This window comes from Escherichia sp. HH26CH (genome assembly GCF_009820205.1).
In the GTDB taxonomy this organism is placed as follows: Bacteria; Pseudomonadota; Gammaproteobacteria; order Enterobacterales; family Enterobacteriaceae; genus Escherichia; species Escherichia coli_F.
The window spans coordinates 1-57,671 of the sequence record NZ_VNXM01000067.1; the positions used below are offsets into that span (position 1 = coordinate 1).

Here is a 57,671-nt window from a genome sequence, read left to right on the forward strand (position 1 = left end):
GGCGAACACGCTGCGGGTGAAAGTCACCGACGCGTTCGGCAATGCGCTGGCCGGACAGACGGTCAGCGTCTCAGCGGACAACGGGGCAGCGGTTGCCGCGACGGTTATCACCGGGCCGGACGGCACCGTGGAAATCTCCGTCACCAGCCAGACGGCGGGCATCAGTACAGTTACCGCAACCATCAACAACAGCACTCTGAGCCAGAACGTGACGTTTATTGCTGATGTCAGCACGGCGAAGATCGCGGATCTGGTGGTCATCAAGGACGGCTCAGTGGCAGATGGTGCGATGGCGAACACGCTGCGGGTGAAAGTCACCGACGCGTTCGGCAATGCGCTGGCCGGACAGACGGTCAGCGTCTCAGCGGACAACGGGGCAGCGGTTGCCGCGACGGTTATCACCGGGCCGGACGGCACCGTGGAAATCTCCGTCACCAGCCAGACGGCGGGCATCAGTACAGTTACCGCAACCATCAACAACAGCACTCTGAGCCAGAACGTGACGTTTATTGCTGATGTCAGCACGGCGAAGATCGCGGATCTGGTGGTCATCAAGGACGGCTCAGTGGCAGATGGTGCGATGGCGAACACGCTGCGGGTGAAAGTCACCGACGCGTTCGGCAATGCGCTGGCCGGACAGACGGTCAGCGTCTCAGCGGGCAACGGTGCAGCGGTTGCCGCGACGGTTATCACCAGGCCGGACGGCGCGGCAATAATCACCGTCACCAGCCAGACGGCGGGCATCAGTACGGTCACTGCCAGCATCAGCAACAGCATTCTGAACCAGAACGTGACATTTATCCCGGATGTCAGCACCGCGAAGATCGCGGATCTGGTGGTCATTAAGGACGGCTCAGTGGCAGACGGTTCGACGGCGAACACGCTGCGGGTGAAAGTCACCGACGCGTTCGGCAATGCGCTGGCCGGACAGACGGTCAGCGTCTCAGCGGACAACGGGGCAGCGGTTGCCGCGACGGTTATCACCGGGCCGGACGGCACCGTGGAAATCTCCGTCACCAGCCAGACGGCGGGCATCAGTACAGTTACCGCAACCATCAACAACAGCACTCTGAGCCAGAACGTGACGTTTATTGCTGATGTCAGCACGGCGAAGATCGCGGTGCTGGAAGTGACGCAGGATTACGCCGTGGCAGATGGTTCGACGGCGAACACGCTGCGGGCGAGGGTGACCGATGCGTTCGGTAATACGCTTGCCGGGCAGACGGTCAGCGTGACGGCAGGCAACGGCGCAACGGTCGCTCCGACTGTCATCACAGGGCAGGACGGGACGGTGGAAATCAGTGTCACCAGCCAGACGGCGGGCACCAGTGCGGTCACCGCCAGTATCAACAGTAGTACCGCGAGCCGGAACGTCACGTTTATCGCCGATGTCAGCACGGCGCAGATCGCGAGTCTGGAGGTGACGCAGGATAACTCAGTGGCTGACGGCGCAATGGCGAACACGCTGCGGGTGAAGGTCACCGATGCTAACGGGAATGCACTTGCCGGGCAGACGGTCAGCGTGACGGCAGGCAATGGCGCAACGGTCGCTCCGACGGTCACCACGCAACCGGACGGCACGGTGGAGATCAGTGTCACCAGCCAGACGGCGGGCACCAGTACAGTCACCGCCAGCATCAACAGCAGCAGCCTGAGCCGGACCGTGACGTTTATCGCCGATGTCAGGACGGCGCAGATAGCGGATCTGGTAGTCACCCGGGATAACTCAGTGGCAGACGGTGCAATGGCGAATATGCTGCGGGCGAGGGTCACCGATGCGTTCGGTAATGCGCTTGCCGGGCAGACAGTCAGCGTGTTGGCGGACAACGGCGCAACGACTGCCCCGACGGTAATCACAGAGCCGGACGGCACGGTGGAGATCAGTGTCACCAGCCAGACGGCGGGAGCCAGTACTGTCACTGCCAGCATCAACAGCAGCAGCCTGAGCCAGAACGTCACCTTTGTACCGGGTGATGCATCGCAGCTCACTTCAACCGTTGAAACAAATAAGTCGAACTATACGGTTGGAGAGACAATCACCATCACGGTAACGCTCCGGGATGTGTTCGATAATCTGGTAACCGGTGCAGCTTCACAGTTAGCCGCTAATGGTGTGCTTACGGTGGCTGGCACCGACCCGTCAGAAACGGGAAGCTGGGTTGAATCAGGTGGCGTGTATACCACAACCCGTATGGCGACGATTGCCAGTACCAATCAGCACGCCAACCTGCAATTGCAGACGTGGAGTGATGGTGTAACGTCAGATCGCTATGACATACAGTCCGGTTCTCCGGCGCAAGCCACATCAACTATCGCTACGGATAAAAACGTCTACACCGCTGGCGACACTATAACCGTCGCCGTGACGCTGAAAGACGCGCACGGTAACCTGGTTGAAGGGGGCGAGTCCTTACTGTCTGGTGATAACGTAATAGTGGAAGGAGCCGTACGTTCAGGAGGATGGTCTGAAACCGCCGGTGTTTATACTGCTACATGGTCGGCGCAAATGGCGGGAGACTCTCACCACGCGACGTTGACTTTGCCTGAGTGGGGCAGCAGTAAACAATCAGAGAGTTATTCCATCCACAGTGGTGCTCCGGTGCAAACAAATTCAGCCATCAGGACAGATAAAACGACATATATCGCCGGGGAGTCATTAACTGTCACAGTAACGTTGCGGGATGAGTTTGGTAACCCGGCTTTAGGGCTGACATCAGGAGTTATCGAATCATATATCGATAATTTTACGGTGGGCGGCGCAGTCCCCGATTCGATGCAATGGGTCGAACAGAATAATGGTGAATATACCATGATCTGGACAGCATGGTTTGCCGAGAAAAATTTGGTTGCCAGTCTGAAATTAAAAACATGGGCAACGGAGATTGATTCCGCGCTATACGGGATACAACCAGGTGCAGCAGCAAAAACTCAGTCCACGATTATCACGGACAAAACGGTATATATCGCTGGGGAGAGCATAACGGTGACTGTTGTACTTAGTGATGCTCAGGGTAACTTTATTACTGATGGTGTCGCTCAGCTTAATGAGGAAAACGTAAAAGTCAGGAATGCAGATCCTATCCAGGGTAATAATTGGATATACAACGGCAATGGGCAATATCAAAGACAGTATATGGCGCATTTCGCGGAAGTGAATTTGAATGCACAACTGAAGATGGTTGGTTGGAGCGATGCCAATTATTCAAATAATTATACTATTAAACCGGGTGAAGCGAGTCCGCATGGTTCACAGCTTCGTATAAGAGATGATGTTGTGGTTGTTGGGGCGGATTTACCTGTCAGTGTTTTATTAGCTGATGATTTTGGTAACCCGTTGGATAACGGTCTGGATTTGCTGGATAATGCAGTGTACTTACAAAATGTGGAGAAGAAAGAAGGGGCTAAATGGATATATTTGGGTGATGGCATATATGAGCGTACCTATATGGCCTACAAAGAAGGAGAGAACTTAAATTCATTTCTGCAGATTAACGGTTGGCGTGTAAACGGGCAACCTTCCTATACCATCCTTCCTTTTGTAGTAGTCGATTCTCTGAGTGTGAATGGTGCAATATTCAGGGCGATAGATGGTTTTCCTGAAACAGGATTTGATGGGGCTAAATTCACCTTAGTATTAACCCATAATATGAAGAATACAGATTATGATTGGACGGCAGGCATCTATGGTATTAATGTTAACAATAATGGAGAAGTCACAATAAGTCTGCCCCTAAATAGTGAAATCACTATTACCGGGAAACCAAAAGATGGTAAAGGGAATAATGTTGTATTCAAATTCAAGATGAAAAAATGGTTTACTAGTTTAGGTGCTGCCAGTAATAACACTTGGGATATTATAAATGCATCATGCAATAGCTATGGACAAGTGGCGTCATCTTTAGAATTAGCGCAGCGACCAAGTAGTGGTGTAGTTCCACGAAAAGTAGGTACGTTGTGGGGAGAATATGGTAATTTGAAAGCTTATGGCAGTACATTTAGCAGTACGGATTACTGGACAAGTACTGTACTTATAGGGGTTCACGAGAAATTCAATCCTGAAACTGGTATATCAACACCAGGATCAGGAAAGTCTTCTGGTTTGTGTGTGAGATATTTTTAACGAAATAACTACTAAATTGCCCTGCATCAGCAGGGCAATTTCTCTTCGTTCTTACGCAGAAGTACGCATCGCACTGATAGTATTAAATTCATTTTTTACATTGAGCAAACGAGGGTCGTGAAGCAAAACATTTGACCATAAATCATTGTCTTTAACTAATTGTTGCCAGCGCTTTTCATATTCTTTTTTACCATAAACAGTGTAAATTAATGGCAAAATCACACCATTTATTTTGTTGGTGTTAATATTAGCCAACAACTTCATAATGTCATTTTTTATAGATGCACCATAGATCAAAAACTTTGTATAAAGCGAGTTAACACAGCTGTAATCAAGATCATGCTCAGGATCAAGTTTAAGCAATAAACTTTTGGCTTTGTCATTATGTCCTTTCAGTGCCATGAACATAGCCAGAATAGAGGTAATAATTGGATTATTACAGGTGTTTTGACTGTTAAGATTTAACGCAAAAGATATCGCGTTATCGAGTGATGATGTGTAATAAAGTATAATTAGTTTAAGAACACTTATACCCATTTTATTGGGCTCAAGAGTAATGCTTTTTTCTATTAAATTAAATGCTCTTGCAAGGTCGCCGTTCAAAAAACATAGCAGCGACTGATAATAATAAACGTCTGGTGAATTAGGTTTGAGTAAATGTGCTTGTTTAAATAGCACATTAGACACTGAATGTTCATCTTTTAGCCCACTGATTAAACCTAGCAATCCTAATGCCTGAGAATTTGAAGGGTTAATTTCCAGAGCCTTTTCTATGGCTGTTATTGCTGTTTTTATAGCTTGCTTTTGTTCACTGAGCCCAAGGAGTGCCAATGATATATGGCATTCCGCCAGACAGCAGTAGGGCAAGGTATTTTGTGGTTGCGTACTCACACAATCTCTAAATATTACTAACGCTCGTTTCAAACTATCTGGTGTATAACGGTACATTTCCATTCTGCCATTCATATACATAACAGCAGAATCCAGAGATGGCATTTGTTGTGTATTAATAGATTTAAAATTAATATTGGGTATTTTTTCAATAAGAATATTAATTACTTGTGATAATAATACGGAAAGAGGATTGTCGGGGTTAAAATCAATACTTTGATGATCAATCAACTTATGCGTTCTGGCATGAATTAATTCAATAAATAAACGCCAGTTTTTACCATAGTGAACGACCTGACCCATAATGTAATATTCTGGGCCTGTTTTATTAATAAACTGATGGATAGTAGAAAAATCGCTTGCCTCATTCGTTACCGAGGCAGGTAAAATATCTAAACCACAAAAAGCATATTTTGAAAGGCCCTGCACAAGTTCGTAATGCAGTTTTAGAACATTGATCGAACCTTCAGTACGAAATGGAAAAACAGCAAGAGTGGTAGTCGACTTTACCGGTTCATTATCGGTTACAATCACAATGGGTACAGTAAAACGGTATCCACGACCATAGACCGTTTCGATATACTTACACTGTTTATTCTCATGCAAAAGTTTGCGCAATGCATAAATACACCGTGTTAAAGATTCATCACTGGCAACACTTGCGCTCCAGACCTTATCAATAATCTCTTCTTTGCTAACAATTTCACCGTCAGCATTAAGTAATAGAATAATAACGCCAAGTTCTTTCGGGGGAATATGATATTCTTTGTTTTTGAATAATAATATTCCATTGTTTTTTAATACAAAGTCGCCAAATATATATTGTTGTGTATTATTTTTTCCATGTTGCAGTTGCATAGAACGCTCCTTCCGTTTTCTCTATTCATAGTATTAATTTGATCAATATAAAATAAAGTATTGGCAGAATTGCTCTATCAAAAAACGCTCATTTTGTAAGATTGTGATGAAGAAATGAATGAAAGCTGATGCTTAATAATATGAAACGCTGGTCCCATTTTACGAGACCAGATAGTGGACTATAATATTTGGCGTTACTTAATCAGAAACGTAAATAATCTTTCGCTGAATCAAATAATGCTGTAATGGTTGACGATAATAATTTTATAATCGTATCGTAGGTGGAGTTGGCTGTGCTGTATTTAGTCGTGATAACCTGTACATCGGTTTTCATGTTTTCTGCTTGCCCATTATAACCCGCTAACCATGCCTGGTATTCAGCTGTGCTTATTTCATAACCGGTGAATTCTTTAGATATATTTTTTTCCTTCCCTTTATTATCCCTGTGCACCATTGAATCTGAAGATTGACTCATACTGTCAATAATCTGAGGGTTGGGAATAATAACATATAAACCGCTACCTTGTGGTTCAACTTCGACAATCGGAGAAGGTGTGCGGTGTTTGGGATCGGGTGGAATTACCGGAAGTCCTAAAGCGGCGCACCATTTTTCTGCTTCTTCCAATGGAACACCAATTTTGTCAGCAGGTGCCGGAGGGTATAAAACATAGTCTGGATTGTAATGATAGTGGAAATCACCATTAGGATATTTATCGATATAATAAAAATGCATCAAGGCCTTTTGAAATGCATTGACATCAAAAATTATCGCATCGCCTTTTTTATTAGAGTGAGTCCATTTTCCCATATTGCTTTGGATATGTTCACTGAAGTCCTGCCAGTATGCGCTCATTATCTCAACGCTATTCGCATAAATTTCGAGGTAGTCGCTACCGAGCACACTCATCAAATCAGCAATATCACTGCATATATATTTATCACTTTTAAATTCGTTTGAACTACTGGCCGTTAAAGTACTGCTGGTTGCTGAACTTCTCATTTCAGGCACAAAACTATCTAAAAAAGCGATAGCGTGAGTTAAGGTTCCTTTGGTCATTGCCATTGCACTTGACCCGGTTGTGTTGTGAGCAACGTTAGCCAGGGTTTTTCTCACAGAGTTATGCAGGGTCAATATTTTATCGGGATCCTTTAATTTTCCGTCAATAGTATTAACATTTTCTGTAAGATGCAGAACGTTTTTTATCAGCAAATAACTTTCGTGTAAAAGTGCAGATCCTTGCTCTGTCAGGTTTTCAGCAGGGAAATTTCTGAGCAAGTTTTTAACGAAGTTAAGTTGTATGTCATGCTGGCATTTCCAGTCTTCATTTCGCGGGCTACGTTCACTGACTAAAGTTGATAGTTTTTCAACATCTTTCTTGAGCATAGCGCCAATATTATTATCCTTACTGGCGCTGTTATACAAATTACCCTCGCTTTTGCTGTTTTCCAGTTGATGAGGCTCCTCACTTTGCGAGGATGCCTCTTTAAGAGGAATGTTTGCATTCTGCTGACGTAAAATATCTATATTTAAATTATTATCTTTATTAATCATGTGTCATTCCTCCTTAAATATAATTAACTATTATTGCAATAATTTATGAGCGAATGCCTTGAACGATAGCACTATCAGTATCAATAATGGTTTGTATTATTTGCTGTAATAAATTGAGTGCCTGATCTCTTCCTTGAACATCACGATTAATTTGATCCAGATAGCTACTCATAACTGAATGCATCACATTTTTAGCTTGCTCAACAATTTCTTTTTCTGCATGAGTAGTACTTTCTAGAATTCTAAGTGATGCTTGAGTTGATTGATTAACAAGCTGTGAAAGTACATCTGCTTTACCTATAGTAAAATATTTATTATATCTTTTGTTATGTTTTATACTAATACGCTCGTTTTTATCTCTAATCTTTTCTTCCGTAGTTTCTTTTTCTTTATCGTAATATTTCAGGGTCTCTTCTTTTTGTTCTTCATCAAGTGTTGTATCTTTCGTTGTTGTTTTTATTTCTTCATCTATTTGCTTGAGATAAGCTTGTTGATCTTGAACTTCCCTTTTTAATCCTCGCTGTGTTTTATCATCAGTTCCACTGATAGTGTGCTTCTGATCAGGTGTAAGGGTTTGCATCTTTTCGGGAGGGCTTCTGAAATTTGCTACAACAGATGCTGCAGCTCCGGCTGCGCCAACTGTTGACCCGGCAAGAACACCAGCCGAACTTGCCATTGTAGCGTGTACGGTTTCTGTTTTCTGATACTGGACAAGTTGTTCAAAAACGTTGCTCATAATAGCCTCAGACATAGCAGAGGCTTTATACATTGATGTGAATACCCTTAAAAATTCCTCCATAACAGCCTGTTGTCGCATGGTCAAATTATCTAGCATATCAAGGATATTATATTTAGATATTTTAATAGAACTCTGTTCTGCAGAACTGCTGGATTGACTGGATGAAATTGTAGCTTGGTCAAGGTCACCCCTCAAATTATCTAGCGTACTCCTTGAGTAATTAAGATTATCCAATAGTTTTACTCTTAGTTCCGGACAGACTTCTCTGTCTGTATTTTTTAATATTATAAACTGAGAGCTTATGTCATGATTAATATCTTTAAGGTTATAGTATTGCACAATTTTATTATCATTTGGTATGTTGTTTTTTTTACTATAATCTCTATCAAAGATTGTTTTATCAAGACTGTTAATATTAGATGTGCTGGACGCATTTTTAATTTCATAGGTGGCCATGTTAAAACCCTCTTATACGATAGAATGGGAAGCAAATTTTAAGGCTTCAGTTCGGTGTTGTAATACTCGTACCATCTGGCTTACCTCTTGTTCGACGGTTTTATCCACCCTTTGCAATACTGAAAGCATTTGTTCACGCGTTTTTGATAGATTACTCATGTCCTGTTGTAAAATTGCCATGTCGGCAGAGTTTCCAGCAACAAAACAATTCATCGTCGATGTTGCTATTGCACAGATGAGTAAGCCTATTTTCTCCAGGCCATTACTTATTTTGGCAATCAACTTCAACACTACGGCTGATGTTTGTAGCACGCTGCATACGCTGTCTAATACCTTTATAATATTTTTTGAAACTGAATTAATAATTGATTCAATGGTTGATTTTATAGTGCTTGTTATTTCTTTGGTGACTTCTTCGGCGGCTGTTTTTGATAATGCAGAAACAACGGCCCCTATTGCTACAGAACATATTACAGCTGCACCAATCATTACTGTCGCCATGACAATAGAAGCGGCTGCACTTGCGTAAATACTTTTAACCAGTTCAATCGTATCTTGATCGACACCAATAACGTCCAGAAGCGCGGTGATTGCGAGCAGAGTGGGATCAACTGTTTTAATCGCAGCCGAAAGACCTTCTACAACTTTCCCTAAAATCCAGCCGGTAGCCGTGGTGCCCAGAGCGATTTGACAAGTGATATCTACACCTAATACTACTGCGCCCGCTATTCCTCCAATAAGTGCCAATGCACCCGCAATACTTGAACCACCACTTGGAACTGCAGCAAGAAGACCAACAACAATTAAGACTGCGCTTACGGCAAAGGTAACTACAGTTACACACTCATTAACTATTTTTAAAACTTTAGTCGTGGTAGTATATTTATGTGCTGTTTCATTGAGTTTATTTTCCCTGACATGGTTGATTTCTTTCATTACCTCAGATTGATTTTTAATAGATTCGCAATTTGTATCGCCAATAACTTCCATTACTGAGGTAATCAAAAGGATAAATGTGGCTGTCGCGTTTCTGTTTTTCTGGTTTTCCTGTGTCAGGCAAATATTGGTGGTGAAGTTATTAATCTGTTCTTGCTGTTGAATTTCGTCAAAAACTTCCATACTTTGGCCGATCGCAGCATCAGCATCCATAATGGCTGTATTTAACGATTTCTCAGCTAACGATTTTTTTTGTAATGACAGCGCGAGTGTTTTTTCAGCCGCATTTTTTTGCGTCAGTACTTTATTATATTGCGGATCGTCAGGTTGCAGTTGCGACAGCTCTTGATTCAATGTATTGACTTTTTTCTCCAGCGATTGCACCTTTTTATCGACCGCATTGTAATTATTATTGGCCTGATGCATGATGTCGTCGGCTTTTTGCGCGGAATCTAATGACGAGGAGTAAGCGTCACTTAATTCACGAAACTTATTATGTGCCATTTCGTGTCGAAGCAGGGTGTTGTCCAGGTTATTATGCAAGCGTGTAGTAATATCCTGATCGGCAATGCCTGATAAATTACCCAAAATCATCGTCAGGCGGGCATCGTTCGTCTTTGCTGTAGTGGCGTTGTCTGAATCTGAAACCTGCATTTCAGGCGGAGCAAGCATAGGTTTGTTTTCAAGACGAGCGCGAATATCGTTATCAAGGGACTTCGGATTTTTATTAAGCCGCATGGGATCAACTTGCGTTTTGTTGCTGTCCTGCAGTCTTTTTTCCTCATCGCTATATTGTGTACGCAATGTTTCGCTGATTTGTTCAAACGTGATCGTCTGTCCCGTAATCGGTGCCGACATAATTCACCTCCTTTTTAAGCTATCATCTGGCTTAATTAACTGTTTATTATTTAACTCATGGCAGATGTTTATTTCCATCTAAAATGGCATCAACGGGAAAATAAGCAATGTGTTTATTGTTATTCTTCTCATTTATTTTATTGGCATGGTTGTTTTTTAAATCAATTGTTGCTTCCTCTTTATATTTCTTGGTTGCTTCTTCAGGCGTAAAAGAAGATTTTTTTACGTTTATGTTCATTTTGCCGACTCACTCTGTTTGAACTTCCTCTTCGGAATTGGCTGTCAAGAGTTCAAGATAAGCATTAGCCATCTCTTTAACTTTTTCATTTTGACTGTAGGTTACGACTGTATTAAATAACTCCGTGGCCATTTTAATGTTTTTTAAGCCCATCTGGCATTGGCCCATATAATAAACCAAAGAGAAATCGTTATCGGGAGATAGCATCAAACAGATATGATACATGTCGAATGCCTTTTGATATTCTTTCTTCAACTGACAGACGGCGGCATATCCCTTTAAATAATTATAATTTTGGAAATCATAAATACAGAGAAATTTAAAAAAGAGTTCAGCTTCGTCAAGTCTTCCTTTTTCATAAAAGTTATAAGCGTAAGCATAAACGCCTTCAAGGGTATCCGGGGTTATGCCATGCAGTTCTGCAAGCGTTGCTCCCATACCTAGTGCACGTTCGAACTTACTGGCAATTTCTTTATTTTCTTCTAAATCCAGATTTGCGCTTTCCATCTCTACTCTCTCCTTTCGAACATTCTTTGTTCAGACTTCACCATTTTTTAGAGGGTGGTGATATCAAAATTCGCTCATTTTTATGCCCATCCGTTGGACTTCCTTTTCTGCATTAAAAACAAGTATTGTTTCAATGAGATAAGATTTTCTATGTGATGAAATGAAAATAATGTAGAGGGAATTTTATCCACAATCCTGATGAACGGGTTCAATTCTGATTGGAATTTGAAAAAGCAGGTGATTTACTGATGTGCGAGTGTACGTCAGTGGCTGCTGGCCTGAGCGCGGAGGTGTGCGAAATTCACATATCCGGGCATTCCACCTTACCCAGCGCTTCCCAGTAGTTATTCTGATTATTACGCTCCATCGCCACAATAGCTTCGCGGATATGTTGTTTGTTACTCTCATCAGACAACATTAATTTTTCCCACGCTTCGTCTGATAATGACGCCTGTGGCGTGCAAATTTTACGTAAATCTTGCAATACCGTGGTCTTTTCTTTTGCCGACTGTAGAGAACTGAATGGCGACTCGGCCTGAGAAATGGCTGGGAAAGTCAGGAATACGGTAATCATGAGTAGCATCGTTGGCTTCATAGCTGCAACCTTCTGCAAATGTGCATCGAATGAAGCATAAGTGTAGTTTGCTTTTGCCGCTCTCATCATGCTGTACGAAAGGTGTTTGCGTGGTCAGTAAGAAGTGCCAGTTTTATATACCTTTTTCTTCTATTCGATAGCTTTTCGTTTTTTAAATCGTAGTGATCTTGCCATTATAGTCAGTTAACGATTAAAAAAAGGATAAAAAATGAAACTGACAACACATCATCTACGGGCGGGGGCCGCATTATTACTGGCAGGAATTCTGCTGGCAGGTTGCGACCAGAGCAGCAGCGATGAAAAGCACATTAAAGTGGGCGTTATTAATGGCGCAGAACAAGATGTCGCGGAAGTCGCTAAAAAGGTGGCAAAAGAGAAATATGGCCTCGATGTTGAACTGGTAGGATTTAGCGGTTCGTTGCTACCGAACGATGCGACAAATCATGGCGAGCTTGATGCGAACGTTTTCCAGCATCGACCCTTTCTTGAACAAGATAATCAGGCGCATGGTTATAAACTGGTAGCGGTGGGAAATACATTTGTCTTCCCCATGGCGGGTTATTCCAAAAAAATCAAAACCGTGGCGCAAATAAAAGAAGGCGCGACAGTGGCGATCCCCAACGACCCGACCAACCTTGGTCGCGCGCTTTTACTGTTGCAAAAAGAGAAGCTAATTACTCTGAAAGAGGGAAAAGGGTTACTACCTACCGCGCTGGATATAACCGAGAATCCTCGTCATTTGCAGATTATGGAACTCGAGGGGGCGCAGCTCCCGCGCGTACTGGATGATCCCAAAGTTGATGTGGCGATTATCAGCACCACTTACATTCAGCAGACCGGGCTTTCTCCGGTGCACGACAGCGTATTTATTGAAGATAAGAATTCGCCGTATGTGAATATTCTGGTGGCACGGGAAGATAATAAGAATGCAGAAAACGTGAAGGAATTTCTGCAATCTTATCAATCGCCCGAAGTCGCTAAAGCGGCAGAAACCATCTTTAATGGTGGCGCGGTGCCTGGCTGGTAATTCTCACTCATGCCGCGCCGGACGATTTATTTTTCTGGCGCGGCGACGGGAATCCATTGAAATCAAAATCACCGATGACAGAATCAGCAGTGTGCCCAGCCAGTCCGGCAATGTGAACGTGATCCCCAGCAACAGCAAAGAGAGCAGCGCGCTACTTAATGGTTCTGCACAGCTCAAAATGCTGGCTTTTGGCCCGCCAATGAGCTGTGCGCCTTTCAGATATAGACTAAAGGTTAGCGAAGTTCCGATTACCACCAGATAGAAAAACGCCAGAATCAGGCTGCCATTAACCACGAAGTTTGTTCCTTGCCCGGCATAGAAGGGCAGCAGGATTAGACCACCGATCAGCATACTCCAGCCGACGACCGGTAACGTGCCATAGCGGGCAATCAGCGTTGAGGGATAGGTGGTATAGAATGCGGCAGCAAATGCCGAGGCAATGCCCCAGAATAACGCGGCCGGAGAGATCGATAATGACGTCGGATTACCGTGTGTCACCAATAAAAAAGTCCCGATCAACGATGTCAAAATAGCGCAAAAAACCGGAATGCCCGGGCGGGATTTACGCACCAGTGAGAACCAGGCGACGATAATCGTCGGTGAGAGGAATTGCAGCACCGTTGCCGTGGCAGCATTCGATTTTTCAATAGTTAGCAAAAAAGTGAGCTGTACGGTTAGCGCGCCAACCACGGAAAAAATCAGCAGACTAATGGCATCTTTGTGATTGTTAATAATAGAAAAGATTTTATCGCCATGCACAAATGACAGCGTCAGCAGAATCAAACCGGCGAATATCAAACGCGTCATAGTCAAAAACTGCGACGACATCTGGCTTTGCTCCATGATGTATTGCGCGCAGACCCCTGAACTTCCCCACAACACGGCGGCAATCAGAACGTTCAGCATCCCCTTTCTGGTGGAACCCATTTTTCCCTCTGCATACTGTTTTGTCGTTTATGTATGCAGGCATGATAGCAAAAATGGCGAGGATGGCTCTGTTTGCGCCACGCCGATTTTTCTTAGCTCAGACTGGTGAGCTAAATATCTTTAATAAACAGCAGGCAAATCATCGCAATACCCAACATCCCTATCGCCAGCCAGAACAACGCGTGGTAGCTCCAGATTTCAACCATAATTCCGTCAACAGAGCCGGCGATAATCCAGCCGACGCGTGAGGTATTTGCATATAACGTTGTCGCAGAGCCTATTTTTTCAGGCATCAGATCCTGAAAATAAAGCATGCCGATACCACAGAGAATACCAAGGAAAATGGCATTTAGAATTTGCAATTCCAGCTCAACTGCCGGAGTCGTCGCCATGAGTACGCTGGCGTAAAAACACATACCACTCACGATAGCAATGAGCATTAATAGTCGCTTGCCAATACGTTTCATGTAATAGCCTGCGATTAACATCATCGGAATTTCCAGACCGGCAGCAATACCAATCATTTCTCCAGCCAGTTTATCGGTTAGATGCAGTTCATCAATAATAAATAGCGGCATATTTATCATGTAGAGATTATTCGCCGCCCACATCATTGAACAGACTACAAAAAGTAGCCGTGTATCCCGCTTTCTATGGATGGAGGGTAAAATTTCTACGGGTTGGGTAACGACAGGAATATTTCTTTGTATTGATGGCAAAAACAACCAGACTATCAGCCCGCAAATAACAAATGCGATGGCAGCGGTGAGATACATCACTTTAAAACTAAATCCCATTGCCAGCTCATAAGCGAGCGGTGGCCCGATAACCCAGGCAAGCGAGATCTGAGCACGTAAAAATGTACTGAACATGACCGTCTCACGGCCTGTTCTGTCGGCGTGTTCACGGGCGAGGGCGAACATTTGCGGGTTTGCAGTGGAAGCAAAACTACTCAGAAGTACGCCCGTAGAGAGAAGAATGAAGTAGTTGCGATTCCACGCAAAAAGAGTGCAGGCCAACACTCCAAATAAGCAACATAGCAGGATCAGTAATTTACGGTCGCCTTGTTTATCGGAGTGCCTTGCCAGAAATTGACTGACCAGAATTCCCATAATAGCGCTACCGGTGAAGAAAAAACCTACCATTATAGGACGGGCTTTCAGTTCATCTGCGAGGAATATACTTAGGGTGGGAGTCTGGAGAGCGCCCGCAATACCAGTCAGAAAGGCGACAAGTAAAAATGCCGCGGCAGTGAGATCAAGTATTTTTGATGGAGTGGTAGCCATTTTTTGCATTCTTCTGAATCACCGGGCGACAAAATATAACTGAATTACAAATAAGTACCAGTCGAATGAGTATTATATTAAGAATTTTTGAGTATCGCTGATACAACCAGAAAGCAATGCTAGCGCAATATTATAGGGCCAGCAATTGAGATTATTAGCAAAAGCATGTTAAGAATTAATCACCGAATTTATATATTAATTATAGTAAGGCAATGAGCTATTTTTGATAGTAAAAATAAAACAAGTTTATTTGATATATTAAATGAACAAATTAATCTTGATGGCAGTCTGATTATTGGTGAAGTTTATAGGTCAGTTTTTTTCGCCAGCGGTTAAAGGAATAGAATCGTCGTATAAAAAAAGGGTGTTTTGGGGCGTGTAAAACAACATCTTCACCTTAATGGCGATACAGTTGGCTGAGAGTCAGCAGGGGGGCAAATCACCTGCAAATAAACACGGCGCATGCTGGCGCGAATATCGCGGATGCGTTCGAGGACAGAAGAACCGACAGGCGGATTCTTCAGTCGCTCATCGTCCATCACAAAACCTTTGATCAGGTATTCCTGAAGCCGATTAAATATTGAGCAGTAGAAAATATCTGGATTGACTGTATTACAAGGGGTTGGAGAACGTCAGGAGAGGCAAACTGGCGGAAAGATCACAGGAGTCGAATATGAGTGTTAATGTTTTGATTTTAAATGATTAATCTGTGTTGGATAAATGAGTAACCCCCATAAGAACCCCCAAATAACTTTGTGTAAGGGAATGAAGCTAAAATACACAATCGAATCAATTCTTAGAGCTTTATTATGAAGGTAACACTCCCGGATAGTGTTTCGCAATAATATCATTCAGCCTGTCAACCAGTTCTGGTTTCCTGAACCTGATGTGCGCGGAGCCTTTCTTAAAGTATCTGATGCTGAACATCTCATCTTCATAGCATTCTTTACCCTGAACAGACCGGATGTGATCATCCAGACGAATAGTGATGTTTTCCCGGTTGTCGGGGATCGGTTTACCGCTGAACAGGTGCAACATTCTTTCCAGATCGGCGAGTCGGTCAGCCTGTTGCCCGGTGATAAGATGAAATCCCCACCGGTCCCACCTTACCAGGTTGTTAATGATAATTTTACTGCCAAATTTACAGGGGCAATTAGTTTTGTAATTCCAGCTCAGTCCCCTGAAGACGTTGATCACCCCTCGCTCAAACACTTCATCTTTGTTCTGGTGCAGTTGTTTAAATGTGCTCAGAATGTTCGCTTCGCTGATTTCCGGAAAATTATCGTATTCCAGTGACCGGTACCATGTCTCACGGGCCTGCGCATCCATTAATGACAGCATCCCAGAACGTTGCATCAGGTCACGCCAGATTTCGCGATCGAGATTGCGGGTGATGGCTTTCATTGCCGTTTCAGGTTTTTCCATCAGCCAGCAACCACAGCGAAAATCCTGTTTCATCGCCCAGTCCAGTGCGGCTTTACCGTCAATACTTTCTGTCATTGCTGAGATTTCTGCCAGTTGCCGGGTAAGTGTGTCGATTTGCAGCAGCGTACTCTTTCGTACAGCCAGAATGTGGCGGATACTGGTTGAGCAGATAACGTCCGTATGCCCGTTGACCACTTCCGGACGGGGGGCTGTGATTTCAGACATAATCGATATTCCTTTTTGCAGATAAATGAAAACGCCTGCCCTGTTCAGGCTGGCGTCAGTGGAATGAAGTCTGGTGAGTAAGACTCACCGGTTCTGGTACAGAAGCTGCAGTTGGCGCAGGGTACGGATATCCTCCCTGGCCTGTTCAATACAGGGCAACAGTGCTGCCGAATCCGTTTTGTCCTCATCGTTGTCAAAGATAATTTCCGATTCGCAGTCAATATTGTCCTGCAGCCACGCAATGAGGATATCCAGCGCTGTTTCAGTGGTTAATGGCATCACGCTCTGTATCACTGTATTGTCTTCCGGCAACTGATGAGGGCTGGCAGAAGTCGCCGGTGTTTCGGTAGCGTCATGTTCATCCACCACGCGGAGTGAATAACCGTTTTCAGCGACTTTGTTAATCAGTTCAGCGAGCTTAATACCATCGACGTCAACGACAATGCGCCCCATGTTCAGCGCCTGCGCATTAATGCTGTCGGCTTCCAGCGTCAGGGCCAGTTTCATTGTTTCGCCCCCGGATGTTTACCCAGGGTAATGTTATTTACCGTTCTGTAGTTGTCGCGTGTCATCAGGCCGGTTGCCCGGCGTGCCCGGAGGATATCAATACTGTTTATTAACTGAGAACGGGTACAGGCGCTGAATCCCGGCTGGTCGGTACGTACCAGTGCGTATTTTTCAACGAGAAAGTTCACCGCATCGCACAGTGAAATGCCTGCCTCAATATGCTGCTCAATCACACGTTCATCAGCGAACGGTGTGTCATTCAGCGTAAGGCCGTAGTGCTGATCCAGCAGTCGGGTGAGCAGTGTCTGCCAGATTTCAACCGGAGACGGGCGTGAACTGGCCGCCTGCCCGGGTAATACAGGTAATGTTTTCATACTGAAGATTTTCCTGATATGCAGAGATGAAAAATGGAAAAGTGGCGTGGTGAAAGCACCAGGCCGGAGCAGAAGGTTATTCTGGAGAGTTACTTTTTCGTTTCGGGCGTCGGATAAACAGCCATATAAACGTAGCCACAACTGCCGAGGGTGTCGGCTTCGCAGGTCAGCCCTTTTGCATACAGCGTGACGGTATGCTGATGGCGGGGATTCAGTTCACCGCTGGTGAGCATGAGTTCCAGTTGTTTCATCAGCAGCGGAAAGGCCTGGTCCAGGTGGTACGAATCCGCGTCGCTGAACCGCCCTCTAATACAGGCGCGGTCGGCAAGGTAATGCAACCGGTTGCCTTCCTGTACCAGACGGGCACCAAAACAGGGCGTCACGGTGCAGGGCAGTCCCCACCAGGTGCGGTCGTTATTGTCGTCGGGAAGCGTTGTCCCGGGGAGTGTGTCTGACACGATAAAATCCTCACAGAAAATTGGTTAAGAATGGTCCGGTGGTGGCGATAATTCTGCTCTTCTGAATGCCCTTCCAGACTCAGTTCAGGGTGACGCTCATCAGCCGGACATACGGACCAAAACTGTCCTTCCGGCGTTCTGCAAACACAGCCAGCACACCGGGAATATCCTGTACTTCACGGCCGGTATATGTATCCGTGCTACCGTGTCAGCGGTATTTACCGGTACAGAACGGAAAAAGACGGGATGCAGGATGCTGACGGTGAATACGCATGGCTTCACCACGGGTGATGATTTTCATGAGAATAGTCCTCCTGAATGTGAAAGTAAGAAACAGCTGAGAAAGAGAAACTGAAGTGATATGAAGGTGATTGTGACGGTGACGGGTTAAAGCAGACCGTGTTCCGCAAAGGAGAAAACCTGGCTGCCACCGATTATCAGATGGTCCGGTACCCGGATATCCACCAGGGCCAGTGCCTGTACCAGACGCTCAGTGATAAGGCGGTCTGCCTTGCTGGGGGTGACTTCACCGGACGGGTGATTGTGCGCCAGCACCACGGCAGCGGCATTGTGGTACAGGGCGCGTTTAATCACCTCCCGGGGATGGACTTCTGTGCGGTTGATGGTGCCAGTGAAGAGGGTTTCACCGGCAATCAGCTGATTCTGGTTATTCAGATACAGCACCCGGAATTCTTCACGCTCCAGTCCCGCCATGTTCAGAATCAGCCATTCCCGTGCCGCATGCGTGGAGGTGAAGGCCACGCCGGGTTCATGAAGATGGCGGTCCAGGGCTTTCAGGGCCCGCTGAATGAGGCTGCGCTCGCCGGGTGTCATCTCTCCGGGCAGAAAGGAAAGCTGCTGCATTGTCCCTGCCTCCATTCAGTCGATGATGCGCATAATGGCGCTGCATTCCGGATGCTGCAGGGCATAATCCCGCAGCCGGTAATAATGAACCGTCATGGCATAATTCTCTGTACGACAGGCGTGATGGCTGTACGCCATCAGACAGGCGGCAATGCCGGCGGCTTCCGGGCTCATTTCAGCGCGGTTACCGTTCATGACGTTAAACAGCACCCATGTTTCGTCATCATCGTCATCCGGTTCAGGTGCCATAAATGCGCCACCGTTGTTCAGGGTGTACAGATTCCAGATGCCCCCGCAGTAGTCTTCGCACAGACGGTCCATCCAGCCGAAGACACGGGGCTCCAGGGTCACCCACTGTGGAATAAGGCCAAAATGCTGCGGCCAGAAGCTGATACGTTGTTCATCAGGGACGGGAGTAGCAACCAGTTGGGGCTGGTTATTCCCTGGTGCTGTGGCTGAAGAAAGAGCAGTTGTGTTCTGAGAAACGATTTTCATGAGTGAAATCCTTACAATGTGTATAAATGAGAGGAAATAAAGGCCGGGGGCTGACAACATCACGTTCATCACTGACCGTGAGACCCGGCAATATCAGGGATGAATGATATTCGGCTGAAATTCCGGACAGCCGTACGCGTAACCGTTCCGGTCACAGACGGATGGCCAGAAGATGCCATTGCCTGTACTCAGTCTGCACAGACTGAGTTCTCCGGGGCGTCGGGTGATTCTGGTGCCTGAATCACGCCTTCAGGGACAGATTGCATCAGCGCAGGCTCTCCAGTAGCGTTTCTGCCATCACCCACAATGCGCGATTGAGCTTAATGTCGGTGTCGATGCTGTGAATGGCACGGGTGTGGATACGTTTTCCTCTGGCACTGCGACCGGAAATTCCGCCTTTCAGCATATTCTCCTGGATGGTCTGATAAGTACTCCACAGGTCCTTACCGTAATCCTCCCGGCGTCGTGGCGTCAGAATGTCGGCGGTGGTGACGGGGTGATGTTCGTCACCATAACGGTAAGTCAGTGCCGCCTGTGCCAGCGCCTGGCGTGCCGGTGGCGGCAGGACCAGCGACTGCATGGCATCACGCTTCTCCTCTATCCGGTCAAACACGCCCACCACCTCGTAAGCCCCTTCAATAACTTTCTCCACCACATTTCCCCGGTGTGGAACACGCAATTCTCCCAGAGACTGACCGCAGACCAGTCCATTGGTACAAATGGCACGAAAATATCCGGGTAACATCTGGTAGCTGGATGAACCGTCATGGGAGTTGAGCAGAATAATTTCAGGCACATGCTGACCGGTTATCTGTCCGGCCCGCCGCAGACGCAGCATATGTTTGGTATATTCCCGGCGGCTCTGGTCGCGCACACGGGTCTGGCAGGCGAAGAACGGCTGAAAGCCTTCCCGCTGCAGATTTTCCAGGACGGTGATGGTGGGAATGTACGCATACCGTTCACTGCGGGAGGTGTGCCGGTCTTCTCCAAAAATACTCGGGACGTGGTACATCAGTTCTTCGCGTGTCAGTGGGCGCTCCCGACGGATCTGATTTACATGACCAAAACGACTGGCTAATTGCATACTTTGCTCCTTATGAATGAATTAGCGGTATAAACGAAAAGGCCGCGTCTCCCGGAGAAGACGCGGCCTGATGGATGAAATGAAGACGTTTATTGCCTGAGAATTCCCTCACTGGCGAGATACGAATTTAGCTGTTTTCCGGCATCAGGTTCAAAATTCCAGCACCGCCAGCGTAGCTGCCCTTCGGCATTGCGGATAACCAGCCGGAAATGCGTTCCCTGGTCATCCTCAATAAGCACATTGCGGTAAGCTGTTGTGACGGCAACCGCCTGTTCGCGTGAGAAAGGGCCTTCGGGCAATAAAACAGGGTGGCAGTCCGACATACCGGCTATTTTCCGATAAATTCAACGCTGGCGCCGGTGGCATTACCGTCAGCACCAACCGTGACGGTCACTTTGTCGTACGCACGGTCTTCAGGATTGAATACTTCAAACTCAACCTTATTGCCTTTTACTTCGTAAGAGCCAAAATCAGCGGTTTCTGTTGTTTCCTCGTCATATTCCCGAGCGTATGCCTGCCGAGCAGCCTGCAGGACGGAATCTTTATTAATAGTGGTCGTCTGTTTCGGGGAAAAACCGGCAAGTGATGTGACAAATTTCGGACAGACCTTCAGCATATCACCGCGGGTGAATTCCATTCGTACACCAAATGCCTGTAAAACGGACACATCACGCTCTGCTATGGAGTGAACGGCTTTTTTGACCATTTCCGGCGCCTGTCCGATTTCCACCTCAACAGCCCTGAATCCCGTCTGCTGATTACACATTTGTGATGTGGGGATCAGGTTACCGTTAATACTGATACGGCTGCCCAGGAGCGTCTGTACACCATTCGGGCATCCCTGCATCAGGCCGGTAATACCAATCGTGCCATTTTTCAGCATTACCAGCGCCTGACCATCTTCCGTCATGGTCTGACACCAGCCGTTTTTGACAGCCCAGTTGCCGGCGGAGGCGGAGAATGATGCCACAGTGAACAGCAGGGGAAAAAGAGCTCTGGTATTCATGACTGACCTCTGAAATGAACGTACGGTGTTATTGATAATGATGGAAGGTATGCAGTGACTGTTCAGGGAATGACGTAGCCGTATATTTAGTTTTCTGTTCAACATATTGTCTCCATACCTGTCGGGACGGCTTTGGCAGGCCGGCGATCACAGGTTAAAGGTGTTGATAAGTTTATGGATGAAAGAGAAATGTGGCAGGGCGGAGATAAAACGCTCTTCAGCGACCAGACTGTGGATGTGGCCTCTCCGTTCAAACCGTTCTGATGTCAGGCTAACTGATTTGATATCTGCCAGAGGAAAGACCTGCAGTTTTCCCTTCTGTAACGCGATCAGATACCAGCTACCGCTGTAATAAATGAGCCGGCAGGGCTCCAGTGACGGATACCATCGCTCAGTCATCAGAGAGATGTGGATACACTGTCTTATTGCCAGGATGAGTTGCGAGAAACACTCGGGGAACGTTGCAGTGATATCCGGCGCCGGTAGCCAGATAAGGCAGGGAAAGGGCTCCTGGTTGTCGGTAAGACAGGTTATCAGTCGTCCGTTCCGGAGCGGAAGTATCCGTGCGATCCCGGTATTCTGTATAAAAGAAAGCATTTCAGGGATCGCACCTGGGCTGCTCTGTCGTCTGAGGCTGTACCTGCCATTTCTGTACTCTAAATCCAGGTGAACCAGACGCTGATGAAAATCGCGCTGTAAAGTACGTTCTGTAACGCCAAATTCATCTGACAGTGTTTTTAGTGACAGAGATTCTCCGGCCATCAGTCGGCTGATAATGAGTGATAAGCGAACCGCCAGGCGATCATGCCGGGAACGATTATCAGACATAGATGTGCACTCCGTAAGAAAACATCTTTTATTTCATGATGTTATTATGCATCATGATGTTGAAAGGATGTGTCGCATCCGGATAATCAGGAATAAAATGCAGCAGAAAAAATATTCTTTTAATTATCTGATTTTTAAGCATGATTTCATAAAAAGAAGAATGCTCGTTAATCCAGCGACACATCCTGTCGGCGTGAGTGTGTCAGAACAGACGCTCCCACAGTGTGATCAGCAGGTGGATAATGCGGTCCCGGGCTTTACGCAGAAGCTGTAACATCCAGGCCGGAAAACTGAAACGGGCAACGGCGACGTCAAAACTTTTCCCGATGGTTTCACCAAAAGTCTGTTGTGCGTGTTTCTGGGCCTGTTCAGAGCGGTTTTCTCCCCGGATATGTGAATACACCGCGCTGGTTGCCTGTGGTGGCAGTGCGTGGATCATCAGCGACACAAACGCTGGAAGGTTCCAGCCGACAGGTGCAGCAACGGAGAGTACCGGAAATGATGAAGGGAACAGGGTTGCCACCCGGGCTGTCACCGTCGCCAGTGAGAGCGCCTGCTGACGGGACGGGCATTTTTCTGTGGCATTCCATTCTTCAGCAGGAAACACGCGATCGGCATGGCTGAGAACAAACAGAAAACGCGAGGGATCTGCACCTTCATTCAGTAAAAACTGATGCATGGCAATATCGGCAGCATACGCACGTTCATCAGCCCGCAGGATCCAGATAATCAGATCCAGTTCCGGTAGCAGCTGACGATAAAGTGCCCGGTATTCCTGATCATGCTGCGGTGTTTCACCAATGCCGGGCAGATCGACCAGCGTCATTCTGCGTTCACCGAGTTGCAGGGTAAGACGATGAGCCTGGCGGGTGCAGCCGTTCAGAGGATGTGTGGCGCAGATACGGGACTGAAAAATGGCATTACACAGACTGCTTTTGCCTGTACCGGATTTACCCATAATGCCAATCACGGGCTCGTAATGAATAACACAGTGGAGATGTTCAAGGATTTTCTGGCGAATTTCTTCAGGAAGAAACGTCAGATATGATTTCACTTGTGCGGAGAGGGAAGAATGGCTGAATGACATACCGTTATCCTGTTGATTTCGCTGAACCGGATCACACTAATCCGGTTTATCATTCATGTAATATGGACGTGAAAAATGATGGAATGTCTGAATTACAGACATGATCGTTAAAGTGTAATGGAGTATGAAGTGAGTTTTTCCGAACGGGAACTAATGACATACTGCGGTTTCAGGAGATGAGAGGATGACCGGACGTAAAAACAAATGCGTCAGAAAAAATTGTAACAATCAGGTTTTCTCAGTAAAAATGGCAGTGGAGAAAAGACTGTGCAGAAAACATTATGAGAGGTTTTGTGAGCTCAAAAAAAGAAGAGAGCAAAATCCTGTTCACAGATTAAATGAAGCATTGCCAAGAAAGATAAAAGGACCCAAAAGTAAGAAAAAATTAGTAAAAGAAAGAGAAATCATTAACAGCAGGAAGAAACATAAACAGGAGCAGGGACCATCGCTGGCTGAACTTAATAAAAAAGTTCGTGAGATACTGAAAACTCCGGCATGGAGAACGCTGGAAACGAGAATTCGAAGAAACGGTATCACATTTAAATCAAAAGCAGAGTTAGATGTACTTTCTGAACTTTATGCAATTTATTCATGGGTTTCATATTGCAAACGGAGCGATAATTATTCTGTGTGGTTTTTGAATTGTCCGGATGTAAATATAAATCTTCATGTGTGCGAATGCAGGTCTTCTGAAAGCGATTGTTATCTACCATCCCGTTTTATTATCCTTCCAGCTCCATTAAGGCAAAAAGTAAAAAGAAAATACCCTGCTAATTCGTCTGGAGTGTCAGGATATAGTGATTCAAAAAGTCTTTATAAGACTGTTTTGTCTGTTTGTGGTGGGAAAAGAGAAACCGAATTGTTCTTTTATTCACTGCCAGTAAAGACTAATCATCATCCTTACTGGATTAAAAGTGGTGTGGTTAAAAGATTTCCGCCTATTTTTGGCTTGTTGTTTTATGAACAGGAAAGGTTAACAGGAGGTGTTTTTCGTTATGTGTTGATAAAGTTTTATAATGCTTTTAAGGAGAATTTGTTTTTTGTTGAGATTATCTCGTGCTGTTTTCTTGTTGAGTTTTTTCATGATATTGATTCATTTTTTATAAATCAACGATTAAGTAAGTTGGAAAGCTTTATAGATAAGTGGAGGGAGGGTAAAGAAATCTGGATAAAAGCATATCTACAACTGATACATAATGCATTGGGAATAACTGAAACAGAAAAACTCGTCAATCTATATAATTCATTTTTTACTGATAAAGTGGTTCTCTGGGATGAATCAGTAAAAAAAGTTAAGTGGATTTATGAGAAATAGCACCATTTAACTGAAAGCTACCATAACGTCTTTTTGATCACACGCATGATAATGCGTCTCATTTAAATTTCGTTTTTTGGGTCATGGAAATTTTCCGAACATCAGTGATAATGAGGGTTTTGTTGTTTTTGTTTCTGCAATGTTTGAGGGCTGTTCCTGGAGACGATTCGTTGCTTGTGAGCAAGTGGTGGTCCGCTTTACTGGAAAAGTTTTGCATTTGTTGAGTGGTGAAATGGAAGTAAAAAGAGCCCCTTTCTGGCAATGACTGAAAAAGTCAGTAGCGTGTGACAGTAAAAACTAACATAAAGTGATTATCGTATGATTATGACAATAACTTATAACTTTTATGAAAAGAACAACAGAAACTACGAAGCCATAACAGATTCCTGAGACCATGTTTTCTGAGGTAGAGAAAATAATTCAAGAGTAAACCAGTTTGTTTTTTGGTCAGTAAAGAACCATGCCTGATGTGAAAGCGGGTAATCAACATTCAGTCTGCATGAGTGTCTGAGAATGTTGCTAATGTCGGTATGATACTATATATACGTATTTTACTAAGTATTTTAACTAAGCATTTCAGTAAGTGTTATACACGTATTTTCATAAACACTTCTACAATTGTTTTCGTTAAGCATTGCTATACACATCCAGTTTAGTAAATCTTTACGTTAACTAAATCAGTTTAATGCTGCTGTAAAACCTTTCTGCTTCAGCAATCAATCTGCTATTCGATTTTACTGATGTTACGTTTAACCTTTCCTGAGATTTCGAGTTTCGACGTTAGCATGAGAAAAGTATCTTTACGCTAAATCAACCCGAACTTTCCTGAAGTAATCTGACGTTCTTTTCGATGTGCTTACAACGATTCTGTTAAATGACTTTCTGGATGTTTTGATAACAATCAGATTTAGGCATTAACGATTCCTGACGTTTTTCTTTTCCGTGTAAGGTCATTGTTTTCGTCATGAGGTTTCTTCTTGCATTGCGAAAGTGTGATGAACGGTTTTGGTGTTTTGATTCAGATGAAGTTTACGTTATCGATGGTTAATCGTTTTTATGGTGCGTAGTGAAACGTAACGCTTTCAGGAAGGGAAAATCGATTCTGATGGGGATGATCGTGTAACGGCGTTATCTGTAAACAGGTTTTAAACATGTCATTCGCATCCGTGATTGAGTTGTGTGATTAAGCTGTAGGTTTTGGCGTTGTTGTTGATTTGCATTACCAGGAAGCGTTCTGGTTGCGTTTCTGGTGTTTTGTTTGAATGTTCTGTGGATCCTTTTCCCTTCTGACTTTTCTCGTTGTCCATGTCGTTTTTAAATCCATTCGCTGTTCTTGAGTGTTTTTACCCTGTGTGTAGGATTATCTTTTTGTTCCGGGATGGTTTGTTCCGTTTCAATCACTCTTAATCAGAAAGTTGTAGCATTGCTCAATGCCGGATGCCGTAAAGTTTTACCGCGGTGATTAATGATGTGAAGTCAATCCAAATCAACGGAGATCTCTCATCATGAATCAACCAATACACAATGCTTACTGGTTATCCCGTTTTGACAGCCTTCTCGACAGTGCCCTGGCGCAGCACCGTGCCGTCTCGTTAATCCGGGTGGATTTACGTTTCCCTGAGTATATGCCTGTCACCATCATGGATCCCGATCCGGATTCAGCGGTGATTTCTCGTTTTTTTGCATCCCTGAAAGCCAAAATTCAGGCTTACCAGCGGAAAAAAAGATGTGCCAATCAGCGTGTGCATGCAACCAGCCTGGGTTATTTCTGGTGCCGGGAGTTCGGCAAGATGTATGGCAGGAAACATTATCACGTGATATTACTGCTCAACAAAGATACCTGGTGCTCGCTCGGGGATTTCAGCGAACCGTCTTCGCTGGCGACGATGATCCAGGAGGCATGGTGCAGCGCCCTGCATCTTGAGCCCTGGCAGGGTAATGGACTGGTTCATTTTTCCAGGCGGACGCCTTTCCGTAAACCGACATCATCTGATGCTCGCCCTTCTTCCGATGATACGCCTTTGTCGGGTGGATGTTCTGAAACCAGGAAGGTTTCAGACAAAAAGTCTGGTGAAGCCGCTGTTCTCTGGATCAAGCGTGGTGATGTGGAAGCGATGCAGAAAGCCCGGAACAGAGCCCGTTATCTCGTGAAGTATGAGACGAAGCAGCATGACGGTTCTGGTCAACGTAATTATGGTTGCAGTCGTGGGCTGGGGCGTCTACTGGATGGCAGGTGAACCCTGTAAAACAGCATCCGATGCCTGAGTTTATGCCAACGCCCTTAGCTCGCTTTCTGAAAAGTCGTCCTGAAGTAATGCAATGGATTGCCATCTACTTCCGTTCGTGACACATAAGTCGAAAAACGTTTGGTTGTTCTGGTTATTTGCATTTACTGCCATTCATAGAAATGAACAGATCGATTGGTAGGACTCAAATGTTATAGCGTCTCTCTTCTCATAGTCTGCTTTGTACCAGACGCGGAATCCCCTAATGCTGGTGTACAGGTTCTGACTCATTTCCTCCCCCACTTTCATCCCGTTATACTGTGAAAAAAGGAGGTAGGCGTGAAACTGAAAATGCAGGATTTGAGGCTGTTTAATATCGTGTTCGAGAGCGATCCTGGCTGGATACTGGATTTCTCTAACCGCACCTTGTCTGCTTTTTTCGATGAAGAATTGAACATTGATATTGATGATGAACGTTATCAGAAAGAGGGGGCGTCAAAAGCAAAACGAGTTAGATGCTTGCTGAAACAGGTTGATCGTGAGACCGCTCTGCGGGTTCTTGGTGCGCTCTGGCAGTATAAAACGGAATCCATGCCTGAACTGGCTGAACAAAGCCGTAATGACTATCTTGCACTGATTTCCCGCTTAGAAAACGCTGGCACCGATGAAGCCAAAGGCGTTAAGCCTGTCCAGGCATGGCATGGTGTTGACTGGCATTCACTTATCGCTGAAATGAACGAGATGAAATCTCTGCCGCCACATCCACGTGGTTTTCGGTTTGAAGCCTGGCTTGCTGAACTGTTCAGTATCTTTAAGCTTGCTCCCCGTTCGTCTTTCCGAAATACAGGCGAACAGATTGACGGAAGTTTCCGACTGAATGATGAATTTTACCTGATGGAGGCAAAGTGGCATCAGAAAAGAACGTCGGCTGCCGACCTCCATGTATTTGAAGGAAAGCTCAGTACCAAGGCAACCTGGACACGCGGTGTTTTTATCAGTTGGATGGGGTTTACGCCTGAAGGCCTGACGGCTTTTGGTAAAGGGAAGCGGGTTATCTGTGTCAGTGGTTATGATCTTTACCACTCACTGAATCATAGGATCCCTTTACCCGACCTTCTGGATGCTAAAACCCGGCACGCGGCTGAAACGGGAGAGCCCTATGCTGAGTTCGACCGACTATATGCACTGAAAGACAAACAGTTCGGCACGCTGAAATAACGGGTTGGGAAGCGATGACCTGCTCCCCGTTGTTTCACACAAAATCGTGTACAGGGTCGAAGTTCTGGCTCAATGTGCTGGCTGAACTGAAAAACAGCGGTCTGAACGATATCCTTATCATTTGTGCAGATGGCCTGAAAGGCTTCCCAGATGCCATCAACACAGTATATCCGGAGACCCACATCTAGTTATGCATCGTGCATATGGTGCGCAACAGTCTGCGCTTCGTGTCATGGAAGGACTACAAAGCCGTCACTCGCGACCTGAAAGAGATTTAATCAGGCACCCACGGAAGAGGCAGGCTAGCAAGCACTAGATAAGCCGACGCTGGCAGGCTAACTGGCCGAATCTACCACGTTCTTCGCTTATCTGACGGACATCCGCAAAGTGATCTATACGACAAATGCCATCGAGTCACTAAACAGTGTGATCCGCCATGCGATCAAAAAGCGTAAAGTGTTCCCGACAGACGACTCGGTGAAAAAAGTGGTGTGGCTGGCAATCCAGTCTGCGTCCCAGAAATGGACAGTGCCATTGAAGGACTGGCGTATGGCAATGAGTCGCTTTATTACCGAGTTCGGTGACCGCCTGAGCGATCACCTTTAATGTGGCAGCAATTACACAGAATTGTTTACAGATTCGTTATAACGAACCTCTGTACATCATTATGAAACAGACTTATACTTACATAAAATATGGATAATTTTAATTTAGGTTTATTACTATTATTATACTCACTCCCTTTTTGATATAATCTCTATTGTTATTTACTTCCTGTCTTTACTCACTCTCTATCTTTACGATTATATTCACTCTATCGTTACACATTCCATTAGTATTACTCTTGTTATCGTATCCACTCCATCCCCCTCAATCATAATTACTGTAACTCATATGATGTTCGGATAAGTTATTCTCTACTACGCTATTGCTGATATCTATCTGTTCCTGTTTTCAGTGAAATAATAATTTATTTTAATTTTATCCATCATGAGCTGCATTTGCTTAACAATGATTGTTTATCTGATGTGTTTTAACTATTCTGGTAAATATCAATACTTCTGTCATCACTGATTAACCGAAAGTTTACTCTTTGATAAGGTATCCATGATTCTGTAACGATTAACAGAGCTGGATAAACAACAGAATCAACAGAGTGAATTCCTGATTATGTTTGTTTCGGGTTGTATTGTTTAAGATGCAGAGTAAAAATCATGCCAGTGGTATTTTTTACTCTGGTAATGTGTGCGGTTAACGTTCATGTCCTTAAGAACAGATTGGATGAGGGCGTATAAGTTTATTGCGTTGGCCTTGTACACGTTTTTGCAGACTCACTGAGAGCAAGTTTGTAGTTTATGATGTTATTAGTCGTAATATTTTTCCTAACCGCCTGACAGCGGGATTACAGTTCGTATTTTTCTGTATTTCACTGTGTTGTATTGAATCTGTATTTTCTTCGCGCCTCGTTTATCTCATCTCTTTAGCAAATACCATCAGATAATCCATTTCTTTCTGCATAATGCTGCGTATCGTTAATAACCCGTCGTATCCATTCTGCTACAGCATGCCTGATAAATACCTTCTGTAAGTTATTACCGTTTTAGATCTGATTATGAGCGAAAGCATTAATTCGCTCACAGAGCTTAAAACATCATTAACTTTCAGGAGTCATCAACATGCCTAAATCTTACACACCAAACTGGTTTTTTACCGCTTTACTTGACAATCACATCAATCAAATGATGGCACGCTATTCCTGCCTGCGGGCCTTACGGATGGATTTCTTCTACAGGAAAGATACGCCTGATTTCTTACAACCTGATCATCGCTGGCTTGAATTGCAGTTGCGTATGCTGCTGGAGCAGGTGGAACAATTTGAAAATATCGTTGGTTTCTTCTGGGTGATTGAATGGACGGCTGATCATGGTTTTCATGCGCATGCGGTTTTCTGGATCGATCGTCAGAGGGTTAAAAAAATATATCCCTTTGCGGAGCCGGAAGCCCGTTGCCTCGCCGGTAATCCCGGCTATCCCGGATCTGCAGGACCGTTCTGAGAATACGGCTCAGCATCTTTCCCCGCATTCGCACAACCTTCATAAATCTCACAGAGGATATTCTGACCATGTTGACCTCAATGACAGGCCACGACAGCGTGTTGCTGCGTGCCGACGATCCCCTGATCGACATGAACTACATCACCAGCTTCACCGGTATGACTGACAAATGGTTTTACAAGTTAATCAGTGAAGGTCATTTTCCTAAACCCATCAAGCTGGGCCGCAGCAGCCGCTGGTACAAAAGTGAAGTGGAGCAGTGGATGCAGCAGCGAATTGAGGAGTCACGAGGAGCAGCAGCATGAAACGTGTTGTGATGCCGGTACGCTGGCAATGTGCAAAATGCCGGCGCTGGTATTGCGGAAATCAGCCCTGTCCCTGGTGCTGGCGACATTACCGTTCATTTTCCTGCTGACCCTCTCCGGTCAGCCAGCAGGTTGTAGCTCTTTCCTGACTGATTCGTCATTCCATTCACATTGTTTATAACTGGCATTACACCGGTGTTGATGCGCACCTTCCCGTGTGTCTGCACCGGTTTAACAAAATTCAACAGGGTTTGAAAAGGAACATTTCGTGCAAATAACCGAAGCATTACTTTCAGAGCCGGGAGACATCCGGCGTTTTGTTCAGCAGGCGGTGGACCACTGGCCGCATCTGCTGGCATTTCACTTCACACTCCATTCGGCAGAAGGAAATATCAACGGGCGACAGATTCATGCATTCTGTACTTCCTTTTACCGACAGGTGCACGAACGTATTATTGAGCGTAATCACACGGCCAGTCCATTCTCGCCGGTGGTATTACGCTGGTTGCGGGAACAACATGGAGGAGCAACAATACGATGCCTGTTGCTGCTCAGCCAGACGAGCATTTGCCATCCGCGGGCCAGTGCCACGGTTGATGAAGAATGTTCGCAACGGGTGGATTTATTGCAACAGACCTGGAAGGTGATAAGCGCTGGCGGGCAATGCCAGGTTGAAAGGTGTTTTCGGGTTGCCCGGGGTGATACATCCGGTCAGTATGTAGCGTTAAAAACCGTCGCATTGTCTCTGGGGTTACCGGTTGTGACCGCCATTACCCATCGTCCGGTACAGCGCTGTACATTGATTACAGCTCAGTGAATCAGCGCAGTTGTGTAGTCAACGAGGTTTTCTGGCTTTTTGTCGGTCATTCAGCACCATTAGCCGGGTCTCTGCCTCTTTCTGTTCCTGTGGAGTCACTTCCCCGCACGGCTGCCCCTTCAGGTCGTAACGGGCGCCGCCAGCCATTAACGCACGGTAATAGCGCGGAGACTGCACATAAGACGCTACTGCCGCGCGTAATGCACCTGCGCTAAACGCCAGTTCTCTGATGGCGATAGCCTGTATCAGGTCGTCAGGTATCTCAACTTTAAGCGGTTGGGGTTTTTCCCGGTTGAATAACTCAGGCCAGTGTTCCACAAGACGATTAATACGCTTACGGTTTTTACGCTGGCGTTTTGTCATATGCCGCCACGGTGTTTTTTCAGCAGAGCAGGGCTCTGTTTATCGTTCAACTGTGGTATCCGTTCCCTGGCCTTCACGTTGTGTGCAGTGTTCATTTTATCCTGCAGCGGCGTTGCCGGTGATTTACTGAAAATGCCCTGTGGTTTACGGTTAATGGTCAGCGTTACCATCAGTATTGTTACCTCATGCTGTCAATGGAAGTAGTACCCCATCCAGAGCCTTGGCGACCCCGGGGCTGAAAACGAAACAATAACCCGCGCGCAGTGCGAGGAGCCCGGGTGTGAAGCAATCAGCAGGTAATATTAATGACAAGACCAGCAGGTTCTTTAGACAAACGAACAATATCAGCAAATACGACAGTTCCAGGAGAGGTAAAAAGTTTTTTACTTGCACAATTCTTAAAAAAATGGAGACGAACAAAAATGGGGCGACATACCTGGAAAGTATCGCTACCAGATGATGCTAAAAAGCAGAAATAGTGTTCCAGGCCTGAAAGGGATGAGAATCAGTATCTGTGTGTATTTATAACATCTTCTTGAAGAGGCTGGAGATTGTTAGTCCATTAGTATAATCGATATTCGTTTTCCTGCGAATATGCAGGCTACACCAGATATATGATTGCTACCGAATTTCATCAGTTTGATGAAATTACGCATCATACTGCGGGTTTTCTCATTAACATTAACGAAAGTGAATGGACTCAGACAAGTAGTGACCGGCGCAATTTCGCTAAGTATCAAATACAAAGAACGTTCTCTTACTTTCTGCGATGGCCTTTCCTTCGGAAAGGAAGTGACGATTAAGTGTCGAAAAATGTGATACATATATTATTTTTATGGCAAATCACCTGATAGGATTTGCCATAAATGAATGAAAAGCTGAGTGTTAATAAATGAGTAAGAAGAAAATTTCTGTTGAAAATGAAGAGTTCATTACTTACCGGGCATTACTTCTGAGTATTGACTTTGTTAAAAAACTGGTCACAGAAATGTCTGATGAAGATTTAAATAAGGTTAAGGAAAACTTTGACATAGCTATTCAGCAACGTGATGAGCGAAAGGAAAATATGAAAGCTATCAAATCACTCATGGATGAACATGGTATATCTCTGGAAGATTTTTATCGTGAATTTGGCAAAAAATCACAGGCAGGCAGAAAAAGTGTGTCAGGAGGGCATAAATACGAGTATGACGATAACGGTAAAAGAATGTACTGGAATGGGCAAGGACGTCGGCCTAAGGCCATAGCAGAGGCTATAAAAGCCGGAGGTTCTCTTGATGATTTTCTTATATCTCAGGAAGTATCATCTGGTCCTGATTATGAATAACAGCAATATATATTTGAATTTGTATTAATATCAAGGAATATATAGCAAGCACTTCTCCGGAGTTGATATATTATCGACAGGGAATGAAAATGCCTGACTTCATGCTAATATATGGCAATAAAGATAAATGAGTTATACTGTAGAGTTATGAAATAACGATAGTGATAAGAGCCAGTCAGCGAGACTGATTGTTTTATCTGTACTGGCAGCAGGCAGTTAACCATGGCTTACTGCTTCAGCTTCTGAATCTGTGTTGATGATATTTATCTGTTTATAAGGCAAGGCTTGTCTCTGTGAGTTGGTAATCTTTATCCCGGGATAGCTTTTCTCTGTATTTTTAGTATAGCCAGTAATCGATTACTCCTGTATGCGCAAAAATATAGCAACTCATCCATGGTAAACATGTCAGCTTTTACCTACATATAGATAAATTCATCTTTCACGATATACGACCCAATTTTATTAACACGAGCTGTTACCCATACACCTGTCATCCCCTGCTTATGGTGACTGCGCAGGAACTCTTTATTTGTACAAAGTTGTATCCATCTGGAAGTGTTTTGATCTTTCAACCAGAGTCCCGCTTCACAATGTCCATACTTTCCTCTTGATGGTCCCGGAAAAACAACATCATATTCAGATTCATAGCTAATAACCTTATCCGGAAAAAGATAAACACAGACATCGTAACAGTTCAGACTCAGTATAAATCCAAGACAAAATCCCCCCGTGAATGCATTTAATAAATACTTTAATGTTCTGTTAAAGGTGCGGATATAAAATGCATAAATAAAAGAAAGAGATCCGGTGATTATACCGGTGCAAAAATATGTTGCCCATTCAGGTACCGTATTTTGTAAAACAGTATAATGAGATATAGCGGATGCCCACAACATATACCAGCACAAACCACCTGTAATAAGATATGTTATTGCTGTGGAAAACCATTTCCTGTATTTATTTTCAGGGTAATTGTTCTTGCCCATCAACGCATTTCCAGAATATTTAAAATAACCTGTCACCGAAACGGAATAAAGGCGCAATAACCATAACGGGAAAATATGCGCCTCTGGTAATCGACAGTGTTACTTCAGACAGTGAGTTTCCCATTCCTTGACTGCAAATGTATCCATCATACCTGAAATATAGTCAACCACTGCTCGTTTTTTGCTGATTTCAAATATACAGGAATCTGGTTGGGGTAAGGTGAATTTAAGTTCAGGAGGCAGAAATTTATAATTCTCTCCTTCATTGTAAAAGTCATATAAATCCCTGATTATTTTATTTCCCCTGAACTCATAGGTGAGGATATTACGTTTTCGCATGATGACTTTAAAGAGAAGTTTTTTGAGCCCTTCGGATAACGCATTCAGTTTCCCGAACCCCAGTTCCTGAAAACCATTCAGGTTCGTTACTACAGAAATATCTGCAACGAGGCGATTGACAATATTTGAAGTTAACTCCTTGCGGAATATGATGGCAAATTCTTCTGAGGTTTTCAGTAAGTTAGCCTGAAAAGCGGTGTTTCTCGACTGAGTAACGATTTCCCTGAACTGTTCCCTCGCTCCCCGGAATTCGTCAGAAATCTGAAACTCATATTCAATATCTTCAATCGTGACCATGTTCCTGCTAAGGGCATCTTCCAGGTCATGCGCGGCGTAGGCAATCTCATCCGCGAGATCCATTATCTGCGCATCAATCGTTTTCTCTCCGGGATTCAGATCGAGCTGATTTTCAGCAAGCAGGTTAGTATAAAAATCAAAGTCATCATCATAAATGAACTTGCCGGCAGTAGTTGCAGTGCGAGGGGCGGGATACTTAACAACCGAAAGTAAACTACGGTGAGTCAGATTTAATCCGTTGCAGTATGAAAATTTCTTCTCCAGTTTTCTCAGGATACGTAGCGCCTGTGCATTACCTTCATAGCCGCCGATTTCTTCAGACAGTTCATTAAGCAGTTTTTCACCGGAATGACCGAAAGGAGGATTTCCGATGTCATGCGCCAGCGCTGCCAGTTCAACCACCACCGGGTTAACCAGTTTGAGGTCTGACGCGATACTTCGGGCAATCTGAGCAACCTCAAGACTGTGCGTTAATCTGTTTCTGTTGAATTTTTCAGGATCAATTTCAAAAAGTTGCATCTTTCCCTGCAGCCTGCGAAATGATGATGAATACAGAATACGCGCGTAATCCCGTTGATAATTATCCCGGCTTCTTGTTTCACCATCGGGGGACGGGTGCTCTCTGGTATCAGCAAGCGCACTGATAAGTTTTTGTTCCTGCTCTTGCGCAAATTCTTTTAATTCATTGCAGTACATATTTCTTCCTTTCTGGAGAATGTTACCAAATCAGAATACCGGATGAACAAAACTGGTGGCTACATCCTGTAGGGATTATGTATTAGTAAGCTCTGTCCATTAGTGCCATTTCAGGTTATGTTGTCAGTACGAACCTTGTCCGGATGCAAAGGGAGGATTACGGTTTTCCTGCTGGATAACAAAATGGTGTTGTTTATCCTCCGTGAATGTCAATGAATTTCCCGCCATTTTTTGCCTTATGCTCTTCCGTAAAACCACAATGCCGATCACATTTCTGACACTCTTCCTGATGTTTCGCCATAAAACAGTTTCACGACAGACTTTTTCAGGTGTAAATTTTCTCGCTGACACTTTTTGACATAAATTTACACTGGCATCACACAGGCCAGAATACGGGGAGAACATGCAGCGCCGGCAGAACAACATTCGTAAGCGTACAGCCTGAACCGTCTGGTCAGAATCTGACGCATTAGACAAAGTGGTGTCCACCAAATAAGTAGTGGGAACCAAAGTGTCAGATATGCAGAAAAATGTGACTCCCGGCAGGCGAAAAGGCTGCCCTAATTATCCTCCCGAATTTAAACAGCTGCTCGTTGCTGCCTCCTGTGAACCCGGGATATCCATCTCAAAACTTGCTCTTGAAAATGGCATTAACGCCAATCTGTTGTTCAAATGGCGACAACAATGGCGCGAGGGAAAGCTGCTATTACCTTCTTCAGAGAGCCCCCAGCTACTTCCTGTGACTCTCGATGCAGCTGCCGAACAGCCAGAATCGCTCGCAGAGGACCCGGAAACCCTCAGTATCAGCTGTGAGGTAACGTTCCGGCACGGGACGCTCCGCTTCAATGGCAATGTCAGCGAAAAGCTCCTGACTCTGCTGATACAGGAACTGAAACGATGATCCCGTTACCTTCCGGGACCAAAATTTGGCTGGTTGCCGGTATCACCGATATGAGAAATGGCTTCAACGGCCTGGCTGCGAAAGTACAGACGGCGCTGAAAGACGATCCCATATCCGGCCATGTTTTCATTTTCCGGGGCCGCAGCGGCAGTCAGGTTAAACTGCTGTGGTCCACCGGTGACGGGCTGTGCCTCCTGACCAAATGGCTGGAGCGTGGGCGCTTCGCCTGGCCGTCAGCCCGTGATGGCAAAGTGTTCCTTACGCAGGCGCAGCTGGCGATGCTGCTGGAAGGTATCGACTGGCGACAGCCTAAGCGGCTGCTGACCTCCCTGACCATGCTGTAAATCTCTTTATCCTGGTTGTCACAGAATAAGCCCGGTAAAATACGGGCTTATGAACGACATCTCTTGTAAGCGTCAACGGAGCACCGTATTGACGCTTATTTATTGGTGAGTACTACGTTCCATGGCAGGAGTTCGTCAACACGGTTGGAGGGCCATTCCGGCAGTACGCTCAGAATATGGCGCAGATACGCTTCCGGATCGATACCGTTCAGACGGCAGGTGCCGATCAGCCCGTACAGCAGTGCTCCACGCTCGCCGCCGTGATCGCTACCGAAGAACACGTAATTTTTCTTTCCGAGACAGACTGCACGAAGCGCTCTTTCCGCTGTGTTATTGTCCGCTTCTGCCAAACCATCATCACTGTAATAACAGAGGGCGTCCCACTGATTCAGTACATAGCTGAACGCTTCGCCCAGTCTGGATTTTTTCGACAGCGTGCCATTCTTCTCCACCATCCATTCATGCAGCGACGTCAGTAACGCTTTGCTTCGCTGCTGCCTGGCTGCAAGACGCTCTGACTCTGGTAATCCCCGTATTTCATCCTCGATGGCGTACAGTTCACTGATTCGCTTCAGGGCTTCTTCTGCCGTCGCACTTTTGCTGCTGATGTATACATCGTGGATTTTTCGCCGGGCATGGGCCCAGCACGCAACTTCTGTCAGTGCACCACCTTCACGTTCTGCACTGAACAACCTGTCGTAACCTGTGAACGCATCCGCCTGCAGGATACCCCGGAAGGGGCGAAGGTGTTGCTCCGGGTGTTTCCCCTGCCGGTTCGGCGAGTACGCGAACCAGACCGCTGGAGGAGATGACGAACCCACATTGCGATCATCCCGGACATACGTCCAGATACGCCCTGTTTTCGCCTTTTTCTGACCCGGTGCCAGTACCTTTACCGGTGTGTCATCAGTGTGAACCTTGCGGGTATTCATTACATAACGGTACAGGGCATCATTCACCGGTGTCATTAACTGGCAGCACGCGTCAACCCAGTTGGAGAGTAAGGCCCGGCTCAGTTCGACACCCTGGCGGGCAAAGATTTCACTCTGACGATACAGTGGCAGATGTTCGCAGTATTTTCCCGTTAACACGCGGGCAAGTAATCCGGGGCCCGCGATACCATGCTCTATCGGGCGGGACGGCGCCGGTGCTTCAACAATACAGTCACATTTTGTACAGGCTTTTTTTACCCGTTCTGTGCGGATCACTTTCAGGGCACTGCTCACCAGTTCCAGCTGTTCAGCGCTGACTTCCCCCAGATAATCCAGCTCACCGCCACACTCCGGGCAACAGCTTTCTTCTGGCTCCAGGCGGTGTATTTCACGGGGAAGGTGTGCCGGTAACGGACGACGATGGCGCGACTGTCGCAACTGGCGGGGAACCTGAGGATCGTCTTCCCGCCCACTGTAACGATCGCTGTCCTGTTCACGTTGTTTCAGCAGAGCCTCAGCCAGTTCAACTTCACGACGCAGTTTTTCAGAACGGGTACCGAACAGCATCCGGTGCAGTTTTTCTATCTGAGCCCGCAGATGTTCTATTTCCCGTTCATCTTCTTCGATCTTTTCTTCGGCACGTGCCAGTGCAGAGCGCAGGAAGGCCTCCGTCTCTTCAACCAGACTCAGTTGCTGGTCTTTCTGACGGAGCTGGCTTTCCAGTTCTGCAATGCGAATGAGGTATTTCTGACTCATGGCCGTTTTTATAATGCGGCCAGGCGTTTTTTACAACATTGTCAGTGCGTTAAGGCGGGATGTTTTTGGCTGACGCCAGTCCAGCTTATCGAGGAGCATTGCCAGTTGCGAGCGGGTAATGGATACCTTGCCGTCACGTACCGCAGGCCAGATAAACTGGCCTTCCTCCAGGCGTTTGGTGAACAGGCACAGACCATCAGCATCAGCCCAAAGAATTTTAACGGTGTCACCCCGTCGGCCACGGAAGATAAACAGGTGACCGGAGAAGGGATTATCATTCAGCACATGTTGTACCTGTTCTCCCAGTCCGTTGAAGGATTTACGCATATCGGTAACGCCGGCAACGAGCCAGATACGGGTACCTGATGGGAGTGAGATCATCTTCCCCTCCCGGTCAGTTCACGGATCAACACCGTGAGCAGCTCTGGCGATGGATTTTCCAGCGTCATGTTACCGTGACGGAATTCCACCTTGCAGGAACTGGCACTGACTCTGGTCTGAGTGGAAGTGGATAAAGACGGCGCAATGGCCGCCACAGGTTCTTTCTGCTCATCCGGCGTTATTTCTACAGGTAATAATTCAACGCCAGTGTCAGAAGAGGTCGTTACCGGAAGACGCCGCGAAACACGCCCTTCGTTCTGCCAGAGCCTGAGCCTGAGCCATTTGAAAATAACATTATCATTGACGCCATTTTCACGTGCAATCTGTGCAACACAAGCTCCAGGTTGTGATGCCAGTTCCACCATACGAAGTTTGAATTCATTCGAATAGTTTTTACGAGGTTCTTTTCGCCAGTCCTGTAATTCCATACTTAGATGTCCGTCTATATCAGATGGGCGTCTAAGTTACCAATTCTCGTCTGATGGCTACATACGGCGGTCAGTTTACGCTTACCTTTATCCCGACAGACGACGTATATTTACCAGTAAGGCCAACCCGGTTGCGCCCTTTGAACCAGAAGTCAAACGTCAGGCTGTCATGGCACTCTGTACACGACAAGTATCAGCCAGTGAAATCGCCAGGCGTATTGGTGTCAGTCGTGCGGTATTGTATAAATGGAAAGATAAAATTATCGGCAACAGTGCTTACCAGACTATGCGTAAACATAACGAACCTTCCCTGGAGGCAGAACGCGATGCGTTGCGGGAGGAAGTCGCCCGACTGAATCAGGAAATACGCCGCCGGCAGATGGAGCTGGATATTCTGAAAAAGGCGGAGGAAATCATAAAAAAAGACCCGGGCATCAGTATCAGTCACCTGAACAACAGAGAGAAAACGAAGATCGCTGATGCCCTGAGACAAACATATCCCCTGACAGAATTACTGCATGTTCTGGGCCTTGCCCGTAGCAGTTATTTTTATCACCGGGCTGCACTGAAAGCCGGTGATAAATACGCCACGATACGTACGATGCTGACAGATATATTTAACAGTAATTACCAGTGTTATGGCTATCGTCGCCTGCATGCGATGCTCAGGCATGAGGGGGGGGGCGGCTATCAGAAAAGGTTGTACGCAGACTTATGGTGGAAGAACAGCTTGTCGTCAGCCGTAACCGTCGTCGCCGCTACAGCTCATATTGCGGAGAAATCGGACCGGCTCCGGATAACCTTATCGCCAGAGATTTTAAGGCGGAGCAACCTAATCAGAAATGGCTGACAGATATCACGGAGTTCCACCTCCCTGCAGGTAAAGTCTGGCTATCATCGGTGGTGGACTGCTTCGATGGAAAAGTTGTGAGCTGGTCTCTCAGTACACGCCCCGATGCTGAACTGGTCAACACTATGCTGGATAGCGCTGTCGAAACGTTAAATGCTGGTGAACGACCGGTGATACACAGTGACAGAGGTGGGCATTATCGCTGGTCAGGCTGGCTGGAAAGAGTGAATGCAGAAGGTCTTATTCGCTCAATGTCCCGCAAAGGATGTTCACCTGATAATGCGGCATGCGAAGGCTTTTTCGGCAGACTGAAAACGGAAATGTATCATGGGCGTAAATGGTCGGGCATCACGCCAGAAAAGTTCATGCAGCAAGTGGATACTTACATCAGATGGTATAACGAGCGGCGTATAAAATTATCGCCGGGTGCAGTCAGCCCCAAAATGTACCGCCAACAATGCGGGCTGGAATGATAAAGCAGTCCAGGAAATCGTCCGCATCCCCAGAACGGTCAAACATCGTGGCGTTGACAACGGGTTCCTGAGTCCGGTGAAGCGCCGGTTACTGGAAAATGTTGTGTACGTCATAACAGAAACGGAGAGAAAAACGGCGATGCAAATCAGGCGGAGAAGGGTGTATCAGCGGTTACTGAAGGTTGACCCGCTGAAGTGCATCCTGTGCGGAGGTCAGATGCGGTTTACGGGGCTGAAGCGGGGCTACCGTCTGGCAGAGCTGGTCATGATGCATGAGCCACTGGCACGACAGCGGGTATACAGCTGAGAGCCGCAGAGGGGAAGTTGCGTCCATTTTTTGAGGAATGGAGCAAAAAATCATCACAGATATAAAAAATCAATCAATGAAAGCCATTTAATTGCCGGTGCATTGTGGATGCAGTCCTCATGGTACGTAACCAGAGTTGAATAAACATCCATTTTTTTGTGTTTTTTTAACCTCCCCGGGTTTTTAATTCCTGTCGATTAAAAGTGTTAGATTATTTGGTTAAGAGTTCTCTCGTCCTATTTATTCAGGCGTTATCACGGATATGCAGATCGCTAAGTCAGTTGTAAGAAAACCAGACAGTGCACATCATTATACCTAGGTCTTCTCTGGAAAAATACTTAGGAATAATTTATGTAAAACAGGTTGTCGTCTTCATGATTTAAACGCAGTACATATATATACTCTATAATAAATACAGGGAGTATCACGAGACGTCTGGATAAGAGGAATAACCAGAATAAATTGGTAAGGAATAAAGACACTTATTTCTATTGAGAAAAAACATTCATCCTGATGTGATTAGTATCAATGAAATAATGTGCTTGTATGGTTGATAAAAAATGCATCACTAAAGAAAAAACAGTATGAATAAGAATATACGAATTTTACAATTTCTGGTCAGTATACTTTATTCTGTGCAGTCTCATTTTTCTGGTGCGCAAACAATACAACTGAATGGTAATGGTATACCTGAAAGTATAACCAGGAGTATTACAGGTGTTGATGGAAACGCGGCGCTTAATATCAGCGTGCCGTATAAAACAAGTTATACTCAAAATATACTATCTGTTGAAAGCAGTATTAACATCAAAGGAGGAACAAGCAATACATCAATCGGTGGTGCAGGTGTCTACGGTGAAAACTTTACGCTAAATAATAATGGTAGTGTTTGGGGAGGAGATGGATATAATGGTGGAATTGCTGTTAGTGGCAACAAAATATCTATAAACAATTACAGAAATGTATATGGGGGTAATGGTCTTGGTGGCTCAGGAAGTAGCGGAGGTGCAGGGTTAAGCGGGGATGATATTATAGTTGATAATTACAGAAGTATATACGGAGGTGATGATGTAGGTGGGACAGGTGGTTCCGGTGTAACCGGTAGCAATATTACAGTGCATAATTCCGGAGGAATATTGGGCGGTAATGGCGTAAACGGTGGTGATGGTATTAATGGTAGTAATCTTTTCATTACTAACGACAACATGATATCTGGAGGATATGGAATAAAACAAGGGGGAGATGCTATTTCTGGAAATCAAATCACTTTGAATAATAACGGTATTGTTCAGGGGGGGTATGGCCCCGACGGTGGTTGCTCTGTTTATGGAGAAGATATCCATATTAATAATCATGGTAATCTTTCAGGATTATATAATAGCCAAAAAGATGCTTATAATACATCAATAATTTTTTCTGGCGGGTATAATTCATTAGATATTTATTCAGATTCTGTGATTAATGGTGATATTAAACTAGCTAGTATACCTGTTAATGGTACAAATGAATTAATTATTAAAAACATCAATAACGCAACAGCAATTAATGGTGGGCTAATGATTGGGAATGGCTCATCTGTTTATCTGTCAGGCAAGAACTCCATTTTTAACGGAAATATAAGTATTGATGAAGACGCATCTATGAACCTGTCTGTAGGAAATGCTAATGTTCACGCAAATACTATTACATTAAAAAGTGATTCATGGCTTAATATAGACACATCAATTAAGAACTGGACTCAGGACTATTACACATTATTGTCGTCAGACACAGGTATCTCGATCGCTGATAATAGTCACATTGTACAATACAATGTATTACTGACAGAAGGTGCTGAAAGTTATGTTTATACGTCTTTAAATGACGACGATAACAAACTGATATCCATGCTGAGATGGAATAATACAAAAGGGATGGGATATGGAACCTTTAATATAGAAAAAGATGCCACTCTGAACATAGGCGTTTCTCTTTCCGATAATCTTTCACCTTTATTATATGATGGCTGGGACGGCAAAAGTCTGACAAAATCAGGTAATGGTACTCTTATACTTTCTGCAACAAACAATTATACAGGAAATACAGAGGTTAAATCTGGCGTATTAATTCTTGCTGCACCTGATGCTCTTGGTCGGACTGAGTATTTATATTTATCCCGTGGCGCAGAACTGGATATGAATGGGTATCCTCAGACAATAAGCAAACTACTGACGGCTGCAGGCTCTGTGCTGAACATTCATGGCGGAAGTCTGATACTGAATAATGGAGGAGAATCTGCAGGTACTATTGCAGGGGATGGTTCTCTGAACATAAATGGGGGAATGCTTGATATAACGGGTAATAATCGTAATTTTTCCGGTGTTTTTACCGTGAATAAGGGGGCTCATTTGGCTGTATCCACGGCTGATAATCTGGGGACAGCCTTTGTTGATAACTATGGCACATTAACTCTGAACAGTACATCAGCATGGCAGCTTACCAACAATATCAGTGGTTATGGTAATGTTCGCAAGACGGGAGCAGGTGCACTGAACATTAGCGATAACGCAAAATGGACCGGGATGACAGATATTATTCAGGGGACAGTGATACTGGGGAACGCAGATTCACCGGTGATGCTCGGCAGTAACCAGGTCATTGTTGAAGAGCAGGGCAAACTCTCCGGGTTTGGGGGCGTTGCAGGAAATCTGAGCAATAGTGGTATAGTCGATCTCACTACATATATGCCGGGTAATATACTGACTGTCGGAGGGAATTACACTGGCAGAAATGGACTTATTCTCCTCCAGACAGAAACAGGTGGTGACAATTCGAAAACAGATCGTCTGGTGATTAAAGGTAATGCCAGTGGCCGTACCCGTGTCGCTGTTACTCAGGCCGGTGGTACTGGTGCAGAGACACTTAATGGGATTGAAGTGATTCACGTCAGTGGCAATGCTGATAATGCTGAATTCATTCAGACGGAACGTATTACAGCCGGAGCTTATGATTACATACTGAAACGTGGTCAGGGGATTAACAGCACTAACTGGTATCTGATTAGCAGAAAAGACATTCCTGTACCACAACCTGAAGCTGTACCGGAAAGCCATGATAATAATTTGCGTCCTGAGGCAGGTAGCTATGTTGCCAGTATTGCTGCTGCAAATAATCTGTTTGTAACGAATCTGTATGAACGACAGGGACAGGAGTTGTATATCAGCCACATGACAGGAGAAGAAAATGAAGCAGGTATCTGGATGTATAATAAAGGAAAACATAATCGCTGGCGTGACAACAGTAGTCAGCTGAGAACCCGGGGGAATAGCTACGTTGTGTTAATAGGGGGAGATATAGCTCAGTGGAGCCTGAATGGTACCGATCGCTGGCATACAGGTATGATGGCTGGCTATGGTCATAATAATAACAGTACGAATGCCCTGAGCACCGGATACCATTCGGAAGGAAGAATGAATGGATACACAGCGGGTCTTTATGCAACATGGTATGCCAATGATGAAACACACAATGGTTCTTATCTTGATAGCTGGCTGCAATACAGCTGGTTTGATAATCATATAAATGGAGAACGGCTGCCTGCTGAGTCATGGAAGTCAAAAGGGTTTACGGTATCTCTGGAAGCAGGATATTCATGGAAGGCTGGAGAGTTTACCGACAATTACAAGGGAAGTCATGAATGGTATGTTCAGCCGCAGCTTCAGGTTGTCCGGATGAATGTAAAATCAGACAAATATCATGAAAGTAACGGAACCAGTATTGAAAATACCGGTAACGGAAATATTCTCACCCGCCTGGGAGCAAGAACATGGCTTACCAGCAAAAACGGTAAAAATACGCGGTATGCGGTTCCGTTCAGACCATTTGTGGAGGCACACTGGTTGCACAATAGTCGTGTTTTCGGCACCAGTATGAATGGTGTAAGTATATACCAGGATGGTGCGCGTGATATCGGAGAAATAAATGGTGGTGTTGTGGGAATGATAACACCAGAAGTAGCATTCCGGGCTGATGCAGGCATTCAACTTGGAGAACATGGATACCATAATACATCTGCCATGTTGAGTGTGGAATATCGTTTCTGATGTGTCGGTAATGACTCCAACTTATTGATAGTGTTTTATGTTCAGATAATGCCCGATGACTTTGTCATGCAGCTCCACCGATTTTGAGAACGACAGCGACTTCCGTCCCAGCCGTGCCAGGTGCTGCCTCAGATTCAGGTTATGCCGCTCAATTCGCTGCGTATATCGCTTGCTGATTACGTGCAGCTTTCCCTTCAGGCGGGATTCATACAGCGGCCAGCCATCCGTCATCCATATCACCACGTCAAAGGGTGACAGCAGGCTCATAAGACGCCCCAGCATCGCCATAGTGCGTTCACCGAATACGTGCGCAACAACCGTCTTCCGGAGCCTGTCATACGCGTAAAACAGCCAGCGCTGGCGCGATTTAGCCCCGACATAGCCCCACTGTTCGTCCATTTCCGCGCAGACGATGACGTCACTGCCCGGCTGTATGCGCGAGGTTACCGACTGCGGCCTGAGTTTTTTAAGTGACGTAAAATCGTGTTGAGGCCAACGCCCATAATGCGGGCTGTTGCCCGGCATCCAACGCCATTCATGGCCATATCAATGATTTTCTGGTGCGTACCGGGTTGAGAAGCGGTGTAAGTGAACTGCAGTTGCCATGTTTTACGGCAGTGAGAGCAGAGATAGCGCTGATGTCCGGCGGTGCTTTTGCCGTTACGCACCACCCCGTCAGTAGCTGAACAGGAGGGACAGCTGATAGAAACAGAAGCCACTGGAGCACCTCAAAAACACCATCATACACTAAATCAGTAAGTTGGCAGCATCACCCGTTCATTTTCTGAGCCTGTAAAACATGTGGTGATATAGTCTGAGAGCATAAAAGTTGAGATTCTGTGTATCAAGTCCTGTCTTGGCACCGAATGAATATTGCTTACGAAGACCCTTCATGCTTTCCTTGAGAACAATAATTTTATCTTTATGTGAATCTCATTTTTTATAATGATGTCAGATGATTGAAATGCTAAATTATATCTGAATCAACTTTTCCTTTGCTAAAGGTATAGAAATAACTGCAAGGCTGTATTTTGTAATTGCCAATTTAAAAATGTCAATTTGTTTTTAATTATGTTTTTGTAATAAGTTTGAAGACACAAAAAAATAATATAATAACAAAAATCCTCCAGCCTTGTAGGCCAGAGGATAAAATACTTAATTGAGGAAAACATCAGGGAAAAGTATTTCTGACTTAACTTTCCCGGCTGGAGAGTGAATCAATGTAATCAGCGTACCATTGCATCATTTCACGGCGGCCATCGAGATACAGGGCATGATTATAGGTACCCCTGATGGAATTTTTATCCACATGAGCTAACTGCATTTCAATCCAGGCGGAGTTAAAGCCTTGTTCATGCAGAATTGTACTCATGGTGTGTCTGAAACCATGCCCTGTGAGTCTTCCCTTATATCCAAGTAATTCAATTACTTGGTTAATGCTTTCCTTACTAATTGGTTTGCGGGGATCATTTCTACCGATAAAGACTAGGGGATGATGTTTTGAGATTGGTTCAAGCTGCTTAAATAGCATAATAACCTGCTCAGAGAGCGGCACAATATGAGGTCGCTTCATCTTCATTACTTCTGCCGGGATCTCCCACAATTTTGTCTCAAAATCGATATCTTCCCAGCGTGCAAAACGCAGTTCTTGTGTTCGTACGCCGGTTAACATAATGATCTGAGTAGCTGTCTTAGTGATTATACTTCCGGTATAACCCGCCAGATCGTTGAGGAAGTGGGGAAGTTCATTAGCAGTAAGAAAGGGAAAATGTACTTTTTTCGGTGTAGCTAAAGCCCTGGCAAGATCGGGGGCTGGGTTATAGTCTGCCCGGCCAGTAACAATTGCATAGCGGAACACCTCACCACAGCGCTGGCGTACCTTGCGCATTTTCTCCAGAGCTCCACGTTTTTCCATTTTACGCAGTGCTTCCAGTAACTCCATTGGTTTGATTTCGGCAATAGGGCGCTTGCCAATGTAGGGAAAAATGTCTTTTTCAAAGGTATCAATGATTTCATCACGATAGCGTAATGACCACCGATCGGCTTTTGACTGGTGCCATTCGCGAGCAATAGCCTCGAACGTATTTTTCAGACTTATTTGCTGCGCGATTTTTTCTTCCTTTTTTGCCTCCCCTGGATCGCCTCCAGCAGCGAGGAGTTTCCTGGCTTCACTGCGTTTCTCGCGAGCATCGGCTAGCGTTACATCGGGGTATACGCCAATAGAAAGCATCTTTTCTTTACCAGCAAAGCGGTACTTCATGCGCCAGTATTTAGAACCATTAGTGTTAATCAGTAGATACATACCGCCGCCATCAGCAAGCTTATAGGGTTTGTCTTTGGGTTTTGCGGTTTTCACTTTGATATCGGTTAATGCCATGACATCCTCCGGCTTTTGATGAATTCATGTTCCTGAGGGGGATTTCTGCCAGTAACTAACCTGATACCCCCAATACACCCCTTGTATAACAAAGATGTTGTTAAAAGCCGTTGTTATGTATCACATTTTTCCTATTATGGGGGTGCTTGTATTTCAATAGGAAATAACACCCCCTAAAGTACCCCCAAAAGAAACTTGATACGGGGTGAAGTAGGTTGACCTCAGGATACAAATAAATACTGATATACAAGGGATTAGAAGAGATTTATTGACATTGGGAGAGTTCAGAAGAGGTAAACTGGCGGAAGATCACAGGAGTCGAACCTGCCCGGGACCGCTGGCGGCCCCAACTGGATTTGAAGTCCAGCCGCCTCACCGGAGACGACGATCTTCCGCGCCTCGATTGCTACATGGAGGCGGGGCGCATTATAGCTACTTCCTTGAGTTTCTACATCCCCCAGATCAGTTTTTTCCGCCTAATACATGCAGCGTATTATCACGAAAGCATTATATTTCATATAAAACCCATATTTTACAATGATATATGAGCGTAATTTACGCTACCACGATCACATAAAACAAGAATCATAAATTAATAACCAGATATCGGAATATTCGCTCTCACAGGGATGGTTTACAAAATGCGTTATCGGTCTCAGCACCCCTATAGCATCAAGGAAAAGCAGATGAAGAGTGAAGTGTTGTCCGTTAAAGAGAAAATTGGTTATGGCATGGGAGACGCCGCCAGCCACATTATTTTCGATAACGTAATGTTATATATGATGTTCTTTTATACCGATATTTTTGGCATTCCTGCCGGATTTGTCGGAACCATGTTTTTGGTCGCTCGTGCACTGGATGCGATTTCTGATCCTTGCATGGGGTTGTTGGCCGATCGAACGCGCTCTCGCTGGGGTAAATTTCGTCCGTGGGTACTGTTTGGCGCACTGCCATTCGGGATCGTCTGTGTACTGGCCTATAGCACGCCAGATCTCAGTATGAACGGAAAAATGATTTATGCAGCAATTACTTACACCCTACTTACCTTACTTTATACCGTCGTCAATATCCCTTACTGCGCATTGGGTGGTGTAATCACCAATGACCCGACTCAGCGTATCTCGCTGCAATCCTGGCGTTTTGTGCTGGCGACCGCGGGAGGCATGCTCTCTACTGTGCTGATGATGCCGCTGGTTAATTTAATTGGTGGTGATAATAAACCACTCGGTTTCCAGGGCGGTATCGCGGTCCTTTCCGTGGTGGCATTTATGATGCTGGCATTTTGTTTCTTCACCACTAAAGAACGCGTTGAAGCACCACCTACAACGACGTCTATGCGGGAAGATTTACGTGATATCTGGCAAAACGACCAGTGGCGTATTGTCGGTTTCCTGACCATTTTCAATATTCTGGCGGTGTGCGTACGCGGCGGGGCGATGATGTATTACGTCACATGGATTTTGGGTACGCCGGAAGTGTTTGTCGCTTTTCTTACCACTTATTGCGTGGGTAACCTGATTGGTTCCGCACTGGCGAAACCGCTGACCGACTGGAAATGTAAAGTCACTATCTTCTGGTGGACGAACGCCCTGCTGGCAGTGATTAGCCTGGCGATGTTCTTTGTTCCTATGCAGGCCAGCATCACCATGTTTGTCTTCATCTTCGTGATTGGTGTGTTGCATCAACTGGTGACACCTATCCAGTGGGTAATGATGTCCGATACCGTCGACTACGGCGAGTGGTGCAATGGTAAACGCCTTACCGGGATCAGTTTTGCTGGCACGTTGTTTGTGCTCAAACTGGGGTTGGCCTTCGGCGGCGCTCTTATCGGCTGGATGCTGGCTTATGGCGGATATGATGCGGCAGAAAAAGCGCAGAACAGCGCCACGATTAGCATCATTATCGCGCTATTCACGATTGTTCCGGCGATCTGTTACTTGCTGAGCGCGATTATCGCTAAACGCTACTACTCACTCACGACGCACAATCTGAAAACCGTTATGGAACAGCTGGCCCAGGGCAAACGCCGTTGCCAGCAACAATTCCCCTCTCAAGAAGTGCAGAACTAAGGAACGGCAATGAAAATTAGCGACGGAAACTGGCTGATTCAACCTGGCCTCAATTTGATTCACCCGCTTCAGGTGTTCGAGGTTGAACAGCAGGGTAATGAAATGGTGGTCTATGCTGCCCCCCGTGATGTGCGTGAACGTACCTGGCAGCTTGATACGCCTTTATTTACGCTGCGCTTTTTCTCCCCACAGGAAGGTATTGTCGGTGTACGGATTGAGCATTTTCAGGGGGCGCTGAATAACGGTCCTCATTACCCGCTCAATATTTTGCAGGACGTGAAGGTCACAATCGAAAACACAGAACGTTACGCTGAGTTTAAAAGTGGCAACTTAAGTGCGCGTGTCAGCAAAGGTGAGTTCTGGTCACTGGATTTTCTGTGCAACGGCGAACGTATTACCGGTAGTCAGGTGAAAAATAATGGCTACGTGCAGGACACGAATAATCAACGAAATTATATGTTTGAGCGGCTGGATCTTGGCGTTGGCGAAACAGTTTACGGTCTGGGAGAGCGCTTTACTGCCCTGGTGCGCAATGGCCAGACGGTAGAGACCTGGAACCGGGACGGCGGCACAAGTACTGAACAGGCGTATAAAAATATCCCGTTCTATATGACTAACCGTGGTTATGGTGTACTGGTCAATCATCCCCAATGCGTCTCTTTTGAAGTGGGATCGGAGAAAGTCTCCAAAGTGCAGTTCAGCGTTGAGAGTGAATATCTCGAATACTTTGTTATCGACGGCCCGACGCCGAAAGCGGTACTTGATCGTTATACCCGTTTTACTGGTCGTCCGGCGCTGCCGCCCGCGTGGTCCTTCGGCCTGTGGCTAACCACTTCATTTACCACCAACTACGACGAAGCGACGGTAAACAGCTTTATCGATGGTATGGCGGAACGCAATCTGCCGCTGCATGTTTTCCACTTTGACTGTTTCTGGATGAAAGCCTTCCAGTGGTGCGATTTTGAGTGGGACCCGCTGACTTTCCCGGACCCGAAAGGGATGATCCGCCGCCTGAAAGCGAAAGGGCTGAAAATCTGCGTCTGGATTAACCCCTATATCGGGCAAAAATCCCCTGTCTTTAAAGAGTTACAAGAGAAAGGCTATTTACTCAAACGCCCGGACGGTTCGCTGTGGCAGTGGGATAAATGGCAGCCAGGTCTGGCGATTTATGACTTTACCAATCCGGATGCCTGCAAATGGTACGCCGACAAACTGAAAGGTCTGGTCGCGATGGGCGTTGATTGCTTTAAGACCGACTTTGGCGAACGTATTCCAACTGATGTTCAATGGTTTGACGGTTCCGATCCGCAGAAAATGCATAACCATTATGCGTACATCTACAACGAACTGGTGTGGAACGTGCTCAAGGAAACCGTTGGCGAGGAAGAAGCCGTCTTGTTTGCCCGCTCGGCCTCCGTCGGTGCGCAGAAATTCCCGGTACATTGGGGTGGCGACTGTTACGCTAACTACGAATCAATGGCGGAAAGCCTGCGCGGTGGTTTGTCTATTGGCCTTTCTGGTTTTGGCTTCTGGAGCCACGATATCGGCGGCTTTGAGAATACCGCTCCGGCGCACGTTTACAAACGCTGGTGCGCGTTTGGTTTGCTCTCCAGCCATAGCCGTTTACACGGCAGCAAATCTTATCGTGTGCCGTGGGCCTATGATGATGAGTCCTGTGATGTGGTGCGCTTCTTCACGCAACTGAAATGCCGCATGATGCCGTATCTGTATCGTGAGGCTGCTCGTGCGAACGCGCGGGGTACGCCGATGATGCGGGCCATGATGATGGAGTTTCCGGACGATCCGGCTTGTGATTACCTTGACCGTCAATACATGTTAGGCGACAACGTGATGGTTGCTCCGGTGTTCACTGAATCGGGCGATGTGCAGTTCTACTTGCCGGAAGGTCGCTGGACACACCTGTGGCACAACGATGAACTCGATGGTAGTCGCTGGCATAAACAGCAGCACGGCTTTCTGAGTCTGCCCGTTTATGTGCGTGATAACACCCTACTGGCGCTGGGCAACAACGAGCAACGTCCCGATTACGCGTGGCACGAAGGCACGGCATTCCAGCTCTTTAATCTGCAAGACGGGCATGAAGCCATCTGTGAAGTGCCCGCTGCCGATGGTTCCGTTCTTTTCACCCTGAAAGCGGCGCGTACTGGCAACACAATTACTGTGAATGGTGCGGGCGTGGCGAAGAACTGGACGCTGTGCTTGCGCAATGTTGTGAAAGTAAATGGTCTGCAAGGCGGTTCGCAGGCTGAAAGTGAGTTGGGGGTAGTGGTGATGCCAGCGGCTAACTTGCTGACAATCACGTTGTAATCTATTGAAGAAATGCCGGGTATGTCTGAGCGTACCCGGCGAAATTGACTTTTACTGCACCGGCTCCGTCGACGTAACTTCACCACTGGAAACTACGCCCGCATTCATGGTCTGGGTCACTTGCTGTTTCTCGGCGTTCACGGCATGCAATTGCCCGTTAACCGTGGGTTTCAGCGGGACATTGACCTGAATATCGCCACTGGCGGTAAGCTGAATATTGCCGTCGCCAGTCAACGGTAGTTCAGGCCATCCCCACTGTTGCAAAATATTCACCGGCACACCGCGTCCATTCAGGCTGATATGGGTCTGACGTTGTGGCGTTTGTGAAACACTGGCGGTGGCTTCCAGAATGCCTTTTTCAGTAAATGCACTCAGTTCGCTGATATTCACCGTGCTGCTGTTGGCAGTTAGCGCCAGCGACGGACGACGGACATCAACACGATTAAACGTTGCGGCGGCGGCATTCAGATTCGCCGAGCCACTCCAGACGCCCCATTTATGATCGGTAACCAGCGTCAGATTGGCACCGTAACCATCGAGCGCGGTGAGCTGCCACGGGAAGTCAGGGTCGATATCAATGATCAGATTGCGGCTGGCGCTAAATCTCTTCAGTTGCAGGCTGTTTAACCAACCGGGTGTCGTTTCCATCCACAACTGTTGCCAGTTTTTTGGCAAGGTATATTCCAGTCCGGCAATTGCCGCATCATCAAGGATCAACATTTTCCCGTCACGCAACCAGTTCCCTGACGTTCTGACCATGCCCCCTTCCCAGCGGCTGGTGAACTGGCGCAGTGCTACGCCCTGCGGGGAAAATTCCGCGTTTATAATCGGGTCAAATAAATGCAGCGAACCATAAATGAACTCGCTGGCGTTCATCGACAGTTTGCCTTCCTGTGTCTGCCAGTCATCTTTACTGAAGGTCATGTTGCGCAAGCTGAGATCGAGGTCGGTCACCGCCCAGTCCGGACCTTGCAGACGAGCGTCAATGACTTCCAGGCGACCAATCTGCAACGACGGGACAGAGCGTAATGGCGCAAAGAAGTCGGTTAGCGATTTTTCGCTTTGTAGACGGATATCCGCCAGCCGCAGATTTTCCACTTGCCAGCTGCCGTCGGCGTTACGCTGCGCGTTTCCGGTTAATGTCCCGCGGGCGATGTCGGCACCCAGGTTAGTCAGCGTAACGCGATCGTTATCAATACTGCCTTCAATGAGTACATTGGTGGCAGGAACATCATTGAGCGAAAGCGATCCGGCACTAAACTGAATCTGCGCCTTCGTACCCAGCACTTTACCGGCTTCTGGTGACCACGGAACCACGCCACCATTTACCCGCTGTGCGCTCAGTTTCCATTCGCTATTCGGGCTATTAAACGCCATATCACGCAGTTGCAGACGATCGGCTTTGAACGGTAGCGGCGCGGTCTGCTCGGTGAGATTCAGCGTCCCGTTTCCCAGTAGGATAGTATCGACATGGCGTGGTTCGGTCAGTTGGCGACTGCTTAGCGCAATGTCGACACTTTTTGCCACCAGGGTCGCGGGCTGACCATCACGACCAAACGTGACGTTCTCCAGCACGATATGAGATGGCGCGGAAAAACGGTGATCCATCGCCCCGAAGGCCAGATGATAGTCGCTATTCTCGGAAACCCATGCGCTGATATGTTCTGCTCCCCAGCGGGTTTGCAGAAGAAAATAGAGGCCAGCGATCGCCACTAACAGAGCGATGAGAATGTAGAGAAGCAGCTTCCCAATAAATTTCATGGTCTTCCATCCCGTGAAATGCACATAAGGGAGTTATGCACGATTTACGCGCAATCCTCAAGGCGGGAATGGTGAAAGAGGTGAGACTGCGGCGGTAATTATCTTACCGCCGTCAGTGAATTACTGTTTTTCTGGTGGGAAAATCAGATTCAGCACGATGGCAGTAATACCGCCCGCGGCGATCCCGGAGGAGAGCAGGTTTTTCAGCCATTCAGGGGCAAACTGCAAAATCAGCGGCTGCTGAGACACGCCCAGACCGACCGCCAGCGACAGCGCGATAATCAGAATCGCCCGACGGTTCAGCGGCTCACGAGAAACGATACGCACACCGGAGGCGGCGATGGTGCCAAACATTACAAGCGTTGCGCCGCCCAGAACCGGTTCTGGAATGTGTTGTACAAAACCGCTCACTGCCGGGAACAGACCCAGCACGATCAACATCAGCGCGACGACAAAACCGACATAGCGGCTGGCAACACCGGTCAACTGGATCACACCGTTGTTCTGCCCGAAGCAGGAGTTCGGGAAAGTGTTAAACACCGCCGAAACAAACGAGTTCAGACCGTTTGCCAGCACGCCGCCTTTCAGACGTTTCATGTATAGCGGACCGGATACAGGCTGTTCGGAAACGTCAGACGTCGCCGTGATATCGCCAATAGTTTCCAGCGAAGTGATCATAAAGACCAGCATCAGCGGCAGCAGCAGGCTCCATTCAATGCCAAGACCGTAATAGAGCGGGGTTGGCACCATAATCAGTTCTTGCGTCATCGGTTCGTTGCTTTCTGGCAACATGCCCATAAACCACGCCAGCGCATATCCGGCCGCCATCGCAATCACCAGTGAGGCCACGCGCAAATATGGGTTACGTTGACGGTTAAGCAGGATAATTAAGGCCAAGACCACGCCTGCCAGCAACAGATTTTTCGGTGCGCCGAAGGTGTTATCGCTCATGGCTGCGTAACCGCCGCCAATGGATGTTAGCCCAACCTGAATTAGCGACAGGCCGATAATCATCACCACAACGCCAGAAACCAGCGGCGTAATAATGCGGCGCGCCAGATGCAGAACACGGGAGATCACCATCTCGGTGCAACTTGCCAGCATCAACGTGCCGAACAAAGCCGCCATCATGGTAGGAACATCAGCACCACCGGTCTTCAGCGCTGTGCCGCCCATAATCAGCGGGGCAACAAAGTTGAAGCTGGTGCCCTGAATAGACAACAGCCCGGAGCCAACCGGACCCCAGGCCTTAATTTGAATAATCGACGCCACACCGGAGGCAAACAGCGACATACTAATAATGTGTTGCGTGTCTTGTGCCGGTAAACCCAGCGCCTGGCAGATTAATAGCGCTGGCGTGATCACCGCAACGAACATCGCCAGCAGATGCTGACAGGCGGCAAACAGAGTTTGAGGAAGCGGCGGACGATCTTCAAGACGGTAAATCAGTTCGCTGTTTTGAGTCTGCGCAACCGGTTGCGCATTTTCTGACTCGAGGGTGGAAACAGACATCGAAAACAATCCCGTGGTAGCAAAGCGGGCATTTTAGCTGACCGAAAGAGAAAAGCAAACGTTTGCCACGGCCTCTGCTAAATATTTAAATGAGATAAATGCACTTTTTTATATAACTTTTGGTATTTTTCTGCTTAAAATCCATGCCATTTGTTCATTAACAGCTGAGAATTTGACCCAGGAAAGCATGACTCGATACCCGTCATATTTCATGAAGGTGCCACTGCGCGATGAAGTATGACGAGTATGAAAGAGTGATGCGGATACAAAGGAGTAACTATGTTTCATCTCGATACTTTAGCAACGCTTGTTGCCGCAACGCTGACGTTGCTGCTCGGGCGTAAGTTGGTCCATTCCGTCTCCTTTTTGAAGAAATACACCATACCGGAACCTGTTGCGGGTGGTTTGTTGGTGGCGCTGGCGCTACTGGTACTGAAAAAAAGCATGGGCTGGGAAGTCAACTTTGATATGTCCCTGCGCGATCCGTTAATGCTGGCTTTCTTCGCCACCATTGGCCTGAACGCCAACATTGCCAGTCTGCGCGCTGGTGGGCGTGTGGTTGGTATTTTCCTGATTGTGGTTGTTGGCCTATTGGTGATGCAAAATGCCATTGGCATTGGTATGGCTAGCCTGTTAGGGCTTGATCCACTGATGGGGCTGCTGGCTGGTTCTATTACGCTTTCCGGCGGTCACGGTACGGGTGCTGCCTGGAGTAAATTGTTCATTGAACGTTATGGCTTCACCAATGCGACGGAAGTGGCGATGGCCTGTGCAACGTTCGGTTTGGTGCTGGGCGGCTTGATTGGCGGTCCGGTAGCGCGCTATCTGGTGAAACACTCCACCACGCCGAACGGTATTCCGGATGACCAGGAAGTCCCGACAGCGTTCGAAAAGCCGGATGTGGGCCGCATGATCACCTCGCTGGTGCTGATTGAAACTATCGCGCTGATTGCTATCTGCCTGACGGTGGGGAAAATTGTTGCGCAACTTTTGGCTGGCACTGCTTTTGAACTGCCGACCTTCGTCTGTGTACTGTTTGTTGGCGTGATTCTGAGCAACGGTCTGTCAATGATGGGCTTTTACCGCGTCTTTGAGCGTGCGGTATCCGTGCTTGGTAACGTAAGCCTGTCGTTGTTCCTGGCGATGGCGCTGATGGGGCTGAAACTATGGGAGCTGGCTTCGCTGGCGCTGCCGATGCTGGCGATTCTGGTGGTACAGACCATCTTCATGGCGTTGTATGCCATTTTCGTCACCTGGCGCATGATGGGTAAAAACTACGATGCGGCAGTGCTGGCAGCGGGTCACTGTGGTTTTGGCCTTGGTGCAACGCCAACGGCAATCGCCAATATGCAGGCGATCACCGAACGCTTTGGCCCGTCGCACATGGCGTTCCTGGTCGTGCCGATGGTTGGTGCGTTCTTTATTGATATCGTTAACGCGCTGGTGATTAAGCTGTATTTAATGTTGCCGATTTTTGCGGGTTAACCGATGAAGCGGCGGTAGAAGTGCCGCCGCAACAAAGACAAATGTCTGATATGCTTCGCTTATCATGCCTGCGCATTGATTCACAATTTATTGAATTTGTAGTTTTTTTAGGACGGATAAGGCGTTCACGCCGCATCCTACAGGAAGGTAGGGTAACCTGAAATGGCGGTTTTCTCACCGCCGCTTTTTACGCATTCGAGTAACGTTCCGTTTCTGGCATCCAGCGTTCTATCAGGGCTTTTGCCTGCTGTGGGTAACGTTCGTGAATATGGCGTGCCAGGCGCTGAACTTCCGGGATCATCGCCTGATCGCGCAGCAAATCCGCCACTTTAAATTCAGCATTACCCGTCTGACGCGTGCCTAACAATTCGCCAGGGCCGCGAATCTCCAGATCTTTCTGTGCAATCACAAAACCGTCGTTGCTGTCGCGCAGCACTTGCAGGCGAATTTGCGCCGTTTTAGAAAGCGGTGTTTTGTAGAGCAACACACAGTGAGAAGCCACCGCGCCACGACCTACACGCCCACGTAGCTGGTGCAACTGCGCCAGACCCAGACGCTCCGGGTTTTCGATGATCATCAGGCTGGCGTTAGGCACATCAACGCCGACTTCAATAACGGTCGTGGCAACCAGCAGGTGTAACTCGCCTTGTTTAAATGATGCCATGACGGCCTGCTTCTCGGCTGGTTTCATCCGTCCGTGTACCAGACCGACATTCAGTTCCGGTAAGGCCAGTTTCAGCTCTTCCCACGTGGCTTCTGCTGCCTGCGCTTCCAGTAACTCTGACTCTTCAATCAACGTACAAACCCAGTACGCCTGACGACCTTCAGTCATGCAGGCGTGGCGCACGCGGTCGATAATGTCGTTGCGGCGGGTATCCGGGATAGCCACCGTCGTCACAGGCGTACGACCTGGCGGTAACTCATCAATGACCGAGGTATCGAGATCGGCATATGCAGTCATTGCCAGCGTGCGGGGGATCGGCGTGGCGGTCATGATCAACTGATGCGGATGGAAACCCTGCTGCTGGCCTTTCTCCCATAACGCCAGACGCTGATGCACACCAAAACGGTGCTGTTCGTCGATGATCACCAGCGCCAGACCATTAAACTGCACCTGTTCCTGGAAGATGGCGTGCGTACCAACAATCATCTGCACTTGACCGCTGGCGATGGCTTCCTGCTGTGCCAGTCGTGCTTTACCTTTCTGTTTACCGGCGAGCCAGCCCACTTCGATACCGAGCGGAGCAAACCAGTTACGGAAGTTATTGGCGTGCTGCTCGGCGAGTAATTCGGTTGGTGCCATCAATGCCACCTGTTTGCCGTGCGCAATCGCACGCAACGCGGCGAGGGCGGCGACCAGCGTTTTACCGGAACCTACATCGCCCTGCACCAGGCGCATC

At 46.5% G+C, this 57,671-nt stretch carries 49 protein-coding genes, 1 tRNA gene and 7 pseudogenes (1 of these 57 running past the window's edge); 21 read left to right on the plus strand and 36 right to left on the minus strand.

What is annotated here, in order from left to right; genetic code table 11:
- A partial coding sequence (locus tag FQ015_RS22415) for an Ig-like domain-containing protein (RefSeq protein WP_202385157.1) occupies window positions 1–4,120 on the plus strand: 4,120 nt, incomplete at its 5' end.
- Between the two features lie 51 nt (window positions 4,121–4,171).
- Here FQ015_RS22415 and eilA read toward each other — a convergent pair.
- From eilA to yicS, 7 genes are all read right to left on the minus strand, one after another.
- A complete protein-coding gene (gene eilA / locus FQ015_RS22420) occupies window positions 4,172–5,869 on the minus strand; it encodes a HilA family transcriptional regulator EilA (protein ID WP_106907700.1) in 1,698 nt (565 codons plus the stop codon).
- Window positions 5,870–6,071: 202 nt separating this feature from the next.
- Window positions 6,072–7,421, minus strand: coding sequence for an IpaD/SipD/SspD family type III secretion system needle tip protein (locus FQ015_RS22425; protein WP_160524529.1), 1,350 nt, complete (start codon window positions 7,419–7,421; stop codon window positions 6,072–6,074).
- Between the two features lie 43 nt (window positions 7,422–7,464).
- Window positions 7,465–8,616: a hypothetical protein gene (locus FQ015_RS22430; protein WP_000257044.1), complete on the minus strand. Its 1,152-nt coding sequence runs from the start codon at window positions 8,614–8,616 to the stop codon at window positions 7,465–7,467.
- 12 nt (window positions 8,617–8,628) lie between these two features.
- Entirely contained in the window at window positions 8,629–10,410 is a 1,782-nt protein-coding gene (locus tag FQ015_RS22435) for a type III cell invasion protein SipB (protein WP_160524530.1), read from the minus strand.
- A 55-nt stretch (window positions 10,411–10,465) separates the two neighbouring features.
- The gene (locus tag FQ015_RS22440; protein WP_105277855.1) at window positions 10,466–10,648 is read right to left on the minus strand and encodes a hypothetical protein; all 183 of its coding nucleotides are present in this window, start codon (window positions 10,646–10,648) and stop codon (window positions 10,466–10,468) included.
- Between the two features lie 9 nt (window positions 10,649–10,657).
- Window positions 10,658–11,155 carry a SycD/LcrH family type III secretion system chaperone gene (locus FQ015_RS22445; protein ID WP_088541990.1) on the minus strand — a complete coding sequence of 166 codons (498 nt, stop codon included), beginning with the start codon at window positions 11,153–11,155 and terminating at the stop codon, window positions 10,658–10,660.
- Between the two features lie 301 nt (window positions 11,156–11,456).
- Window positions 11,457–11,750: a protein YicS gene (gene yicS, locus FQ015_RS22450; protein WP_001306625.1), complete on the minus strand. Its 294-nt coding sequence runs from the start codon at window positions 11,748–11,750 to the stop codon at window positions 11,457–11,459.
- A 208-nt stretch (window positions 11,751–11,958) separates the two neighbouring features.
- Between yicS and nlpA the strand changes: the two genes are divergently transcribed.
- The gene (gene nlpA, locus FQ015_RS22455) at window positions 11,959–12,777 is read left to right on the plus strand and encodes a lipoprotein NlpA (RefSeq protein ID WP_000779407.1); all 819 of its coding nucleotides are present in this window, start codon (window positions 11,959–11,961) and stop codon (window positions 12,775–12,777) included.
- 3 nt (window positions 12,778–12,780) lie between these two features.
- Here nlpA and FQ015_RS22460 read toward each other — a convergent pair whose 3' ends face one another.
- The 16 genes and pseudogenes from FQ015_RS22460 to FQ015_RS22535 all read right to left on the minus strand — a co-directional run bounded on the left by FQ015_RS22460 (window position 12,781) and on the right by FQ015_RS22535 (window position 23,343).
- Entirely contained in the window at window positions 12,781–13,704 is a 924-nt protein-coding gene (locus tag FQ015_RS22460; RefSeq protein WP_160524531.1) for a carboxylate/amino acid/amine transporter, read from the minus strand.
- A 110-nt stretch (window positions 13,705–13,814) separates the two neighbouring features.
- On the minus strand, window positions 13,815–14,999 hold the full coding sequence (locus tag FQ015_RS22465; RefSeq protein WP_001355051.1) for a sugar efflux transporter: 1,185 nt from the start codon (window positions 14,997–14,999) through the stop codon (window positions 13,815–13,817).
- A 398-nt stretch (window positions 15,000–15,397) separates the two neighbouring features.
- Window positions 15,398–15,559, minus strand: a pseudogene (rhuM, locus tag FQ015_RS22470) (RhuM family protein); the annotation flags it as partial.
- A gap of 238 nt (window positions 15,560–15,797) precedes the next feature.
- Window positions 15,798–16,640: a DUF4942 domain-containing protein gene (locus tag FQ015_RS22475; RefSeq protein WP_001696593.1), complete on the minus strand. Its 843-nt coding sequence runs from the start codon at window positions 16,638–16,640 to the stop codon at window positions 15,798–15,800.
- Between the two features lie 84 nt (window positions 16,641–16,724).
- Window positions 16,725–16,922 (minus strand): DUF957 domain-containing protein, encoded by a 198-nt coding sequence (locus tag FQ015_RS22480; protein ID WP_086795284.1) that lies wholly within the window; start codon window positions 16,920–16,922, stop codon window positions 16,725–16,727.
- A gap of 48 nt (window positions 16,923–16,970) precedes the next feature.
- A pseudogene (locus tag FQ015_RS22485) lies at window positions 16,971–17,147 on the minus strand (DUF5983 family protein); the annotation flags it as partial.
- Window positions 17,144–17,521, minus strand: a complete 378-nt coding sequence (cbtA, locus tag FQ015_RS22490) for a type IV toxin-antitoxin system cytoskeleton-binding toxin CbtA (RefSeq protein WP_000854821.1) — start codon at window positions 17,519–17,521, stop codon at window positions 17,144–17,146. The pseudogene FQ015_RS22485 and the gene cbtA, both read right to left, overlap by 4 nt.
- Before the next feature lie 89 nt (window positions 17,522–17,610).
- Window positions 17,611–17,979 (minus strand): type IV toxin-antitoxin system YeeU family antitoxin, encoded by a 369-nt coding sequence (locus FQ015_RS22495; RefSeq protein ID WP_001285605.1) that lies wholly within the window; start codon window positions 17,977–17,979, stop codon window positions 17,611–17,613.
- A gap of 79 nt (window positions 17,980–18,058) precedes the next feature.
- Window positions 18,059–18,280 (minus strand): annotated as a pseudogene (locus tag FQ015_RS22500) (DUF987 domain-containing protein).
- Window positions 18,281–18,366: 86 nt separating this feature from the next.
- Complete coding sequence (locus FQ015_RS22505) at window positions 18,367–18,843, minus strand: JAB domain-containing protein (protein ID WP_004025728.1); 477 nt, start codon at window positions 18,841–18,843, stop codon at window positions 18,367–18,369.
- Window positions 18,844–18,858: 15 nt separating this feature from the next.
- Window positions 18,859–19,338 (minus strand): antirestriction protein, encoded by a 480-nt coding sequence (locus FQ015_RS22510; protein ID WP_001696591.1) that lies wholly within the window; start codon window positions 19,336–19,338, stop codon window positions 18,859–18,861.
- Between the two features lie 265 nt (window positions 19,339–19,603).
- A complete protein-coding gene (locus FQ015_RS22515) occupies window positions 19,604–20,422 on the minus strand; it encodes a DUF932 domain-containing protein (protein ID WP_001175153.1) in 819 nt (272 codons plus the stop codon).
- A gap of 89 nt (window positions 20,423–20,511) precedes the next feature.
- Window positions 20,512–20,745 carry a DUF905 family protein gene (locus tag FQ015_RS22520; RefSeq protein ID WP_001278287.1) on the minus strand — a complete coding sequence of 78 codons (234 nt, stop codon included), beginning with the start codon at window positions 20,743–20,745 and terminating at the stop codon, window positions 20,512–20,514.
- Between the two features lie 5 nt (window positions 20,746–20,750).
- The gene (locus FQ015_RS22525; RefSeq protein ID WP_001097301.1) at window positions 20,751–21,428 is read right to left on the minus strand and encodes a hypothetical protein; all 678 of its coding nucleotides are present in this window, start codon (window positions 21,426–21,428) and stop codon (window positions 20,751–20,753) included.
- Between the two features lie 147 nt (window positions 21,429–21,575).
- Entirely contained in the window at window positions 21,576–22,256 is a 681-nt protein-coding gene (locus FQ015_RS22530) for a helix-turn-helix transcriptional regulator (RefSeq protein WP_089565402.1), read from the minus strand.
- Window positions 22,257–22,458: 202 nt separating this feature from the next.
- On the minus strand, window positions 22,459–23,343 hold the full coding sequence (locus FQ015_RS22535; protein WP_000010391.1) for a GTPase family protein: 885 nt from the start codon (window positions 23,341–23,343) through the stop codon (window positions 22,459–22,461).
- Window positions 23,344–23,527: 184 nt separating this feature from the next.
- Here FQ015_RS22535 and FQ015_RS22540 point away from each other — a divergent pair, with 184 nt between their 5' ends.
- The 9 genes and pseudogenes from FQ015_RS22540 (at window position 23,528) to FQ015_RS22570 (ending at window position 31,277) form a co-directional block, all read left to right on the plus strand.
- Window positions 23,528–24,658 (plus strand): hypothetical protein, encoded by a 1,131-nt coding sequence (locus tag FQ015_RS22540; RefSeq protein WP_000147743.1) that lies wholly within the window; start codon window positions 23,528–23,530, stop codon window positions 24,656–24,658.
- A 1,505-nt stretch (window positions 24,659–26,163) separates the two neighbouring features.
- Window positions 26,164–26,895, plus strand: coding sequence for an inovirus Gp2 family protein (locus tag FQ015_RS22545; protein ID WP_160524532.1), 732 nt, complete (start codon window positions 26,164–26,166; stop codon window positions 26,893–26,895).
- A gap of 327 nt (window positions 26,896–27,222) precedes the next feature.
- On the plus strand, window positions 27,223–28,101 hold the full coding sequence (locus FQ015_RS22550) for a restriction endonuclease (protein ID WP_000769114.1): 879 nt from the start codon (window positions 27,223–27,225) through the stop codon (window positions 28,099–28,101).
- 14 nt (window positions 28,102–28,115) lie between these two features.
- A complete protein-coding gene (locus tag FQ015_RS24790) occupies window positions 28,116–28,289 on the plus strand; it encodes a transposase (protein ID WP_353884580.1) in 174 nt (57 codons plus the stop codon).
- Entirely contained in the window at window positions 28,252–28,368 is a 117-nt protein-coding gene (astA, locus tag FQ015_RS24795) for a heat-stable enterotoxin EAST1 (RefSeq protein ID WP_225394407.1), read from the plus strand. The genes FQ015_RS24790 and astA overlap by 38 nt, the downstream gene beginning before the upstream one ends.
- A gap of 117 nt (window positions 28,369–28,485) precedes the next feature.
- Window positions 28,486–28,707, plus strand: a pseudogene (locus FQ015_RS24800) (transposase); the annotation flags it as partial.
- A 1,070-nt stretch (window positions 28,708–29,777) separates the two neighbouring features.
- Window positions 29,778–30,110: pseudogene (locus FQ015_RS22560) on the plus strand (hypothetical protein); the annotation flags it as partial.
- A 113-nt stretch (window positions 30,111–30,223) separates the two neighbouring features.
- A complete protein-coding gene (locus tag FQ015_RS22565) occupies window positions 30,224–30,460 on the plus strand; it encodes a helix-turn-helix transcriptional regulator (RefSeq protein ID WP_000958154.1) in 237 nt (78 codons plus the stop codon).
- A gap of 268 nt (window positions 30,461–30,728) precedes the next feature.
- The gene (locus tag FQ015_RS22570) at window positions 30,729–31,277 is read left to right on the plus strand and encodes a hypothetical protein (RefSeq protein WP_025670548.1); all 549 of its coding nucleotides are present in this window, start codon (window positions 30,729–30,731) and stop codon (window positions 31,275–31,277) included.
- Window positions 31,278–31,295: 18 nt separating this feature from the next.
- On the opposite strand, the gene FQ015_RS22575 is transcribed toward FQ015_RS22570, so the two are convergent.
- Both FQ015_RS22575 and FQ015_RS22580 read right to left on the minus strand, forming a co-directional pair.
- A complete protein-coding gene (locus FQ015_RS22575) occupies window positions 31,296–31,640 on the minus strand; it encodes a ProQ/FINO family protein (protein ID WP_025670549.1) in 345 nt (114 codons plus the stop codon).
- Window positions 31,637–31,810 carry a hypothetical protein gene (locus FQ015_RS22580; RefSeq protein WP_000258194.1) on the minus strand — a complete coding sequence of 58 codons (174 nt, stop codon included), beginning with the start codon at window positions 31,808–31,810 and terminating at the stop codon, window positions 31,637–31,639. Before FQ015_RS22580 ends, FQ015_RS22575 begins: the two co-directional genes overlap by 4 nt.
- A gap of 135 nt (window positions 31,811–31,945) precedes the next feature.
- On the opposite strand from FQ015_RS22580, the gene FQ015_RS22585 reads away from it, so the two are divergent.
- The gene (locus FQ015_RS22585; protein ID WP_153274857.1) at window positions 31,946–32,119 is read left to right on the plus strand and encodes a hypothetical protein; all 174 of its coding nucleotides are present in this window, start codon (window positions 31,946–31,948) and stop codon (window positions 32,117–32,119) included.
- Between the two features lie 413 nt (window positions 32,120–32,532).
- The gene (locus tag FQ015_RS22590; protein ID WP_000038249.1) at window positions 32,533–32,967 is read left to right on the plus strand and encodes an H-NS histone family protein; all 435 of its coding nucleotides are present in this window, start codon (window positions 32,533–32,535) and stop codon (window positions 32,965–32,967) included.
- Between the two features lie 416 nt (window positions 32,968–33,383).
- Here the strand turns inward: FQ015_RS22590 and FQ015_RS22595 are convergent, their stop codons facing one another.
- Together FQ015_RS22595 and FQ015_RS22600 are read right to left on the minus strand one after the other, a co-directional pair.
- On the minus strand, window positions 33,384–33,953 hold the full coding sequence (locus FQ015_RS22595; RefSeq protein WP_025670550.1) for a hypothetical protein: 570 nt from the start codon (window positions 33,951–33,953) through the stop codon (window positions 33,384–33,386).
- Between the two features lie 99 nt (window positions 33,954–34,052).
- On the minus strand, window positions 34,053–35,285 hold the full coding sequence (locus tag FQ015_RS22600) for a deoxyguanosinetriphosphate triphosphohydrolase family protein (protein ID WP_053878002.1): 1,233 nt from the start codon (window positions 35,283–35,285) through the stop codon (window positions 34,053–34,055).
- Window positions 35,286–35,805: 520 nt separating this feature from the next.
- Between FQ015_RS22600 and tnpA (FQ015_RS22605) the strand changes: the two genes are divergently transcribed.
- Both tnpA (FQ015_RS22605) and tnpB (FQ015_RS22610) read left to right on the plus strand, forming a co-directional pair.
- Window positions 35,806–36,186: an IS66-like element accessory protein TnpA gene (tnpA, locus tag FQ015_RS22605; RefSeq protein ID WP_001171523.1), complete on the plus strand. Its 381-nt coding sequence runs from the start codon at window positions 35,806–35,808 to the stop codon at window positions 36,184–36,186.
- A complete protein-coding gene (tnpB, locus tag FQ015_RS22610) occupies window positions 36,183–36,530 on the plus strand; it encodes an IS66 family insertion sequence element accessory protein TnpB (protein WP_160524533.1) in 348 nt (115 codons plus the stop codon). Before tnpA (FQ015_RS22605) ends, tnpB (FQ015_RS22610) begins: the two co-directional genes overlap by 4 nt.
- Window positions 36,531–36,625: 95 nt before the next feature.
- Here the strand turns inward: tnpB (FQ015_RS22610) and tnpC are convergent, their stop codons facing one another.
- From tnpC to tnpA (FQ015_RS22625), 3 genes are read right to left on the minus strand one after another with little or no spacing between them, the layout of a single operon-like run.
- On the minus strand, window positions 36,626–38,218 hold the full coding sequence (tnpC, locus tag FQ015_RS22615) for an IS66 family transposase (protein WP_053276423.1): 1,593 nt from the start codon (window positions 38,216–38,218) through the stop codon (window positions 36,626–36,628).
- Window positions 38,219–38,248: 30 nt separating this feature from the next.
- Complete coding sequence (tnpB, locus tag FQ015_RS22620; RefSeq protein ID WP_000624718.1) at window positions 38,249–38,599, minus strand: IS66 family insertion sequence element accessory protein TnpB; 351 nt, start codon at window positions 38,597–38,599, stop codon at window positions 38,249–38,251.
- Entirely contained in the window at window positions 38,596–39,027 is a 432-nt protein-coding gene (gene tnpA / locus FQ015_RS22625) for an IS66-like element accessory protein TnpA (RefSeq protein ID WP_000422716.1), read from the minus strand. Before tnpA (FQ015_RS22625) ends, tnpB (FQ015_RS22620) begins: the two co-directional genes overlap by 4 nt.
- Window positions 39,028–39,112: 85 nt before the next feature.
- On the opposite strand from tnpA (FQ015_RS22625), the pseudogene FQ015_RS22630 reads away from it, so the two are divergent.
- The 3 genes and pseudogenes from FQ015_RS22630 to FQ015_RS22640 all read left to right on the plus strand — a co-directional run.
- Window positions 39,113–40,350: pseudogene (locus tag FQ015_RS22630) on the plus strand (IS3 family transposase); the annotation flags it as partial.
- Window positions 40,351–40,411: 61 nt separating this feature from the next.
- A pseudogene (locus tag FQ015_RS22635) lies at window positions 40,412–40,657 on the plus strand (IS91 family transposase); the annotation flags it as partial.
- A gap of 584 nt (window positions 40,658–41,241) precedes the next feature.
- Window positions 41,242–44,739 (plus strand): autotransporter outer membrane beta-barrel domain-containing protein, encoded by a 3,498-nt coding sequence (locus FQ015_RS22640; RefSeq protein ID WP_001360336.1) that lies wholly within the window; start codon window positions 41,242–41,244, stop codon window positions 44,737–44,739.
- Window positions 44,740–44,760: 21 nt separating this feature from the next.
- On the opposite strand, the gene FQ015_RS22645 is transcribed toward FQ015_RS22640, so the two are convergent.
- The 3 genes from FQ015_RS22645 to FQ015_RS22655 all read right to left on the minus strand — a co-directional run bounded on the left by FQ015_RS22645 (window position 44,761) and on the right by FQ015_RS22655 (window position 47,510).
- Window positions 44,761–45,458, minus strand: a protein-coding gene (locus FQ015_RS22645) for an IS1-like element IS1A family transposase (protein ID WP_227903332.1) whose coding sequence is annotated in 2 segments (ribosomal slippage) — window positions 44,761–45,209 and window positions 45,209–45,458 — 699 coding nt in all. Because the reading frame shifts where the segments join, the coding sequence is not laid out codon by codon here.
- A 473-nt stretch (window positions 45,459–45,931) separates the two neighbouring features.
- Window positions 45,932–47,116 carry a tyrosine-type recombinase/integrase gene (locus FQ015_RS22650; protein WP_160524534.1) on the minus strand — a complete coding sequence of 395 codons (1,185 nt, stop codon included), beginning with the start codon at window positions 47,114–47,116 and terminating at the stop codon, window positions 45,932–45,934.
- A gap of 299 nt (window positions 47,117–47,415) precedes the next feature.
- A tRNA-Sec gene (locus FQ015_RS22655) sits at window positions 47,416–47,510 on the minus strand.
- 292 nt (window positions 47,511–47,802) lie between these two features.
- On the opposite strand from FQ015_RS22655, the gene FQ015_RS22660 reads away from it, so the two are divergent.
- Together FQ015_RS22660 and yicI are read left to right on the plus strand one after the other, a co-directional pair.
- Window positions 47,803–49,185, plus strand: a complete 1,383-nt coding sequence (locus FQ015_RS22660) for a glycoside-pentoside-hexuronide family transporter (RefSeq protein ID WP_160524535.1) — start codon at window positions 47,803–47,805, stop codon at window positions 49,183–49,185.
- Window positions 49,186–49,194: 9 nt separating this feature from the next.
- Window positions 49,195–51,513, plus strand: a complete 2,319-nt coding sequence (yicI, locus tag FQ015_RS22665) for an alpha-xylosidase (RefSeq protein ID WP_160524536.1) — start codon at window positions 49,195–49,197, stop codon at window positions 51,511–51,513.
- A gap of 51 nt (window positions 51,514–51,564) precedes the next feature.
- Here yicI and FQ015_RS22670 read toward each other — a convergent pair whose 3' ends face one another.
- Complete coding sequence (locus FQ015_RS22670) at window positions 51,565–53,274, minus strand: AsmA family protein (protein ID WP_160524537.1); 1,710 nt, start codon at window positions 53,272–53,274, stop codon at window positions 51,565–51,567.
- Window positions 53,275–53,394: 120 nt separating this feature from the next.
- Window positions 53,395–54,786, minus strand: coding sequence for a xanthine/proton symporter XanP (xanP, locus tag FQ015_RS22675; protein WP_001295238.1), 1,392 nt, complete (start codon window positions 54,784–54,786; stop codon window positions 53,395–53,397).
- Between the two features lie 279 nt (window positions 54,787–55,065).
- Here xanP and gltS point away from each other — a divergent pair, with 279 nt between their 5' ends.
- Complete coding sequence (gltS, locus tag FQ015_RS22680) at window positions 55,066–56,271, plus strand: sodium/glutamate symporter (RefSeq protein ID WP_000468836.1); 1,206 nt, start codon at window positions 55,066–55,068, stop codon at window positions 56,269–56,271.
- A 187-nt stretch (window positions 56,272–56,458) separates the two neighbouring features.
- On the opposite strand, the gene recG is transcribed toward gltS, so the two are convergent.
- On the minus strand, window positions 56,459–57,671 hold the 3' portion of the coding sequence (recG, locus tag FQ015_RS22685; RefSeq protein ID WP_039021757.1) for an ATP-dependent DNA helicase RecG. The gene runs 869 nt beyond the window's last position; the window shows 1,213 of its 2,082 coding nt (coding positions 870–2,082); the start codon falls outside the window, past its right edge — the gene reads right to left on this strand; its stop codon occupies window positions 56,459–56,461.

Excerpts from the sequence above, each read along its gene's own strand:
- eilA (WP_106907700.1), bottom strand. The coding sequence starts at position 5,869 with ATGCAACTGCAACATGGAAAAAATAATACACAACAATATATATTTGGC.
- FQ015_RS22425 (WP_160524529.1), bottom strand. The coding sequence starts at position 7,421 with ATGATTAATAAAGATAATAATTTAAATATAGATATTTTACGTCAGCAG.
- FQ015_RS22430 (WP_000257044.1), bottom strand. The coding sequence starts at position 8,616 with ATGGCCACCTATGAAATTAAAAATGCGTCCAGCACATCTAATATTAAC.
- FQ015_RS22435 (WP_160524530.1), bottom strand. The coding sequence starts at position 10,410 with ATGTCGGCACCGATTACGGGACAGACGATCACGTTTGAACAAATCAGC.
- FQ015_RS22440 (WP_105277855.1), bottom strand. The coding sequence starts at position 10,648 with ATGAACATAAACGTAAAAAAATCTTCTTTTACGCCTGAAGAAGCAACC.
- FQ015_RS22445 (WP_088541990.1), bottom strand. The coding sequence starts at position 11,155 with ATGGAAAGCGCAAATCTGGATTTAGAAGAAAATAAAGAAATTGCCAGT.
- yicS (WP_001306625.1), bottom strand. The coding sequence starts at position 11,750 with ATGAAGCCAACGATGCTACTCATGATTACCGTATTCCTGACTTTCCCA.
- nlpA (WP_000779407.1), top strand. The coding sequence starts at position 11,959 with ATGAAACTGACAACACATCATCTACGGGCGGGGGCCGCATTATTACTG.
- FQ015_RS22460 (WP_160524531.1), bottom strand. The coding sequence starts at position 13,704 with ATGGGTTCCACCAGAAAGGGGATGCTGAACGTTCTGATTGCCGCCGTG.
- FQ015_RS22465 (WP_001355051.1), bottom strand. The coding sequence starts at position 14,999 with ATGCAAAAAATGGCTACCACTCCATCAAAAATACTTGATCTCACTGCC.
- FQ015_RS22475 (WP_001696593.1), bottom strand. The coding sequence starts at position 16,640 with ATGTCTGAAATCACAGCCCCCCGTCCGGAAGTGGTCAACGGGCATACG.
- cbtA (WP_000854821.1), bottom strand. The coding sequence starts at position 17,521 with ATGAAAACATTACCTGTATTACCCGGGCAGGCGGCCAGTTCACGCCCG.
- FQ015_RS22505 (WP_004025728.1), bottom strand. The coding sequence starts at position 18,843 with ATGCAGCAGCTTTCCTTTCTGCCCGGAGAGATGACACCCGGCGAGCGC.
- FQ015_RS22510 (WP_001696591.1), bottom strand. The coding sequence starts at position 19,338 with ATGAAAATCGTTTCTCAGAACACAACTGCTCTTTCTTCAGCCACAGCA.
- FQ015_RS22515 (WP_001175153.1), bottom strand. The coding sequence starts at position 20,422 with ATGCAATTAGCCAGTCGTTTTGGTCATGTAAATCAGATCCGTCGGGAG.
- FQ015_RS22520 (WP_001278287.1), bottom strand. The coding sequence starts at position 20,745 with ATGTCGGACTGCCACCCTGTTTTATTGCCCGAAGGCCCTTTCTCACGC.
- FQ015_RS22525 (WP_001097301.1), bottom strand. The coding sequence starts at position 21,428 with ATGAATACCAGAGCTCTTTTTCCCCTGCTGTTCACTGTGGCATCATTC.
- FQ015_RS22530 (WP_089565402.1), bottom strand. The coding sequence starts at position 22,256 with ATGTCTGATAATCGTTCCCGGCATGATCGCCTGGCGGTTCGCTTATCA.
- FQ015_RS22535 (WP_000010391.1), bottom strand. The coding sequence starts at position 23,343 with ATGTCATTCAGCCATTCTTCCCTCTCCGCACAAGTGAAATCATATCTG.
- FQ015_RS22540 (WP_000147743.1), top strand. The coding sequence starts at position 23,528 with ATGACCGGACGTAAAAACAAATGCGTCAGAAAAAATTGTAACAATCAG.
- FQ015_RS22545 (WP_160524532.1), top strand. The coding sequence starts at position 26,164 with ATGAATCAACCAATACACAATGCTTACTGGTTATCCCGTTTTGACAGC.
- FQ015_RS24790 (WP_353884580.1), top strand. The coding sequence starts at position 28,116 with ATGACCTGCTCCCCGTTGTTTCACACAAAATCGTGTACAGGGTCGAAG.
- astA (WP_225394407.1), top strand. The coding sequence starts at position 28,252 with ATGCCATCAACACAGTATATCCGGAGACCCACATCTAGTTATGCATCG.
- FQ015_RS22565 (WP_000958154.1), top strand. The coding sequence starts at position 30,224 with ATGTTGACCTCAATGACAGGCCACGACAGCGTGTTGCTGCGTGCCGAC.
- FQ015_RS22575 (WP_025670549.1), bottom strand. The coding sequence starts at position 31,640 with ATGACAAAACGCCAGCGTAAAAACCGTAAGCGTATTAATCGTCTTGTG.
- FQ015_RS22580 (WP_000258194.1), bottom strand. The coding sequence starts at position 31,810 with ATGGTAACGCTGACCATTAACCGTAAACCACAGGGCATTTTCAGTAAA.
- FQ015_RS22585 (WP_153274857.1), top strand. The coding sequence starts at position 31,946 with ATGACAAGACCAGCAGGTTCTTTAGACAAACGAACAATATCAGCAAAT.
- FQ015_RS22590 (WP_000038249.1), top strand. The coding sequence starts at position 32,533 with ATGAGTAAGAAGAAAATTTCTGTTGAAAATGAAGAGTTCATTACTTAC.
- FQ015_RS22595 (WP_025670550.1), bottom strand. The coding sequence starts at position 33,953 with ATGGGCAAGAACAATTACCCTGAAAATAAATACAGGAAATGGTTTTCC.
- FQ015_RS22600 (WP_053878002.1), bottom strand. The coding sequence starts at position 35,285 with ATGTACTGCAATGAATTAAAAGAATTTGCGCAAGAGCAGGAACAAAAA.
- tnpA (WP_001171523.1), top strand. The coding sequence starts at position 35,806 with ATGCAGAAAAATGTGACTCCCGGCAGGCGAAAAGGCTGCCCTAATTAT.
- tnpB (WP_160524533.1), top strand. The coding sequence starts at position 36,183 with ATGATCCCGTTACCTTCCGGGACCAAAATTTGGCTGGTTGCCGGTATC.
- tnpC (WP_053276423.1), bottom strand. The coding sequence starts at position 38,218 with ATGAGTCAGAAATACCTCATTCGCATTGCAGAACTGGAAAGCCAGCTC.
- tnpB (WP_000624718.1), bottom strand. The coding sequence starts at position 38,599 with ATGATCTCACTCCCATCAGGTACCCGTATCTGGCTCGTTGCCGGCGTT.
- tnpA (WP_000422716.1), bottom strand. The coding sequence starts at position 39,027 with ATGGAATTACAGGACTGGCGAAAAGAACCTCGTAAAAACTATTCGAAT.
- FQ015_RS22640 (WP_001360336.1), top strand. The coding sequence starts at position 41,242 with ATGAATAAGAATATACGAATTTTACAATTTCTGGTCAGTATACTTTAT.
- FQ015_RS22650 (WP_160524534.1), bottom strand. The coding sequence starts at position 47,116 with ATGGCATTAACCGATATCAAAGTGAAAACCGCAAAACCCAAAGACAAA.
- FQ015_RS22660 (WP_160524535.1), top strand. The coding sequence starts at position 47,803 with ATGAAGAGTGAAGTGTTGTCCGTTAAAGAGAAAATTGGTTATGGCATG.
- yicI (WP_160524536.1), top strand. The coding sequence starts at position 49,195 with ATGAAAATTAGCGACGGAAACTGGCTGATTCAACCTGGCCTCAATTTG.
- FQ015_RS22670 (WP_160524537.1), bottom strand. The coding sequence starts at position 53,274 with ATGAAATTTATTGGGAAGCTGCTTCTCTACATTCTCATCGCTCTGTTA.
- xanP (WP_001295238.1), bottom strand. The coding sequence starts at position 54,786 with ATGTCTGTTTCCACCCTCGAGTCAGAAAATGCGCAACCGGTTGCGCAG.
- gltS (WP_000468836.1), top strand. The coding sequence starts at position 55,066 with ATGTTTCATCTCGATACTTTAGCAACGCTTGTTGCCGCAACGCTGACG.